This window comes from Sphingobium chlorophenolicum, assembly GCF_000722875.1.
Taxonomy (GTDB): Bacteria; Pseudomonadota; Alphaproteobacteria; order Sphingomonadales; family Sphingomonadaceae; genus Sphingobium; species Sphingobium chlorophenolicum.
In genome coordinates this window covers 1-57,671 of record NZ_JFHR01000006.1, presented here as the reverse complement: position 1 = coordinate 57,671, position 57,671 = coordinate 1, and the positions used below count along the sequence as shown (strand labels likewise).

At 64.2% G+C, this 57,671-nt stretch carries 47 protein-coding genes and 2 tRNA genes (1 of these 49 running past the window's edge); 16 read left to right on the top strand and 33 right to left on the bottom strand.

Features of this window, described 5'->3' with window-relative positions:
* The 4 genes from BV95_RS03830 to BV95_RS03815 form a co-directional block, all read right to left on the bottom strand.
* Window positions 1-864, bottom strand: the 5' portion of a protein-coding gene (locus BV95_RS03830; RefSeq protein WP_037447673.1) for an AAA family ATPase. Its footprint begins 99 nt before the window's first position; 864 of the gene's 963 nt are visible here — the first part of the coding sequence; its start codon is at window positions 862-864; its stop codon lies beyond the left edge, outside the window.
* Window positions 861-1,487 (bottom strand): dTMP kinase, encoded by a 627-nt coding sequence (gene tmk, locus BV95_RS03825; RefSeq protein WP_037447670.1) that lies wholly within the window; start codon window positions 1,485-1,487, stop codon window positions 861-863. Before tmk ends, BV95_RS03830 begins: the two co-directional genes overlap by 4 nt.
* Window positions 1,484-2,647, bottom strand: a complete 1,164-nt coding sequence (locus tag BV95_RS03820; RefSeq protein WP_037447668.1) for a D-alanyl-D-alanine carboxypeptidase family protein — start codon at window positions 2,645-2,647, stop codon at window positions 1,484-1,486. Before BV95_RS03820 ends, tmk begins: the two co-directional genes overlap by 4 nt.
* Before the next feature lie 80 nt (window positions 2,648-2,727).
* Window positions 2,728-3,765 (bottom strand): lytic murein transglycosylase, encoded by a 1,038-nt coding sequence (locus tag BV95_RS03815; protein ID WP_037447664.1) that lies wholly within the window; start codon window positions 3,763-3,765, stop codon window positions 2,728-2,730.
* Window positions 3,766-3,913: 148 nt separating this feature from the next.
* Here BV95_RS03815 and BV95_RS03810 point away from each other — a divergent pair.
* The 3 genes from BV95_RS03810 (at window position 3,914) to BV95_RS03800 (ending at window position 5,018) form a co-directional block, all read left to right on the top strand.
* A tRNA-Ser gene (locus BV95_RS03810) sits at window positions 3,914-4,003 on the top strand.
* A gap of 90 nt (window positions 4,004-4,093) precedes the next feature.
* The gene (locus BV95_RS03805) at window positions 4,094-4,294 is read left to right on the top strand and encodes a hypothetical protein (RefSeq protein WP_013846681.1); all 201 of its coding nucleotides are present in this window, start codon (window positions 4,094-4,096) and stop codon (window positions 4,292-4,294) included.
* 271 nt (window positions 4,295-4,565) lie between these two features.
* On the top strand, window positions 4,566-5,018 hold the full coding sequence (locus BV95_RS03800; RefSeq protein WP_081873274.1) for a DUF983 domain-containing protein: 453 nt from the start codon (window positions 4,566-4,568) through the stop codon (window positions 5,016-5,018).
* An 89-nt stretch (window positions 5,019-5,107) separates the two neighbouring features.
* On the opposite strand, the gene secA is transcribed toward BV95_RS03800, so the two are convergent.
* Window positions 5,108-7,840, bottom strand: coding sequence for a preprotein translocase subunit SecA (gene secA / locus BV95_RS03795; protein WP_037447656.1), 2,733 nt, complete (start codon window positions 7,838-7,840; stop codon window positions 5,108-5,110).
* Window positions 7,841-8,073: 233 nt separating this feature from the next.
* Here secA and argJ point away from each other — a divergent pair, with 233 nt between their 5' ends.
* Together argJ and BV95_RS03785 are read left to right on the top strand one after the other, a co-directional pair.
* The gene (gene argJ, locus BV95_RS03790; protein ID WP_037447653.1) at window positions 8,074-9,300 is read left to right on the top strand and encodes a bifunctional glutamate N-acetyltransferase/amino-acid acetyltransferase ArgJ; all 1,227 of its coding nucleotides are present in this window, start codon (window positions 8,074-8,076) and stop codon (window positions 9,298-9,300) included.
* A gap of 12 nt (window positions 9,301-9,312) precedes the next feature.
* Window positions 9,313-10,113 (top strand): inositol monophosphatase family protein, encoded by an 801-nt coding sequence (locus tag BV95_RS03785; RefSeq protein ID WP_037447651.1) that lies wholly within the window; start codon window positions 9,313-9,315, stop codon window positions 10,111-10,113.
* A 332-nt stretch (window positions 10,114-10,445) separates the two neighbouring features.
* Here the strand turns inward: BV95_RS03785 and trxA are convergent, their stop codons facing one another.
* The 10 genes from trxA to BV95_RS03735 all read right to left on the bottom strand — a co-directional run bounded on the left by trxA (window position 10,446) and on the right by BV95_RS03735 (window position 24,825).
* Window positions 10,446-10,766 (bottom strand): thioredoxin, encoded by a 321-nt coding sequence (gene trxA / locus BV95_RS03780; RefSeq protein ID WP_037447649.1) that lies wholly within the window; start codon window positions 10,764-10,766, stop codon window positions 10,446-10,448.
* Between the two features lie 28 nt (window positions 10,767-10,794).
* On the bottom strand, window positions 10,795-14,238 hold the full coding sequence (addA, locus tag BV95_RS03775; protein ID WP_037447647.1) for a double-strand break repair helicase AddA: 3,444 nt from the start codon (window positions 14,236-14,238) through the stop codon (window positions 10,795-10,797).
* Entirely contained in the window at window positions 14,219-17,194 is a 2,976-nt protein-coding gene (gene addB, locus BV95_RS03770) for a double-strand break repair protein AddB (protein WP_037447645.1), read from the bottom strand. The genes addA and addB overlap by 20 nt, the downstream gene beginning before the upstream one ends.
* On the bottom strand, window positions 17,187-17,897 hold the full coding sequence (locus BV95_RS03765; RefSeq protein ID WP_037447643.1) for a nucleotidyltransferase family protein: 711 nt from the start codon (window positions 17,895-17,897) through the stop codon (window positions 17,187-17,189). The genes addB and BV95_RS03765 overlap by 8 nt, the downstream gene beginning before the upstream one ends.
* Window positions 17,894-18,880 carry an aminoglycoside phosphotransferase family protein gene (locus tag BV95_RS03760; protein ID WP_037447639.1) on the bottom strand — a complete coding sequence of 329 codons (987 nt, stop codon included), beginning with the start codon at window positions 18,878-18,880 and terminating at the stop codon, window positions 17,894-17,896. Before BV95_RS03760 ends, BV95_RS03765 begins: the two co-directional genes overlap by 4 nt.
* On the bottom strand, window positions 18,877-19,335 hold the full coding sequence (tsaE, locus tag BV95_RS03755) for a tRNA (adenosine(37)-N6)-threonylcarbamoyltransferase complex ATPase subunit type 1 TsaE (RefSeq protein ID WP_037447636.1): 459 nt from the start codon (window positions 19,333-19,335) through the stop codon (window positions 18,877-18,879). Before tsaE ends, BV95_RS03760 begins: the two co-directional genes overlap by 4 nt.
* Window positions 19,328-21,673, bottom strand: coding sequence for a sensor histidine kinase (locus tag BV95_RS03750; protein ID WP_037447632.1), 2,346 nt, complete (start codon window positions 21,671-21,673; stop codon window positions 19,328-19,330). Before BV95_RS03750 ends, tsaE begins: the two co-directional genes overlap by 8 nt.
* Before the next feature lie 319 nt (window positions 21,674-21,992).
* A complete protein-coding gene (ahcY, locus tag BV95_RS03745) occupies window positions 21,993-23,402 on the bottom strand; it encodes an adenosylhomocysteinase (RefSeq protein ID WP_037447629.1) in 1,410 nt (469 codons plus the stop codon).
* Window positions 23,403-23,548: 146 nt separating this feature from the next.
* On the bottom strand, window positions 23,549-24,100 hold the full coding sequence (locus BV95_RS03740; protein WP_037447626.1) for a hypothetical protein: 552 nt from the start codon (window positions 24,098-24,100) through the stop codon (window positions 23,549-23,551).
* Window positions 24,101-24,264: 164 nt separating this feature from the next.
* Window positions 24,265-24,825, bottom strand: a complete 561-nt coding sequence (locus tag BV95_RS03735; protein WP_013846695.1) for a YqgE/AlgH family protein — start codon at window positions 24,823-24,825, stop codon at window positions 24,265-24,267.
* A gap of 146 nt (window positions 24,826-24,971) precedes the next feature.
* Here BV95_RS03735 and BV95_RS03730 point away from each other — a divergent pair, with 146 nt between their 5' ends.
* Together BV95_RS03730 and BV95_RS03725 are read left to right on the top strand one after the other, a co-directional pair.
* Entirely contained in the window at window positions 24,972-25,454 is a 483-nt protein-coding gene (locus tag BV95_RS03730; protein ID WP_037447623.1) for a peroxiredoxin, read from the top strand.
* Between the two features lie 72 nt (window positions 25,455-25,526).
* Window positions 25,527-26,981: an AMP nucleosidase gene (locus BV95_RS03725; RefSeq protein ID WP_037447620.1), complete on the top strand. Its 1,455-nt coding sequence runs from the start codon at window positions 25,527-25,529 to the stop codon at window positions 26,979-26,981.
* Window positions 26,982-27,109: 128 nt separating this feature from the next.
* Here the strand turns inward: BV95_RS03725 and BV95_RS03720 are convergent, their stop codons facing one another.
* The 5 genes from BV95_RS03720 to BV95_RS03700 form a co-directional block, all read right to left on the bottom strand.
* Window positions 27,110-27,871, bottom strand: a complete 762-nt coding sequence (locus tag BV95_RS03720; protein WP_037447617.1) for an alpha/beta fold hydrolase — start codon at window positions 27,869-27,871, stop codon at window positions 27,110-27,112.
* A 16-nt stretch (window positions 27,872-27,887) separates the two neighbouring features.
* Entirely contained in the window at window positions 27,888-28,559 is a 672-nt protein-coding gene (locus BV95_RS03715; RefSeq protein ID WP_037447611.1) for a DUF2238 domain-containing protein, read from the bottom strand.
* A 9-nt stretch (window positions 28,560-28,568) separates the two neighbouring features.
* The gene (locus tag BV95_RS03710) at window positions 28,569-29,594 is read right to left on the bottom strand and encodes an aspartate-semialdehyde dehydrogenase (RefSeq protein ID WP_013846700.1); all 1,026 of its coding nucleotides are present in this window, start codon (window positions 29,592-29,594) and stop codon (window positions 28,569-28,571) included.
* Window positions 29,595-29,729: 135 nt separating this feature from the next.
* A complete protein-coding gene (locus tag BV95_RS03705) occupies window positions 29,730-31,946 on the bottom strand; it encodes a S9 family peptidase (protein ID WP_037447920.1) in 2,217 nt (738 codons plus the stop codon).
* 307 nt (window positions 31,947-32,253) lie between these two features.
* Window positions 32,254-32,328 (bottom strand) — tRNA-Val (locus BV95_RS03700).
* Between the two features lie 134 nt (window positions 32,329-32,462).
* Here BV95_RS03700 and BV95_RS03695 point away from each other — a divergent pair.
* The gene (locus BV95_RS03695; RefSeq protein ID WP_013846709.1) at window positions 32,463-32,591 is read left to right on the top strand and encodes an entericidin A/B family lipoprotein; all 129 of its coding nucleotides are present in this window, start codon (window positions 32,463-32,465) and stop codon (window positions 32,589-32,591) included.
* Window positions 32,592-32,609: 18 nt separating this feature from the next.
* Here the strand turns inward: BV95_RS03695 and BV95_RS03690 are convergent, their stop codons facing one another.
* Window positions 32,610-32,798, bottom strand: coding sequence for a hypothetical protein (locus BV95_RS03690; protein WP_013846710.1), 189 nt, complete (start codon window positions 32,796-32,798; stop codon window positions 32,610-32,612).
* A gap of 195 nt (window positions 32,799-32,993) precedes the next feature.
* Here BV95_RS03690 and hslV point away from each other — a divergent pair, with 195 nt between their 5' ends.
* Window positions 32,994-33,536, top strand: a complete 543-nt coding sequence (gene hslV / locus BV95_RS03685; protein WP_174544422.1) for an ATP-dependent protease subunit HslV — start codon at window positions 32,994-32,996, stop codon at window positions 33,534-33,536.
* A 146-nt stretch (window positions 33,537-33,682) separates the two neighbouring features.
* The gene (hslU, locus tag BV95_RS03680) at window positions 33,683-34,984 is read left to right on the top strand and encodes an ATP-dependent protease ATPase subunit HslU (protein ID WP_037447917.1); all 1,302 of its coding nucleotides are present in this window, start codon (window positions 33,683-33,685) and stop codon (window positions 34,982-34,984) included.
* Window positions 34,985-35,087: 103 nt separating this feature from the next.
* On the opposite strand, the gene proS is transcribed toward hslU, so the two are convergent.
* Window positions 35,088-36,671 carry a proline--tRNA ligase gene (gene proS, locus BV95_RS03675; protein WP_234703090.1) on the bottom strand — a complete coding sequence of 528 codons (1,584 nt, stop codon included), beginning with the start codon at window positions 36,669-36,671 and terminating at the stop codon, window positions 35,088-35,090.
* A gap of 49 nt (window positions 36,672-36,720) precedes the next feature.
* Window positions 36,721-37,290 (bottom strand): polyhydroxyalkanoate synthesis repressor PhaR, encoded by a 570-nt coding sequence (gene phaR / locus BV95_RS03670; protein WP_037447602.1) that lies wholly within the window; start codon window positions 37,288-37,290, stop codon window positions 36,721-36,723.
* On the opposite strand from phaR, the gene BV95_RS03665 reads away from it, so the two are divergent.
* Window positions 37,289-38,377, top strand: a complete 1,089-nt coding sequence (locus BV95_RS03665; RefSeq protein ID WP_081873269.1) for an alpha/beta hydrolase — start codon at window positions 37,289-37,291, stop codon at window positions 38,375-38,377. The genes phaR and BV95_RS03665 overlap by 2 nt on opposite strands.
* Window positions 38,378-38,428: 51 nt before the next feature.
* A complete protein-coding gene (locus BV95_RS03660) occupies window positions 38,429-39,601 on the top strand; it encodes an acetyl-CoA C-acetyltransferase (protein ID WP_037447599.1) in 1,173 nt (390 codons plus the stop codon).
* Window positions 39,602-39,729: 128 nt separating this feature from the next.
* On the opposite strand, the gene alr is transcribed toward BV95_RS03660, so the two are convergent.
* From alr to BV95_RS03620, 8 genes are all read right to left on the bottom strand, one after another.
* Complete coding sequence (gene alr / locus BV95_RS03655; RefSeq protein ID WP_037447908.1) at window positions 39,730-40,776, bottom strand: alanine racemase; 1,047 nt, start codon at window positions 40,774-40,776, stop codon at window positions 39,730-39,732.
* Between the two features lie 28 nt (window positions 40,777-40,804).
* Entirely contained in the window at window positions 40,805-42,394 is a 1,590-nt protein-coding gene (locus BV95_RS03650) for an MFS transporter (RefSeq protein ID WP_037447596.1), read from the bottom strand.
* A gap of 277 nt (window positions 42,395-42,671) precedes the next feature.
* On the bottom strand, window positions 42,672-43,043 hold the full coding sequence (locus tag BV95_RS03645) for a tRNA-binding protein (RefSeq protein WP_037447593.1): 372 nt from the start codon (window positions 43,041-43,043) through the stop codon (window positions 42,672-42,674).
* Window positions 43,044-43,109: 66 nt separating this feature from the next.
* A complete protein-coding gene (locus BV95_RS03640) occupies window positions 43,110-45,095 on the bottom strand; it encodes an acetyl-CoA carboxylase biotin carboxylase subunit (RefSeq protein ID WP_037447591.1) in 1,986 nt (661 codons plus the stop codon).
* Between the two features lie 139 nt (window positions 45,096-45,234).
* The gene (gene bioB, locus BV95_RS03635; RefSeq protein ID WP_037447588.1) at window positions 45,235-46,242 is read right to left on the bottom strand and encodes a biotin synthase BioB; all 1,008 of its coding nucleotides are present in this window, start codon (window positions 46,240-46,242) and stop codon (window positions 45,235-45,237) included.
* Complete coding sequence (gene scpA, locus BV95_RS03630; RefSeq protein WP_013846722.1) at window positions 46,239-48,392, bottom strand: methylmalonyl-CoA mutase; 2,154 nt, start codon at window positions 48,390-48,392, stop codon at window positions 46,239-46,241. Before scpA ends, bioB begins: the two co-directional genes overlap by 4 nt.
* A 148-nt stretch (window positions 48,393-48,540) precedes the next feature.
* The gene (gene mce, locus BV95_RS03625; RefSeq protein ID WP_037447585.1) at window positions 48,541-48,978 is read right to left on the bottom strand and encodes a methylmalonyl-CoA epimerase; all 438 of its coding nucleotides are present in this window, start codon (window positions 48,976-48,978) and stop codon (window positions 48,541-48,543) included.
* Window positions 48,979-49,082: 104 nt separating this feature from the next.
* Complete coding sequence (locus tag BV95_RS03620; RefSeq protein WP_037447582.1) at window positions 49,083-50,615, bottom strand: acyl-CoA carboxylase subunit beta; 1,533 nt, start codon at window positions 50,613-50,615, stop codon at window positions 49,083-49,085.
* A 121-nt stretch (window positions 50,616-50,736) separates the two neighbouring features.
* Here BV95_RS03620 and BV95_RS03615 point away from each other — a divergent pair, with 121 nt between their 5' ends.
* Both BV95_RS03615 and BV95_RS03610 read left to right on the top strand, forming a co-directional pair.
* Complete coding sequence (locus BV95_RS03615; protein WP_037447579.1) at window positions 50,737-52,152, top strand: helix-turn-helix domain-containing protein; 1,416 nt, start codon at window positions 50,737-50,739, stop codon at window positions 52,150-52,152.
* 83 nt (window positions 52,153-52,235) lie between these two features.
* Window positions 52,236-52,946: a 2OG-Fe dioxygenase family protein gene (locus BV95_RS03610; RefSeq protein ID WP_037447576.1), complete on the top strand. Its 711-nt coding sequence runs from the start codon at window positions 52,236-52,238 to the stop codon at window positions 52,944-52,946.
* 6 nt (window positions 52,947-52,952) lie between these two features.
* Here the strand turns inward: BV95_RS03610 and gor are convergent, their stop codons facing one another.
* Both gor and pgi read right to left on the bottom strand, forming a co-directional pair.
* Window positions 52,953-54,299 carry a glutathione-disulfide reductase gene (gor, locus tag BV95_RS03605; RefSeq protein WP_037447905.1) on the bottom strand — a complete coding sequence of 449 codons (1,347 nt, stop codon included), beginning with the start codon at window positions 54,297-54,299 and terminating at the stop codon, window positions 52,953-52,955.
* 100 nt (window positions 54,300-54,399) lie between these two features.
* Window positions 54,400-55,905 (bottom strand): glucose-6-phosphate isomerase, encoded by a 1,506-nt coding sequence (gene pgi, locus BV95_RS03600; protein WP_037447573.1) that lies wholly within the window; start codon window positions 55,903-55,905, stop codon window positions 54,400-54,402.
* Between the two features lie 235 nt (window positions 55,906-56,140).
* Here pgi and lepB point away from each other — a divergent pair, with 235 nt between their 5' ends.
* Window positions 56,141-56,965, top strand: a complete 825-nt coding sequence (lepB, locus tag BV95_RS03595; protein WP_013846729.1) for a signal peptidase I — start codon at window positions 56,141-56,143, stop codon at window positions 56,963-56,965.
* A complete protein-coding gene (gene rnc / locus BV95_RS03590; RefSeq protein ID WP_037447570.1) occupies window positions 56,962-57,645 on the top strand; it encodes a ribonuclease III in 684 nt (227 codons plus the stop codon). Before lepB ends, rnc begins: the two co-directional genes overlap by 4 nt.
* Window positions 57,646-57,671 lie beyond the last annotated feature (26 nt).

Genomic DNA, 57,671 nt, shown 5'->3' with positions numbered 1-57,671 from the left:
CTCCCAATGGTCGAGCGCCCGGCCGAGATCATTTCCCTGCCGTTGGCGAGCGGCCTCCGCGATGAAGGCGGGCGCGCGCTCCAGAAAGGCTTCATAGCGGGGCCGCGCCGCCTTCGACGCCAGCGCCTTGGCGAGGATAAGGCGTTGACGGTTGCCGGGGTCCCCATCGGCGGCGATGGCGGCCAGCGCCTGTTCGATATCCGCGATGTTCAGCCCCGCATAGCGGAGCGCCTTGCCCGGCGACCCCTCCCCCGCATGGATCAGCGCCTCCAGTTCCTTTGCGGGCAGCGTTTCGTCCGCGGCGCGCAATATGGAGCGCATCGCGTCATCACTCAGCGCGTCGAAGCGCAGCGTGCGGCAACGGGAACGGATGGTGGGAAGCAGGCGGCCCGGCGCATGGCTGACCAGCAGGAACAGCATGTCGGCGGGCGGTTCTTCCAGATTCTTGAGCAGCGCGTTGGCGGCCCCCCGCTCCAGATCGTCGGCGCTGTCGATCACCACGACCCGACGTGACGACATGGACGGGGCCGACTGGATCAGCCGCTGCAGGCCCCGGATCTGATCGACCGTGATGTTGCGCGCCGTGCCGCTCTCCTTTTCCAGGCAATAGAGATCGGCATAGTCGGGATGCGCATCGGCTTCGAACAGACGGCGGATCGGGTGATCCGGCGGCACGTCCAGCCCTTCGCCCGTGACCGGCGGTCCTGCGGCTTCTGCCAGCAGGCGCAGAGCCATGGCGCGGGCGAAGCCGGCCTTGCCGATGCCGCGTGGCCCGGCCAATATCCAGCCATGGTGCAACCGCCCGCTCCGCGCCGCGCCCAGCAATGTGCGCGCCTGCGAGTCATGACCCAGAAGCGACGTCATGGCAGCAGGCCTTGCAGGGCAAGCAGCAGCCGTTCCGTCACGGCCGCGCTGTCGCCGGACGCATCGACCGACAGAAAACGCGCCGGTTCCTGTTCGGCAAAGCGCGTGAAGGCGCTGGCAACCGCCCGATGAAAGGCCGGGTCACGCCCACCGATCCGGTCGGAGGCGTCGCCGTCGCGGGACCGGGCGCGCGCCGTCGCTTCCGCTTCGGGCAGGGTGAGGAAGAGGGTGCGGTCGGGCAGAAATCCCCCGCTGCCGATCCGGTGGAGCGCCAATATGTCAGCGTCGGTCAGATCGCCCATGCCCTGATAGGCCCGGCTGCTGTCCAGAAAGCGATCCGACAACACCCAGGCACCGCGATCCAGCGCAGGCCGGATCGTCTTTTCGACATGATCGGCGCGGGCGGCGGCGAACAACAACGCTTCGGCACGCGGGCTCCAGCGGTCTGCGCCGCCGGTCAGCAACAGGGCGCGAATGGCCTCCGCCCCCTCGCTGCCGCCCGGTTCGCGGGTCTCGACGACCTCCAGCCCGCGCAGGCGCAAGGCCGCGGCAAGCGCCCTGATCTGGGTCGACTTGCCCGCGCCCTCCCCGCCTTCCAGAGAAATGAAGCGACCCTGCGTCACCCGAAGAAGGACTTCAGCCCGTTCCAAAGGCGACCGAATATGCCCGCTTCGGACACGTCCTCACCCGCGACCAGCGGCAGGATCTGCGGCGGGGTGTCGGGGGTCGACACGATAAGCTGGGCGATCTTCTGTCCCTTGGCGATGGGCGCCTTGATCGGGCCGGTATAGGCGACCTTGACCGAAATGCCGGACGATGCGGCGCGGGGCAGCGTCACCGCCATATCCTGCGGCGCGACCAGCGCGACCTTGGTGACGCTGCCAAGCTGAACCTCGGCGGTTTCGACGGTCTGCCCCTTCTTGAACAGCGGCTGCGCCTTCCATGCGCGGAATCCCCAGTCCATGAAGCGCACGGATTCGGCAATGCGCTGATTGGCGCTGGTCAGCCCGGCGACGACCATCACCAGTCGGCGGCCCTCCTGCTCGGCCGATCCGGTGAAGCCATAGCCCGCTTCCTCGGTATGGCCGGTCTTCAGCCCGTCGGCGCCCGCCACCTTGCCCAATATGGGATTGCGATTGCCCTGCTCGATATCCGCGCCGCCCATCGTCTTGCCCCAGGTGAAGGCGCGGGTGGCGTAGAATTTCTTGTAGAGGCTGGGCGTCTCCTCGATCGTCGCTTCGGCCAGGCTGGCCAGGTCGGCGGCGGTCACATAGGTCACGCCCTCATCCGGCCAGCCGTTGCTGGTGCCGAAATTGCTGTTTTTCAGGCCAAGCCGCTTCGCTTCCTGGTTCATCAGCGCGACGAAGGCCTGCTCGGTCCCGGCAATGCCCTCCGCCAGCACTACGCAGGCGTCGTTGCCGGAGAGGGTGACGATGCCGTGCAGCAGATTTTCCACCGACACCTGCTCGCCGGGGGACAGGAACATGGTCGAACCGGCTTGCGGGCCGTGCCATTGCTGCCAGGTTTCCGGGCGGACGGTGAATTTCTGGTCGAGTTTCAGGTCGCCCTTCTGGATCAGGCGGAAGGCGACGTGGACCGTCATCATCTTCGCCATGGAGGCAGGCGGCATCCGCGTCTCGCCCCCCTTGTCATAGAGGACGGCGCCCGACGACAGATCCTTGAGATAAGCGATCGGCGCTTCGCTGGTATAGGGCGGCGCGGCGGCGGTCAGCGGCTGGGACAGCAGCCCGACGAAAAGGAGGGCGGCGACGGACTTCTTCATGCGGGACTGCCTTCGGACTGGTGGATTCTTGGAGTGCCTGACGCTTTCATTAGCCATGACAGGGCCGATCTCAAAGCGCTCTATTGCTTCACCGCATCGGCCAGCAGGCCGACCGACAGGGCGTAAAAGTTGGAGCAGTTATAATCGAGGATCGCCCGGTAATTGCTGGTGAGCAGATAGGCCGTCTTGCCGGGGCCGTCGGGTTCCAGCAGCGTCGCCAGCACCCTGTCGGCGGGCCAGCCGCCGCCGGTCGGGACGATCCCCATGCGCCGCCATTCGGCCATGCTGAGCCAGCGGCTGTGCCGGTTGAACACGCGGTCGCACCGGGCGGGCCTGGTGCGCGCCGCGATACTTGCGCGGTCGAGACCGGCGGGCACCGATACGGCGACGCCCCAGGGCTGGCCCCGCCGCCAACCGGCATGGACGAAATAATTGGCGATGGAGGCCAGCGCGTCGGCTTCGCTGTTCCAGATGTCGACCCGGCCGTCCCCGTCGCCATCCTTGCCCAGCCGCAGATAGACGCTGGGCAGGAATTGCGGATATCCGGTAGCCCCCGCCCAACTGCCGACCAGACGGCTGCGCGGGACGCCATTGTCCAGCATCTTGAGCGTCGCCAGCAGTTCCGGCTCGAATAGGGCGCGACGGCGCCCTTCGTAGGAGAGTGTCGCCAGCGAACGGATCAGGTCGAAATCCCCGGTATAGGAGCCGTAATTGGTTTCATGGCCATAGATGGCGACCATGATCTCCTCCGGCACGCCGGTTTCCGCCTCGATCCGGGCGAGCCGGGCGCGGTTGGCGATATAAGCGGTGCGGCCACGGCCGATGCGCGCCGCGTCGACATGCTGGCGGCGATAGGGTTCGAAATTGGGGATGGGCGCATAGGCGCCGCCGCCGGGCTGATTCTGGTCGAGCTGGACGACGCGGGGATTGGGCGTGAGGCCGGGAAACACGCTGTCCAGGGTCGCATCCCGAATTCCCAGCGCCCGTGCCCTGGGGCGGAGCGATTCCAGATAGGCGCGGAAGGCGGGGTCTTCCTGCGCCATCACGCTGTCCGCCGTCAGGCCGGCCGCCATTATCGCGGCCAGGCCCAGCAACAGCGACAGGATCGAAGAACGCATTGAAGAATCTCCCTATCCCCTTTTGTTGCACAGGGATGGCGTGGCGTGAATCCCCTTATTGGCGCTTCGCGTCATTCCAGCGGCGAAAGCGGGTTGCCGCGATTTTGCGCTTGGCATGGCCGCCCGGTTCGCTAGGAAGCGTGGCGACGGACAGGTGGCCGAGTGGTTTAAGGCAGCGGTCTTGAAAACCGCCGTGGGTTTACGCTCACCGTGGGTTCGAATCCCACCCTGTCCGCCACCCCCTCCATGAAATCGGCAAAATTGATCCCGGTTAAAGCGGAACGATTTTCCCGTGCTACTATCGGATCGCTTATCATCGGAGGTGATGATGTCTGTCGATACCGACGCCCGTTATCTGTTCCGGCGCGCGAAAGAAGAGGCCGCGAAAGCCGAGGCCGCGGTCAAACGGAGCGCTTCGTCGCAGGAAGTTGCGGCTCATCGCGAACTTGCGCTGCGCTACAAGGTCAGGGCCTTGGCGATGTCCTGCCCGGATCAGGTTCTGCACGACGCGATGGAAAGAGAGTCCTGACCGACTGGCGGGAACAGCCTGGATAGCGAATTAAAAAAAAAGCGCTCCCGGGCAAGGGATAGCCGGGAGCGCGACTTGTTTGCTGTCGGGCATCCAAATCGGCCCCTCCATAATGGAGGGAAAGCGGTTTGGCAATCTATCCGATGGTAGATAGCCCTGCTTTCCGTAACGGAAAGCTTTTGGCTGACGACACGTGCCCCTGGGGCAAAAAGCCCAATTGAAAATCCGCCCGCAATAGCGACATTTACGCCGTTGGCAGGATGGCATGGCGATGGATGATAAAGACGGGATTTCAATCGGGATTACGGCGGCGGAAGATGGCGGGCCATGGGTCCGGCGGTCGCCCATGGAGACCGGCCCCTTCGGCCGATGCCCGCGTTGCGGCAAGGGACATATCTTCCGCGGATTCCTGACGGTGCGCGATCATTGCGAGATTTGCGGGCTGAATTACGACTTTGCCGATCCGGCTGACGGGCCTGCGGTGTTCGTGCAATTGTTCGCCTGCGTGCCGGGCGTGGTGTTCATCATCATGTTGGAGATACTGGCCAGGCCGGGATTATGGGTGCATCTGGCGGTCGGCGTTCCGGTGCTGATCCTGACGACGGTCCTGCCGTTGCGGCCGATCAAGGGATGGCTGATCGCAGCGCAATATGTGAACAAGGCGCAGGAGGCCGGAACCGCCCAATTATGGGCGAAGTTGCATGGCGACCGGCCCCGCGACTAGTTCCGCACTTGCCGACCGAAATGGTCGAGGCGGGTCATGTGCCTCGCTTCAACCATTTCGGCTCACCATCTTCTGAAGGTCGATGCGGCTTAGCTGAGCGCGCCGTGGCAATGCTTGTATTTCTGGCCTGAACCGCAGGGGCATGGCGCGTTGCGGCTGATGTCCAGATTGGCGAATTCCCCGGCCTGACCACCGCCCACGGGCGGACGCGGCAGCGTCGTGGTGATGCCGCCGATCTGCCCGCCGTCGATGTCCGCGCTATTATCCTCGCCCGAAAACGGGTCGATATGCGTGGTGATGAAATCGGGCAGCACCGGCAGGTTGAATTCGGGCAGCGGCTCTTCCATGCGGAACTGGACGCGGGCGATGGAGCCGGTCACATCCTCGCGGATATTGCCCAGCATGCGCTCGAACAAGGCGAAGGCTTCCTGCTTATATTCGTTGATCGGCGTCTTCTGCGCATAGGCGCGTAGGTGCACGACCTGGCGGAGCGCGTCCAGGGTCGACAGATGCTCCTTCCAATGATGGTCCAGGCTCTGGAGCAGGATCGACTTTTCGATCATGTGCCAGTTTTCGGGATCGAGTTCCTTGACCTTGTCCGCCACGGCCGCGTCGGCGAGCGCGGTCAGCCGCTCCTCGATCATTTCCGGGTCGACATGATCTTCCGCCAGCCAGGCGTCGAAATCGGGTTCCAGGTTCAGCACCTCGGCCGTGCGGGCCTTCAGCCGATCCATGTCCCACTGTTCGGGATAGGTGCCCGGCGGGCAGGACGCGCCGACCAGATCGTTGACCGTCTCATGCCGCATGTCGGTGACGACATCGTCCACCGTCTCCGCATCCATGATGTCGCTGCGCTGTTCGTAGATGACCTTGCGCTGGTCGTTCATCACGTCGTCATATTCGACGACCTGCTTGCGGATGTCGTAGTTGCGCGCCTCGACCTTCTTCTGCGCGGTCTCGATGGCCTTGCTGAGCCACTTCGAAGGCGGCAGCGCCTCCCCATCCTCCAGGTTGGAGCGGATCATCTTGGCGAACATGGTGTCCGGCCCGAAGATGCGCATCAGATCGTCATCGAGGCTGAGGTAGAAGCGCGACAGGCCGGGATCGCCCTGACGGCCCGAACGGCCGCGTAGCTGGTTGTCGATGCGGCGGCTTTCATGCCGTTCGGTAGCCAGCACGAACAAACCACCGGCGGCGAGCACCTCGGCCTTTTCCGCCTCGATCTCCGCGTCGATGCGAGCGATGGCCGCTTCGCGCTCCGGCCCCTCCGGCACGTCGCGCAATTCGTCCTCGACACGCATCTCCAGGTTGCCGCCCAGCTTGATGTCGGTGCCGCGACCCGCCATGTTGGTGGCGATGGTGACGGCGCCCTTGCGGCCCGCCTGAGCGACGATATGCGCTTCGCTCTCATGGAAGCGGGCGTTCAGGACGGCGTGCTTGACGCCCTCCTGATTGAGGAATTCGGACAGCATTTCCGACTTTTCAATCGACACCGTGCCGACGAGGACCGGCTGGCCCTTTTCCTGATGCTCGCGAATGGTGCGGGCGATGCCGCGGAACTTGTCTTCCAGATTCTTGTAGAAGCTATCTTCCTCATCGACACGCTGCACCGGCCGGTTGGTCGGGATGGTGACAACGTTCATCTTGTAGATTTCGAAGAATTCGGTCGCTTCGGTAGCCGCCGTGCCGGTCATGCCGCCCAGCTTGGGATACATGCGGAAATAATTCTGGAAGGTGATGGAGGCCAGAGTCTGGTTCTCCGGCTCGATATTCACGCCTTCCTTGGCTTCCACCGCCTGGTGCAGGCCGTCCGACCAGCGGCGGCCGTCCATCATGCGGCCGGTGAACTCGTCGATGATGATGACCTTGCCGTCCTTGACGATATAATCGATGTCGCGGCGGAACATGGCGTTCGCGCGCAGCGCCTGATTGACGTGGTGGACGACGGCGGTGTTCTCGAAATCATAGAGGTTGGCGCCTTGCAGCAGCCCCGCCTCCTCCAGCATGCGCTCGATCTTCTCGGTCCCGTCCTCGGTCAAGGTGACGGTGCGCTGCTTCTCGTCCTTCTCATAATCGGCCTCGTCCAGCCGCTTCACGATGGCGTCGACGGCGACATACAGCTCCGACTTGTCGTCGGTCGGCCCCGAAATGATCAGCGGCGTGCGCGCTTCGTCGATCAGGATCGAGTCCACCTCGTCGACGATGGCGAAGTTGAAGGGCCGCTGCACCATCGATGCGCGGTCATACTTCATATTGTCGCGCAGATAATCGAAGCCAAGCTCGTTGTTCGTCGCATAGGTGATGTCGGCGTTATAAGCCTCGCGCCGCTGATCCTCCGACAGGTTCGGCACGATCACGCCGGTCGTCAGGCCCAGGAAACGATAGACCTGCCCCATCCACTCGCAGTCGCGGCTGGCCAGATAGTCGTTCACGGTGACGACGTGAACGCCCTTCCCCTCCAGCGCGTTGAGGTAGGTAGCTAGCGTCGCAACCAGCGTCTTACCCTCGCCCGTGCGCATTTCCGCGATTTCGCCGCGATGAAGCACGATGCCGCCGACCATCTGCACATCATAATGGCGCTGCCCCAAAGTCCGCTTCGCCGCCTCGCGCACGGTGGCGAAGGCTTCGGGCAACAGGTCGTCCAGCGTCTCGCCCTGCGCCAGCCGCTCGCGGAATCGCACGGTCTGCGCCACCAGTTCCTCGTCGGTCATGGCGGAGATGGTGGGTTCGAAAGACGCGATTTGTTCGACGGTCTTGCCCAGCGACTTCACATAGCGGTCGTTGGAGGAGCCGAAAATAGACTTGGCGAGTGCGCCGAACATGCAAGTTCCTGACAAAATGGGACGCATGCACCTTCAAGAAGACGCACACAGACATGCGCGGCGATTTAGGGGGCGGACAGGCGTTAGTCAATCAGAGCAGGCATGTCGGCAAGGCGCAAACAGGCGGATGACGGCCCCCAACAGCGGAAAGTCGCGTAGCGCGACTTTTCCTCCTACCCCCGCCGCTTGCCCTTCGCCGTTGACGGGCGGGCATATTGCGCTAAGCGACGGGCATGACCGAACGTTCGCCCCTTGCCCCCGCCGCTTTCCCCGACCTTCCGCCCATCGCGGGCGTCACGGCGCGCGTGGCGCGGGCGCGCTACAAGAATTGGGACAGGTGCGACCTCACCTATGTCGAACTGAGCGAAGGCACGGCGGTCGCCGGCGTCACGACGCAGAGCAAATGCCCCTCCCCCGAAGTCGAATGGTGCCGGGACGCGATTCCACTGGGATCGGCGCGCGCGCTGGTGGTGAATGCAGGCAACGCCAACGCCTTCACCGGCCATCGGGGCCGCGCCGCCGTGGAGGCCATCGCCGCCAAGGTCGCCAATCACCTCGACTGCCAGCCTTCGGATATCTTCATCTCCTCGACCGGCGTGATTGGCGTCCCACTGCCGGTGGACAAGGCCGAAGCCGGACTGGAAGCCGCCTTCACCGCCACCCCCTGCGGCTGGGAGGATGCGGCGACCACCATCGGCACGACCGACACCTATGCCAAGGGCGCCCATGCCGCCGCCATGATCGGCGGAACGCGGGTCGAACTGGTCGGCATCATCAAGGGCTCCGGCATGATCGCGCCGGATATGGCGACGATGCTGGGCTATATCTTCACCGACGCAGCCATCGATCCCAAGCTGTTGCAGCAGATGCTGTCCACCGCCAACAAGCGGACCTTCTCCTGCATCACGGTCGACAGCGACACGTCGACCAGCGATACGGTGCTGGCCTTCGCGACGGGCAAGGCGGGCAATGCGCCGCTGACCTCCATGGAGGATGCCGGGGCGGACGCCTTTGCGGCGGCCTTGGGCGATCTCTGCCGCCAGCTTGCGCATCTGGTGGTGCGCGACGGCGAGGGCGCGACCAAATTCGTGGAGATCACTGTCGAGGGCGCGGAAAGCGACGCCAGCGCGCATCGCATCGCCCTCTCCATCGCCAATTCGCCGCTGGTGAAGACGGCCATAGCGGGCGAGGACGCCAATTGGGGCCGCGTGGTCGCCGCCATCGGCAAGGCGGGCGAGCCCGCCGACCGGGACCGGCTCTCCATCCGCTTCGGCGCGACTCAGGTCGCTTCCGGCGGCCTGGCGGTCGAGGGCTATGACGAAGCACCAGTGGCCGCCCATCTGAAAGGGCAGGACATATTGATCGGCGTCGATCTGGGGCTGGGCGAAGGCAGGGCCACGGTTTGGACATGCGACCTGACCCACGGCTATATCTCGATCAACGCGGATTATCGTAGCTAAAGGTCTGGGCCTATGCCGACGGAATTGCACGAGCCTGTCGTCGCGCTGATGCGCGACGTGGCGCGGGACATCGTGATGCCGCGCTACCGGAATCTCGCCAGCCATGAGGTGAGCGAGAAGGCCGCCGACGATTTCGTCACCATCGCCGACAAGGAAAGCGAAATCCGGCTGGCCGAAGGGCTGTCCGCCATCCTGCCCGAAGCGGGCGTCATCGGGGAAGAGGCCTGCGCCGCCGATCCCGCCATATTGGACCGGGCAGGCGAAGGGCTGAACTGGATCGTCGATCCCATCGACGGCACCGGCAATTTCGCGGCGGGAAAGCCGCCCTTCGGCATCATCGTCGCGCTGGCCGATGCCGGGACGATTTTGGCCGGATGGATATTGGACCCGCTGACGGGCCGCCTGTGCCACGCGATTCTGGGCGCAGGCAGTCATATCGACGGGCAGCAGGTCCATGCGCGGGAAAGCGGCGAGGCGCTCCCCATAGCCGCGCTGGCCGTCTATTACATGACGGAGGAAGAGCGCGCCCACATCCAGCGCCAGTCGAAGGATCATTTCCGACTGGTCGACATCCCCCGCTGCGCCGCCGAACAATATCCGCGCTTGGTGCTGGGACAGAATGACGTTTCGGTCTTTTCGCGCACCCTGCCCTGGGACCATGCGGCGGGGACGCTGTTCCTGAATGAAGCGGGCGGACGATGCCAGCGGCTGGACGGATCGCCCTATGTCGTGGGCGATACGCGGCGCGGGTTGCTGGGGGCTTCATCCCCGCGCCTTTGGGATCTGGCGGCGGACCGGCTGCTACGCGGCTGATCCCGTCGACCCTAGGCAGCGTGGACAAATTCAAAACCCGCTGGACTGAGTGATGTGAGTGGGAAGCCGTCATCCCCCCTCCCGCAAGCGGGAGGGGGTTAGGGGGTGGGCTAGCGCGACATTCGTGTTGTTTTGCAACGGCTAAGTCAGAAGCTCGCTACGCTCGCGCCCACCCCTAGCCCCTCCCGCCTGCGGGAGGGGAATGTCTTGGGATGGCCATTTTCCGGCAATCCCGTGCTCACATACTTTTCATACGCCGCGTTGAAGCGAGGCACGTGACTCGCTTCAAGGGTCACGAGGGGAAGGGCCATTCAAACCCTTCCCACCGCCCATCAAAGAACGCTTTCGATCCAGCCCTTGAGCGCGCTCTTGGGCGCAGCGCCAACCTTCGTCGCGGCGGCCTCACCATTCTTGAACAAAATCATCGTCGGAATGCCGCGCACGCCATAACGGCCGGGCGCATCGGGATTCTCGTCGATATTGATCTTCGCGATGACGACCTTGTCAGCCAATTCTTCCGAAATCTCTTCCAGAGCCGGGCCGATCATCTTGCACGGACCGCACCATTCCGCCCAGAAATCGACCAGAACGGGCTTGTCCGCATCGATGACGTCTTGCTTGAAGCTCAGGTCGGTGACTGCCTTGGTAGCCATTTGGGTATCTCCTTAAGTTGGCAGCTATTTAGGATGGTGACGCATCCGTCTCAACAGGCGAAAGCGGCAAATTCTCCTGCGCGGACAAAAAGCCCGGCTTGTGCCGCGCCAGCAGGTCCAGCGGCAGGGTGATCAACCGGGGCGCGGCGGTGTAGAGCAATCCCGCCTCGATCCGGCGGCCGGGGAAGATCACCTGCAAGGCGGCGGCATAGGCGGCCATCTGCCGGATATGGGCCAGCGGCACCTCCTCCACGGCGAGCGGCGATATGCGGCCGGTCTTGAAATCGATCAGTTGCACCAGATCGTCCTCTATGCGCAGCCGGTCGACGGTTCCCGCGATCACCGCCTCCCCGACCACGGCGGCGATGGGCGCTTCGGCCAACGCATCCGGCCCGAACAGCGCGGCATATTGCGGGTCTTCGATCACGCGCAGCGCCTGTTCGATGACGTCATGCCGCCGCGCCGCATCGCCCAGCCCCTGCTGCGCCAGCCATTTGTCAGCGCGGGCGCGGCGGTCGTCGGGCGGCACATCGGCCAGCCGCTCGAACAACCGGTGCAGCCAGCGCCCTCGCTCCGCCGCATCCCGCATCGCCGGGGTAGGCGGCGGATAGGGCACATCATCCTCCACGGTCGCCGAAGGAGCGAGCGGGCGCGGCGGCCGGGCCTCCACAGGCGCAGGCTGGCGAAGCCATACAGGCTCGCCATGAACCGCGCCGTTCTCGGCAATATCCGGATCGGCCGCCTTGGGGGGCAATATCTCATGCCCCCGCCACCTGCGACGCGCGCCCCAAAGCGGATCGGCCTCCCACTCCGCATCAAGCGAGATCAGCGCCCCCTCGACGGCGGCATACCAGCTTTCCGGCTTGACCTCTCCCTTGGCGCGGGGGCCGAGCGATCCGGTCACGACCAGCCTCTCCTCCGCCCGCGTCAGCGCGACATAGAGCAGCCGCCAATGTTCGGCCCGTTCGACGGCGCTCGCCTCCTCGGCCACCTGCCCTATCGCGCCCTGCCGCTCCGCCTTGCGCGGCGCGATGATGGGCAGGCCGTTCCATTCCAGCGAATCGGCGCGATTTCCGGCGTCAGGGTCAAGACAGGCATCGGCCAGGATGACGATAGGGGCCTGCAACCCCTTAGCGCCATGCACCGTCAGCAGGCGGAGCATATCCCCTTGCGCGGCGGCATCGCGCACAATCTCCACCTCCCCCCGATCGAACCAGTCGATGAAGCGCTGGAGCGAGGGATAATCGTCATTCTCGAAGGCGAGAGCGGCGTTCAGCAATTCCTCGATCGGGTCGGCCGCCTCTGCGCCAAGCCGCTCGATCAGGCGGCGGCGGCCATCCATCGGGCCGGACAATATGGCTTCCAGATAGCGATAGGGCGTGGTGAAATCCGCCTGCCCCAACAAACCCCGCAAAGGCTCCAGCAGCGCGGCGTCCAGCGTCTGCGTCAGATGCTGCCACAATCCGGTGCGACGACCGATCAGGCGATCCATCAGCTCATCCTGCGTCCACCCGATCAGCGGCGACACCAGCAAAGCGGCCAAATTCAGATCATCTTCCGGCTGCACCGCGAAACGCAGCGCCGCCAGCAGGTCGCGCACCGCCAGCGGCGCGTTCAGGCGCAGCCGGTCGATGCCCGCCACCGCCACCTTCTCCTCATAAAGCCGCGCCACGATCAGCCGCGCCAGTTCGCTGCGGCGGCGGACCAGGATCATGATGTCGCCCGCCGTCACCGGGCGGCCCCGGCTCTCCAGCATCAGCCCCTCATCGATCCACTGCCCGATCTGGCGCGCGATGGTCTGCGCCAGCACCCGCTCCTGATCGGCGGCCCAATCCTCCTCCCCCTCCGCCTCGTCGGACAGGCCCGCGATCACCGGCTTCCACAGCAGAACTTCGCCGGGAAAGCGGTTCGCGCTGACATGCCGGACTTCGCCCGCCTCCAACCCGAAACGCTCGGCGCTCAGCGTCGCGATGGTGCGGTCGACCACATCCAGCACGGCGGGCGTGGACCGGAAGCTGCGTTCCAGCGATAGATCGTGGAAGAGATGCCCGGCCTGCCGCGCATCCCGTTCGAACAGGAATTGCGCCGCCGCAAAATTCTGGGGGCTGGTCCCCTGGAAGCCGAAGATAGCCTGCTTGAAATCGCCGACGGTGAAGATGGTGCGGACCTTCTGCCCCGGCTCCCACTCGCTGGTGAAAAATTCCTCAGCGATGCTCCTGACGATCCGCCATTGATCGGCATTGGTGTCCTGCGCCTCGTCCACCAGAATATGGTCGATCCGCTGATCCAGCTTGTAGCGTATCCAGTCGGCAATGCCCGGCTGGGACAGCAATTGTGCGGTATTGGCGATCAAGTCATTGAAATCGACCGCCCCCGCCAACTGCTTCGCCTCCGCATAGGACCGGGCATAGACGCGCCCTGCATGCAACCCCTTCGCCAATAGGATTGCATAGGCAGCCCGAACCCGAATCCCCAGCAATTCACCACATCGTTCATGCATTCGCGCAATGGCATCGCCATAGCCGTCCACCTGCGGCGCCCATCCCTTCGCGGTGGAGATGAGTTCGCCATCAACCTTCGCCCAAACGCCATGAAGATCGGTCAGCGCAGCCGCCCGCTCCGCCGGACCAAGATTCCGCCAGCGCGCTATCCGATCGCAACGCTCCAGCGCCCTGCCCGTGCCCCAATCCGCATTAGTCTGCGCGATCCACGATAGCGTGCGCATATCAAACAGCTCGTCCGCACACTGTTCCGTAATATGCGCGTCGATATCGCCTTCCGGCAGGCCCAGTTCCCGCAGCAGCCAGGGCGCGATATCTTCCGGCAAAGCCTCCAGCGCATCCAGCCGTGCCGCGCAGCGCAGCAGGAAATTCTCCGCCCCGCTCTCGCCCATCCGCAGGCTCAGCACCTGCAAAGCCTCGATCAGCGCCTCATCATCCCGCTGCTGCGCGACCACCGCCATGTCGGCCAATGTCTCGCGCGCCAGCCCCGCCTGCTCCCGCTGGTCGAGCGGCCGGAAACCGGGCGGCAGGTCGGCCTCCAGTGGGAAAGCCGTCAGCAATTGCTGGCAAAACCCATGGATCGTCTGGATACGCAGGCCTCCGCCGGTCGACTCCAGCACTTCGGCGAAGAGGCGGCGGGCGACATCCTGCATTTCCTGCCCATGATCCTCCCCCAGCGCCATCAGATCGGCGGCAAGGGCGGGGCCGCTCATCTGCACCCATGCGGCCAGCCGGTCATGGACGCGATCCGCCATTTCCGCCGCACCCGCCTTGGTGAAGGTGAGGCAGAGGATATTTTCCGGCCGTACCCCTTGCAACAGCAAGCGGAACACGCGGGCCGTCAGCACATGGGTCTTGCCCGTGCCCGCCGACGCCGACAGCCACACATGAGCGTCGGGCGCCGCCGCCTGCGCCTGAGCGCCCGCCAGCGGTTGCAGGGCCTTTGCCTTATTAGCCATCGTCGCGGCCATACCATTCCTCCAGCCGCATGAGCTGGTCATAATCGCCATAATTGGCGACTTCCGGGTTCACCTGCGCGTCGAAGGGCGCCGATCCGGTGAGCCAGGCGGCGACCATATCCTCGAACTGTGAATAGACCTGCGATGTGAAGTCGGCAGTGATGATCTTGTCCCGCTTGCCCAGCGGGTCGACCGGGCTTTCGCGATAGCCGAAGGCGTCGCCCTTCTTGGCGAGCGACCAATATTCGAAGCCGCCTGCGACCGGGGCCGCATGGGTGCCGGGAAAGCCGTCATGCTCCGCAATCAGTCCCAGCAGCCCGAGTTGCAGCGCATAGCCCGCCTTGACCTGCCGCGCGCTGGGCGGCTTGCCGGTCTTGTAATCGACGATGCCCAGCTTTCCGTCCGGCAACAGGTCGATGCGGTCGGCCTTGCCGGTCAGCGTCACCCCGGCGATCTCGGCCTGGCCTTCGATTTCAACCGAAAGGATTTTGCGCCCCGCCGCCAGATCGCTCGCCACCTCGGCGGCGATCCAGCGGATGGCTTCGATCAGGCGCGGCTGCCAAAGCGCCTTCAGCAACGGATGCACATCGGGCCGGTCGAACATCGCCCGCGCCCGCGCCTCCAGATCGGCAAGGTCGCTGCTGCCCGCCTCCGCCCATTGTTGCAGGATTTCATGCACTGCCGTGCCGCGCCACGCCGGTCCCGCATCAGCGTCCACCGGGTCGAACCGCGCCAGACGCAGGATGCGCTTGGCATAGAAGGCGTAGGGATCGGCCTTCAACCGGTCGACATCGGTGACGGGAATGACCTTCGGCCGCACCGATAGCGGCGGCACCGGCGCGGGGCGGCTGGCGGGCTTGTGCTCCGCCGCATGGTCGATAGACTGCGCCAGCGCGGCATAGCGGTCGGCGCTTTTCCATTGCGGCCCTGCCATAGCCTTCAACCGCAGCCAGAAGCGGGAGGCGACAGCCGGACCGCCCGATCCTCGCCGGGCGCGGGTGATCAGCACTTGCGGCGCGCCCAACGCGCTGGCGAAATCATGGGCGGCAAGGCCGATGCGGCTTTCCAGCCCCGGCAGGCCGATCTCCCGCCGGATGCGTGGGGCCAGCCAGGGGTCGGGCGCGGGCAGGCCCGGCCATGTCCCCTCATTAAGCCCACCCAGGATCATGAGGTCCGTCTGCACCAGCCGCGCTTCGATCAGGCCCAATATGGCGATGCGCGGATGCCCACCCTGCGGCGGGCGGACGGACACGCCGCCCAGAAGATGGTCGAACAGGGCAGGCAGGGCACGAATGTCTGCCTGACGCGGCCCTTCGCTGGCGGCATCCTCCATCTCGGCGAAGAGATCGGCGGCGGCATGGCCCTGATGCCCGGCCCAGACCGCATCATGCGACAGGCGACCGGCATGTTCGCGAATGGCCGCTAACTGCCCGGCAAAGTCGGGCGCGGCCAGAAAAGCCTGCTCCAACGGTTCCAGCAGGGCGCGAGCCTCCGCCCACCAGAGCCGCGTGCGGGTGCGCAGAACGCGCTGCCGGTCTTCGCCTTCCCGCTCCGCCAGCAACAGGTCGAGGCCGACGATACCCGCTTGCGGCCGTGGCCCGCGCAGCAGCAGGTCGAGCCCGCGCACCCCCTCCAGCCAGCCGAGCCGCTCCTCCCCCCGCATGACGAGCGGATGCTTGAGCAGGGTCAGCAGCGCGACCGGCGCGAACCGCTCCGCCAAAGCCTCCGCCATGGCGATCAGCAGGGTTCCGGGCGGCAGGCGGGACAGCGGTTGTCCTGCGGAATCGTCGGCCTCTATGCCCCAACGCCGCAGATGCGCCGACACGCGGGTCGCCAATTGCCGGTCCGGCGTCACCAGCGCGGCGGTGCGGCCCGGCGTCTCTACCGCTTCGCGCAGGGCGATGGCGATGGCCTGCGCTTCCTCTCCGGGCGTCGCGACTTCCAGCGCCTCCACCCCGGCTAGCGAACGGTCTGCGGTCTTCAAGTCGCGCCAGCGGCTAGTCAGGCGCGGCGGCAGCATGGCGTTGGAGATGTTGCGCCCCCTGACGGCGCGGGCGTCATGCTCGCTGCCCCAGCGCCAGAGCGCCACATCGTCGCGGGTCGCGCTCATGCGGTCGAGCAGCCGTTTCAGGGCATATTGCGGATGGGTTTCATGCCCCGCAGGCGCCCGGCCAGTCAGCGGATCGGCGTCAAAGGGACCGATGGCGTCCCACGCATCCCCATCCATCTCCTGATCCAGACCGGCAAAGACGACGGCCCCCTTGGGCAGCAGCGCGATCCGGCGCAACAGCCCGGCAATTGCCGGAGCCGTTGCCGACATGCCCGCGGCAATCACAAAACCTTCGGGAGGCGCCTTAGCCCAGCGCGCCGCGACCCGATCCAGCAGCCGGTTGCGCCGGTCCCCCAGATCGATGCAGCCAAGCCGCGCCAATTCCTGCGGCCATTGCGCCAGCAATATCCCGAACAGCCTGAGCGACGTCTGCCAATGCTGCGACAATTCGTCCGACAAAGTGAGGTCGGCCAGCACGGTGACGGACAGCCGCTCGACCTGAATCTGGTCCAGCACCGCGCCAAGCGCCTGGGCGAGCTTCAGCGCCTGCCCCGCGTCTATCGGATGCGCGGACGCCTGCTGCACCATGCGCGCCAGGATCATCTGGCGGCGCATCGGCGCTATGGCGGGGGGGACCGCCTCATCCTCCCCCAAGGGATCGAGCGCGCCGCCCACCTGTTCGCCCAGATCGGGATCGCCCAAGGCGACAAGGCGCGGCAGCAGCAGCCCGCCCCCCGATTTCCGCACGAAAGCGTCGCTGACCGAACGAATGGCGCGATTATTGGGCAGCAGGATCATGCCCTGCGCCAGCCTTATCGGATCGTCGCCATGCTGGGCGAGGACGCCCGCCACCAGCGCATCGGAAAAGGCGCGATGCGCGGGGATGTTGAACAGCGCCGGGCGGGTGCGATCACCCATAGGCCAGCATCGTCTCCACCACTGGAATGGCCTGCGGCGTGCCGACGTCGAACCACAGCCCCTGATGCGAAACGCCGTATAGCCGCCCCGCCTCTATCGCCCGGTTCCAGAAGATATTGGTGGAAAACACCTCCGACGGCGGATCGACCAGCAGGCTGGGCGACATGATCTGGACGCCGGTGAAGACGAAGGGCGCGACATGCGCGGTCTTGCGCCGCGTCAGGCGGCCGTCCGCATCCATGTGGAAATCGCCCGGTCCGCTGTGGCAATTGGCGCGGGCGAGCGGCACCAGCAGCAATAGCGCGTCCATCCGATCCGGGTCCCAGATCTTCCGCATCATGCCCAGCGTTTCCTGCGGCCCGTCGATCCACAGATTGTCGCTGTTCGCGCAGAAGAAGGGCGCGTCGCCCAACTGCTCCCTGGCGTGGATCAGCCCGCCGCCCGTTTCCAGCAACTTCTTCCGCTCATCGGAAATGGCGACAGTCATGCCGTTGCAGTGGGCCTGAAGATGCGCCTCGACCGTATCGGCCAGATAATGGACATTGACCACCACCTTGCGGATACCGCCCGCCGTCAGCCGGTCCAGCGCATGGTCCATCAGCGGCTTGCCCGCCACCTTGACCAGCGGCTTGGGGCGGGTCGCGGTCAGCGGGCGCATCCGCTTGCCCAGTCCGGCGGCCATCAGCATCGCGGTGTCGATCATGCGGGGGCGAATTCCTCTAACGCGTGATGGCGCTTGTCGGCGGGGATATTGGCCGCGAACCACGTCGCCACGGGCGCCAGCGCCGGATGGGCAAGGTCGCGCTCCAGCAAATCCCACATACGCGGCAGGAAGCTCAGGTAACGCGGCTTGCCGTCGCGTTTCCACAGGCGCGTGAAGATGCCGATGATCTTCGCATTCCTCTGCGCGCCCAACACGGCATAGGCGGCGTCGAAATCGGCGGGCGGGTTGGCGACGGCGCGATAATGGGCGAGCATCGCCGCCTCCAGCGCGGGCGACACGTCGCGCCGGGCATCCTGCAACAGCGAGACGAGATCATAGGCCGGATGTCCAGCCAGCGCGTCCTGAAAGTCGAGCAGACCCAGCCCGTGCGATTCCGCCCGGTCGATCAGCATGATATTTTCCGCATGATAATCGCGCAGCACCGTGACGACCGGGCTGGCCGATTGCTCCACGACCGGCAAGACCGCGTCCCATGCCGCGACATAGCCCGCCTCATCCACCGGCAGGCCAATGGCGGGGCAATACCATTCGGTCAGCAGGCCCGCTTCCCGCTGATAAACTTCACGGTCATAGGGCGGCACGTCGGCGGCAGGCAGGCGATGCAGGGCGGCGAGCAGGTCGACGGCGCGGCCATATACGTCGCGTTCCGCATCCGGCGCATCCTCGACATGTTCCTTGACGCGAAGGTCGCCGAAATCCTCGATCAGGACCAGCCCTTCGTCCAGATCCTGCGCCAATATCCGGGGCGCGGCAAAGCCCTTCTCCGTCAGATGCCGGGCAATGGCGATGAAGGGGCGCGGGTCTTCATGCGGCGGCGGGGCATCCATCAACACCGCCCTGCGCGCGCCGTCGATCACCCGGAAATAGCGGCGGAAGGACGCATCCCCGGCCAGCGGCACGATGGCGGCATGTTCCCACCCCGCCTGCGCGAGAAAGGCGGGAGCGGCGGCGGGCGGGATCATATCTGTGACCATCGCTCCGTCCAAGCGCCCGGCACGTCCGCTGTCAAGCGCCGAGCGCCGTCGGGTTCCATGCGGATGTGGAAGCGCAACGCATCGGGCCATGCACCTTCGCCCAGCCGGTCGGGCCATTCCACGATCAGCAGGCTGTCCATCAGATACTCATCCAGCGCCAGTTCCTCGGCTTCCTCCGGCCCGTCGAGCCGATAGAGGTCGACATGAGCAACCGGCAGGCGGACTTCCGGAATGTCATAGGGCTGGACGATGGCGAAGCTGGGGCTGGGCGCTTCCTCCTCCAATCCCAATCCTTCCAACAGGCCCCGCGCAAGCGTCGTCTTGCCCGCACCAAGCCCGCCTTCCAGCGCGATCACGTCGCCGATGCGGACGAGAGCGGCCAGCCGACGCCCGAACGCCAGCATCTCTCCCTCTCCGGAGAGGACGATCTCGCTCTCAGCCACGGGGCAGCTCGATCACGACCATGGTGCCCTGCCCCGGTTCCGACACCAGTTGCAGCGTCCCGCCATGCGCCTGCGCCAACTGCCGGGCCAGCGGCAGGCCGATCCCCGCCTTGCCGCCATTGCGCGCCTGCTCCGTCCGGGATGACGCGTCGAAGATCGTCGCCTGCCGCTTGGCGTCGATGCCCGGCCCATTGTCCGACACGACGAGACGCGCATTATCCACCGTCCCGTCGCCATGCAGCAGCACCCGGCCGCCCCGGCTGCAATATCGCACCGCATTTTCCAGCAGATGGTCCAGCGCCTGCCCGATCCGCCGCTTGTCGCCCTGTATCGTGCCCAGGCTGGTCTGGAGCGAGAGGGCCAGGTCTATCCCCTTGGCAGTGGCGTCGCCCTTAATCCGCGCCACGGCGTCGCGAGCCTCCGCCGCCAGGTCCACCGGCGCTTTCTCCACCGGCAGCATCCCCGCCTCGCCCTGGGTCAGGTCCAGCACATTGTCGATCAGCATCGAAAGCCGGTTGGTGCTCTGCAATATGCCGTCGACATATTCCTTGGCCGACGTGCTGAGTTCCCCCGCATAGCCCGCGCTCATCATCTCGGCGAAACCGGCGATGGTGGTCAGGGGCGTGCGCAGTTCGTAGCTCATATTGGTGACGAAGGCGGTCTTCACCTTGTCCGCCTGCTCCAGCGCGTCGTTGCGGTCGCGCAGCACCTGCTCCACGCGGCGACTATCGGTCACGTCCAGCATGGTGAACAGCGCATTGCCGTCCGGCAGCGGAATGGCGGCGAATTCGAATATGCGCCCGTCCGCGAAGCCGACATGGCCGACGCGCTGCTTGCGCTCCACCGTGGCGGCGCGCACCAGTTCGCGGACGAGGTTGCCCTGCTGCGGCTTAGCCAGCCGGGACTGGACCGTCCGCATCAGTTCGTCGATGCGCGGATGCTGGGCCAACAAATCCTCCGAAACATCCCAGATCGTCCGGAAACGACTGTTCCACAGGTGCAGACGGCCGTCGGAGGAAAAGACGCCGATGGATTCGAACAGATTGTCGAACGTCGCCGTGCGGACGCGGAGCAGCGTGTCGCGGGCGCTCGACAATTGAACCTGCTCGGTCCGATCCTCGAAGATCAGCAGCAGGCCGCCGTCGGGCAACGGCTGCGCATAGACGCGCAAATGGGTACCGTCCGCCAGCAGCCAATTTTCCTCGCGCGGATCGGGCGAGAGGAACCAGTCGCGCCGCTCCGCCCGCCATGCCGGGAAATCCCGGTTTTCGGGCAGACGCCGCGCCTCGCGCATTTGGTCCAGCACCCGTTCGAACGGCGGATTGTCGGACAGCCTTTCCTGGTCCAGCCCGAACAGGCTCATGAAGGGCTGGTTCCAGAAGCGCAGCGCCCGGTCGGACCCGAAGCGCGCCACGCCAGCGGACAGGCGATCCAGCAGGTCGCGCTGCGCCGCCTCCAGCCGCCGATGTTCGACGCGGGCCTGCTCCAGTTCATTCTGGTCCATGGCGAAACCGGCCACGCCCGCCGCGCCCAGCGGAACGTCGACCACGCGGATAGTCCGTCTTTCGCCGTCGATGGTCGCGGGAACCATGCGCTCGACAGGCGCGCCGTCGGTGAGGGTCTGAGCGGCGGCGGCCTGCGGCGTGAGGCCACCGACCGTCTCGACCAGTTCGGTGCCGTGGGCGATGACCTCGCGGGCGCTTTCGCCGTCCACGGCGCGGACATAGGCGGTGTTGACGAGGCTGAGCCGCATGTCCGCCGTGCGGTGCCACATCGGGAATGGCGCGGCCTCGACCAGCCCCGCCATCGCCTCCAGCGCCTCGCGCAATTGTTCGACCTTGCCCTTCAGCGACTGGATTTCCGACTGGCTGTCAGTCGCGTCGAATATCCAGAGCACGACGCCACCGCTTTCGGCCAGCACCGGCCCGGCGGGCGCGCCCCGCACCAGCAACAGTCGCGACGAATCGACGCCCCGCACCGCCAGGGCGAAGCTGCGCCCGGCGCGCTGGGCGGCGGCGATCTCCTGCGCCAGCGCAGCGGCGTCATCGGCTTCCAATCCTCCGTCGGGCGCGGTCAGTTCGGACAGGAAGGTCGGCCCGCGATCCTTGCCAAGCCATTTGGCGAGGCGGTCGGCGGCCTCCAGCCTGCCGTCGGGATGGACGACGATGGGCGCTGCGGGCGCGGATGCGAGCAGGACCGAGAGGCGGTCGAGCTTTCCCTGCGCCTGCATGCCCTCCCGCCGCCGCCGCTGGCCGCTCGACAGCGCCCAGACCGCCGCGCCCAGCCATGCAGCCAGCACGACGCCGAAGATCACGGCGGCAAGTGGGGTCAACGTCATTACGCCCTACTTCACCTTCATCGCGAAATATCTGCCCCCGTCCATGGTCTTGAGGGGACTAACCCAAGTCCGGCGCAGCGTGAAGCGCCGAGATGGAAGAATTATGCGTGGGGCTATGAAGCGACCCGTCCAAATCCTCCCCATCGGGAGATGGGGAGGGGGACCGCCGCTGAAAGCGGTGGTGGAGGGGAAGATACGCAGGTCGCGCCATTTCCCCTCCACCAGCCTTCGGCCGGTCCCCCTCCCCACGCTGCGCGTGGGGAGAAATTGATGTCCCACAAAAAAAGGGGAGGCAATCGCCTCCCCCTTCCCGTCCGCATCAGTAGCGGTAATGATCCGGCTTGAACGGCCCTTCCGCCGACACGCCGATATAGGCGGCCTGCTTCGGGGTCAGCTTCGACAGCTTCACGCCCAGCTTCTCCAGGTGGAGCGCGGCGACCTTCTCGTCCAGATGCTTGGGCAGGACATAGACTTCGTTCTGATAGGTGTCCGACTTGGTCCACAGTTCGATCTGCGCCAGCACCTGATTGGTGAAGGACGACGACATCACGAAGCTGGGATGGCCAGTAGCGCAGCCCAGGTTCACCAGACGGCCCTTGGCAAGAACGATGATCTTCTTGCCGTCAGGGAACTGAACTTCGTCCACCTGCGGCTTGATCTCGGTCCACTGCATGTTGTTGAGGCCGGCAATCTCGATCTCGCTGTCGAAATGGCCGATGTTGCAGACGATGGCCATATTCTTCATGGCGCGCATGTGATCGACGGTGATGACAGCTTCGTTGCCGGTCGCGGTGACGAAGATGTCGGCGCGGGTCGCCGCTTCCTCCATCGTCACGACTTCATAGCCCTCCATCGCCGCCTGCAGCGCGCAGATCGGATCGACTTCGGTGACCAGCACGCGAGCGCCTCCGTTGCGCAGCGAAGCAGCCGAACCCTTGCCAACGTCGCCGAAGCCCGCAACGCAGGCGACCTTACCGGCCAGCATGACGTCGGTGGCGCGACGGATGGCGTCCACCAGCGATTCCTTGCAGCCGTAGAGATTGTCGAATTTCGACTTGGTGACGCTGTCGTTGACGTTGATCGCCGGGAAAGGCAGCTTGCCCTTCTTCGCGAGTTCATACAGGCGATGGACGCCGGTGGTGGTCTCTTCCGACACACCCTTGATGGCGGCGACCGTCTTGGTCAGATAGCCAGGACGTTCGGCCAGGAAGCGCTTCAGCGTGGCGACGAAGATTTCCTCTTCCTCATTGCCCGGCGTGAACAATTCCTCCCCGGCCTCGACGCGCGCGCCCCACAGCGCGAACATGGTGGCGTCGCCGCCATCGTCCAGGATCATGTTGCAGACGGTGTCGCCCCAGTCGAAGATGCGGATGACATAGTCCCAATATTCTTCCAACGTCTCGCCCTTCACGGCGAAGACGGGAATGCCGCGCTGCGCGATGGCGGCGGCGGCATGGTCCTGGGTGGAGAAGATGTTGCACGATGCCCAGCGGATTTCCGCGCCCAGTTCGGCCAGCGTCTCGATCAGCACGGCGGTCTGGATCGTCATATGCAGCGAACCGGTTATACGCGCGCCCTTCAGCGGCTTGGCGGCGCCGAATTCGGCGCGCAGGGCCATCAGGCCCGGCATTTCGGTTTCGGCGATTTCGATTTCCTTGCGGCCGAAAGCGGCAAGGCTGATGTCGCGGATCACATAATCCTGCGCCTGGGTGGCGGGTGCGGTGGCCACGAGCGTGTCTCCATTGGTTAAGATGAGGCGACCGCTCGAACGAACGAACGAACGGCGGCGATGGGCTGCGCTTTACCAATCGCCGCCGTTCAAGGCAACTCAATATAAAGTTTTCTTTATGTCTTATTCCGCAAGCCCCCAATATCCTAATCCGCAGGGCCCCGCGATGCGACCTTCATCGGCTCATTATCGGCAATATCGTCGGATTTCTGGGTCTTTCCAGCCACGGCCACCACCACATCGCAGCGCGCGCCCGACAAATGCGGGCTGATCCCCGCGGCGTCGGCCAGTTCCAGCAGCGCCGATCGCGTCGGCGGCAAGGCGTTGGCCGCATCGGTGATCGACTGGAGGTCGCGGCAGGCAAGCCCCTCCGCTCCCGCGCCGTAGACGTTGGCCAGGCTGGTGACATAATTATCATAAGCGCCCAGCGCCCCCAACGGCCCGGCGGCGGAGCGGAAATGCTCGCGCAATTCGTCATTCACCTGCGTCAGCGCGTCGCGCTTTTCCCGGATGAGCCGGTTATAGCTGGCCAGGAAATTATTTCCCGTCGCCCGGCACCGCAGCGCCGACACCATCAGCATCATTTCGAAATCGCGGATTTGCGCTGCTTCCACGGCGGTCTGCTTCCAACAGGTCGCGGCTGTCGCCGGCGCAAGCGGCATCGTCGCGGCAAGCGCCGCTGCAATCAATTTCCTCATGGTTTGAACCCCCGTCCAATTGCCCGTGGATCAGGGTGCGCCCGTTCGGTTGCCGGAATCCCAATGGAAATCCTTAGCCGAATTTTACCGCAAATGGTTCAGTTACGCTGGGGAAACAAGCCGCCTCGATGGCCATGCCTTACGAAAGCGTATCGAAGCCCAGGTCAGGCCGACCCCGCGCCGCTGACCAGATGGGCGGCATCGACTCCGGCGGCGGCATAGGCGGCCGACCATTTCCGGTGGGTAGGCGTGTCGAACAGAAGGGCGGCGGTGCATTCGGTGGGAAACCAGCTTTCCCCGCTCATTTCCTCGTCAAGCTGTCCCGCGCCCCACCCGGCATAGCCCAGCGCCACCAGATAGCGACTCGGCCCCGTGCCCTCCGCGATGGCCTTCAATATTTCGAGCGAGCCCGACAGGCCCCAGCCGTCGCCCACCACGACCATGTCATGCCCCGTCCAGTCGAGCGAATGCAGCACGAAGCCGCGTCGGGGTTCAACCGGCCCGCCGCTCAGCACCGGCATGTCCGGCACGTCGCCCGGCTCGATATCGAAGCTTTCCAGCAGATCGTGCAGGGTGACGCCGTCAATCTCGTCGCTGACGGATATCCCCAGCGCGCCATTTTCATCATGCACGCACATGGCGATGACGCTATGGTCGAACCGCGCATCCTCCATGCCCGGCAGGGCAAGGAGAAACTGGCCGGCATAGGAGCGCGCTGTGGTCATGGGGCGACTATACGCCGCTCACCGCCTTTGCCAATGGCGAGCCGTCGCTTGGACGGGTCGGCGCGGCACATTCCTCCGCCGCCCCCTTGACAGAAGAGCGCGCTGCCCCAACCTGCGCCGCGTTCAAAAAGGCCAGGAGACAGGCAATGACCATTTCGAAGGGCGACCGCATCCCCAGCACCACTTTCGTCAAGATGACCGAGAACGGCCCCGAAAAGGTCGCTTCGGACGATTATTTCGCGGGCCGCACGGTCGCGCTCTTCTCCGTGCCGGGGGCGTTCACGCCGACCTGCTCGGCGCGCCACCTGCCGGGCTTTGTCGACAAGGCGGAGGATATCAAGGGCAAGGGCGTGGACGAAATCGCCTGCACCGCCGTCAACGACGCCTTCGTCATGGGCGCGTGGGGCAAGTCCGCCAATGCCGAAGGCAAGGTGACGATGCTGGCCGACGGCAATGCCGATTTCGCCAAGGCGGTGGGCCTCACCATGGACGGCAGCGGCTTTGGCATGGGCACGCGCGGCCAGCGTTTCTCGATGATCGTCAAGGACGGCGTCGTGAGCGAACTGAACGTCGAAGCGCCGGGCGACTTCAAGGTTTCGTCGGCGGAATATCTGCTCGACCAGATCTGATTTCCGGAGATGCGCGCCCGCTATTTGGGCGCGCATCTTTCTTCGGTCATATAAGTGCGTTACCAAGAGTCGATGACAAGAAGCATCGGCAGTGCGATCGTCGCTGAACTCGACGAAATTTATCGGAAATCCATCGAAAATCTCCGCGAGGCCATGCGCGCCTACGCCCGCGACGGCAGCGTGCCGCCGCCCGAAGCCGCGAGCGACCGCCGATTCTGCTATCCGGAACTGCGGATCACCCATCATGCGGAAACCGATGCGCCGCCGCCGGGCCGGTCCTTCGCCCGCCTGTCGAAGCCGGGGCAATATGTGACCACCGTGACCCGGCCCGCGATGTTCGGGGAATATCTGGCCGAACAGATCGACCTGCTGGTCCGCGATTATGGGGTGGAGGTCGAAACCGCGATCAGCGATCAGCAAATCCCCTTCCCCTATGTGCTGGACGGGCTGGACATCAGTGCCCTCGACGGCACGCCGCCGACCGAACTGGCGCGGCATTTTCCGGCGACCGAACTGGCGGAAATCGGCGACGAGATAGCGGACGGCCTGTTCACGCCGGATGCGGAGGGCGAAAGGCCGCTCGCCCTGTTCGACGGGCTGCGCACGGACTTCTCGCTTGCGCGCCTCAAACATTATACCGGCACGCCCGCCGAGCATGTGCAGCGCTATATATTGTTCACCAACTATCACCGCTATGTCGATGAATTCGTGGCCTGGGCCTGCGCCGAATTGCAGAGGGATGGGACGCGTTACACGGCGCTTTCGGGGGCGGGCGGCGTCTATGTGACGCCCGAAACGGCCGACCCTGCGCAGATGATCGCGGACAGCGCTTGGCGCAGGCATCAGATGCCAGCCTATCACCTGATCGCTCCGGACCGCAGCGGTATCACTTTGGTCAATATCGGTGTCGGCCCGTCCAACGCCAAGACGATCTGCGACCATCTGGCCGTGGTGCGGCCGGAGGCCTGGCTGATGATCGGCCATTGCGGCGGCCTGCGCCCCAGCCAGCGGATTGGCGATTATGTGCTGGCCCATGCCTATCTGCGCGACGACCATGTGCTGGACGAGATGCTGCCGCCGGAAATCCCGGTGCCCGCGATCGCAGAGGTGCAGGTCGCGCTCGCCAGGGCGGCGGAGGAAGTGCTGGGCGGCGGCGATAGGGAGGATTTCAAGCGCCGGCTGCGCACCGGTACGGTCGTCACCACGGACGACCGTAATTGGGAACTGCGCTATTCCAGTTCCGCCTTGCGCTTCAGCCTGTCCCGCGCCGTCGGCATCGATATGGAATCGGCGACCATCGCGGCGCAGGGCTACCGTTTCCGCGTGCCTTATGGAACGCTGCTGTGCGTGTCGGACAAGCCGATCCATGGGGAATTGAAGCTGCCCGGACAGGCCAACCGATTTTATGAAGAGGCGATTGCGGGCCATTTGCGCGTGGGCCTGATGACCTGCGAACTGCTGCGGCAGGAAGGGCCGAAACTGCATAGTCGCAAGCTGCGGGCCTTCAACGAACCCCCATTTCGTTAAGGAAGGCCCTGTCCTAAAAACTCTTCCCCTCCTCCGTTCGGGCTGAGCCTGTCGAAGCCTCTTTCTTTTCAAGAAGTAAGGCCCTTCGACAAGCTCAGGGCGAACGGAGAAGAGTGAATGCCGGACAGTCAGGCCGTCAGAAAATCCACCATCGCCTGACCCAATTCCTTCCGGGTGACGGCGTTCATATGGTTCCCCGGAATTTCGACATAGCGCCCGTTGGGCAACAGATCGGCCAATTCCTGCGCCACGCCATTGTCCCGGTCGTCAGCGCCGCAGATCACCTCCGTCGGCTGCTGGAATCCGGCGATCACCTCCCTTGGCGTATCGACGAAAGTGTTGAGGATATTCAGCATCGCCACCGGATCTCCCTTGGTGGTCTTGAGGAAGGCCTCTGTCATCCACTCCGAAGTGCCGCGCTCGAACGTGCCGAGATTGGTCAGCACCTTGCGATAATAGCCCCCATTGTCCAGCGTCTGCACAAGCCCCCGCAGCCCCATGCCCGCCAATATGACCCTGCGCGGCGTTGCGCCCCGCGCCAGCATCCGCACGGTCGTCCGCGCGCCCAGCGAATAACCGCCCAGGTCATAGTCGGTCAGCCCAAGCTGCTCGACCAGCGCCAGCCCATCCTCCGTCAGCGCGTCGGGCGGATAGGCGGCGGCGTCATGCGGCTTGCCGCTCTCCCCATGGCCGCGCAGGTCAGGCAGGATCAGCCGAAACCCCGCCTCCACCAGCTTCGCGGCATGGCCATAGCGTATCCAGTTGGTCCAGGCGTTGGAGAAATAGCCATGGATCAGCACCAGGTCGCGCCCTTCGCCCACGACATGCACCGCAATCGGCAACCCGCCCAGACCTTCAATCTCCAGCTTTTCGATGGGAAGGTCGGACATGGGCGATACTCCTTGGCTAATCCGCGTCCGCCGATATGGCTTCCGCATGCCCTTGTCGAGTGGCGCGGAGCCAGATCAGCGCGGCCAGACTGCCGATCTGCGCCGCCGCCATATCCTTCTGCGGATCCCACATATCGCCCTGCTGGCCGTTATACCAGTCGGCCGTCTGCCCCGCCGCGACCACGCTCAACAGCCATTCGAAAATCTCGTAGATCGCGCCCACGAACCCCACTGCAACAAAGGCGAACGCCATGCTCCACCCCATGCGCATGACGCCATAGCGCCGCGCCGCCTCGGCAAAGGGCGCCGTCAGCAAGGCCCCGAAGGCGAAATGCACCAGCCGGTCGTAACCGTTGCGGGCAATGCCGAATGTGCCGGAAATATCATGCCCGCTGACCGCCCGCGCCCATGCATCATAAGGCACATAGGAATAAATATAGCGCCCGCCCAGCGTATGCAGCAGCAGGAAGAGAAGCATGCATCCCACCGACCCGTTCGACAAAGGCCAGCGGCGCAGCAACCATGGCGCGGCAAGGACGAGCAGGACCGTCGGCCCATGCTGGAGCGGTGCGAGTTCAGGATAGGGCTGATCGATATTGGCGGCGATGATGGCCGCGACCAGCAGAATGATCATCCGGCGCTGCGCGACTGGAAGGGCTTTCCAGACTGCCGCAGCGCCGGGGATCATGAAAAGGCCTCAGCCCTTCTTCAGGTGACGGCGGCCCAGCAGTTCCGCGATCTGCACGGCATTGAGCGCCGCGCCCTTGCGCAGATTGTCGCTGACGCACCACAGGTTCAGGCCATTGTCGATGGTCGAATCCTCGCGCACGCGGCTGATGAAGGTCGCATAGTCGCCCACGCACTCGACCGGGGTGACGTAACCGCCATCCTCGCGCTTGTCGACCAGCATCACGCCCGGCGCCTCGCGCAGGATATCCTGCGCTTCCTTGGCCGAAATTTCCTTCTCGAACTCAAGGTTGATCGCTTCGGAATGGCCGACGAACACCGGCACACGCACGCAAGTCGCCGTGACCTTCACCTTGGGATCGAGGATCTTCTTCGTTTCCGCGACCATCTTCCATTCTTCCTTGGTCGAACCGTCGTCCAGGAAAACGTCGATATGCGGGATCACGTTGAAGGCGATCTGCTTGGTGAACTTCTTGGGTTCCGCCGGATCGCCGACGAAGATGTTGCGCGACTGTTCGAACAGCTCGTCCATGCCCGCCTTGCCCGCGCCGGAAACCGATTGGTAGGTGGCGACGACGACACGCTTGATCGTCGCGGCGTCATGCAGCGGCTTCAGCGCCACGACCATCTGCGCGGTCGAGCAGTTCGGATTCGCGATGATGTTCTTCTTCTTATAGCCGTCGATGGCGTCCGGATTCACTTCGGGCACGATCAAAGGCACGTCCGGGTCCATGCGGTAGAGCGAGCTATTGTCGATCACCACGCAACCGGCCGCGGCCGCCTTGGGCGCATATTCCGCCGTCGGGCCGGAACCCGCGGCGAACAGGGCGATGTCCCAGCCGGTGAAGTCGAAATGCTCGATATTCTTGCATTTGAGCGTCTTGCCGGTGTCGCCGAAATCGATTTCGGTGCCCTGCGACCGGGGCGATGCGACCGCCGCGATCTCGTCAATAGGGAACTCGCGCTCGGCGAGAATGGTCAGCATCTCGCGGCCCACATTACCGGTGGCACCAACGACGACGACCTTGTAGCCCATGACTTAACACTCCACTCCATGCACAAATGCGGAGTGCGCGCCATAGCGGCATATCGCCGTTTGTCCAGCGGCAAGGGGTTTATTGCGCCAAAGCGGGGCTTCTTATCTCCGTTCTGCCGCTCCGAACATGGAAGCTTATTTTTCCGGCCCCGTCCCCTCCCGCGCCAGGAAATCCTCGATGGTCCGCCACAGATGCACGCTGACCCCTGGCCCGCCGACGCGATGGGTCTGGCCCGGATAGACCATCATCTCGAACGGCACGGCCGCCCCCTGCATCTTCGCAACCAGCGCGGTGGAGTTGTCGAACACCACATTGTCGTCCGACATGCCGTGGATCAGCAGCAGCGGGTCTTTGATCTTCACCGCCTCATCCACCGCGCCGGAAGCGGGATAGGCGCTCGGCCTGTCCTGCGGCCGTCCCAGATAGCGCTCGGTATAATGGGTGTCGTACAATTCCCACTTCGTCACCGGCGCGCCCGCCACCGCTGCCGAGAAAACCCCCGGCGCCTTCTCCAGCAGCTTCAGCGACATATAGCCCCCATAGGACCAGCCATAAGTCGCGATCCGACCGGCATCGACATAGGGCTGCGCTTTCAGCCACTCGACGCCCTTCAACTGATCGTCCACCTCGACCGTGCCCATGGCGCGGTAGATCTGGTCCTCGAACGCCTTGCCGCGATCCGGCGTGCCGCGATTGTCGACGGCAAAGACGATCCAACCCCGATCCACCAGATATTGGTAGATGGGCGAACCCCAGGAGTTCGTGACCTGCCGCCCCGCGCCCGGCCCCCCATAATGCAGCATGAAGACCGGATAGCGCTTCCCGGCCTCCAGCGGCGGCATCATGATGCGCGTATAAAGGATGGACCCGTCGGCTGCCTTGATCGTGCCGAACTTCGTCTTCGCATGGCTGGCGAGATAAGGCGCATAGGGATGATCGCCCCGGATCGCATTTTCCGACAGCCAGTTCAGTTGCTTCCCCGCGCTGTCGGCCAGATAGACCTGCCTGGGCTGATCCGCATTGCTGCGCGCGACGACGATGCGGCTCGCCGCTCCATCCATCACCGCGTCATTCCACCAGCCGGTCGCCGTCAATAGCCTCAGCGGTCCCGCCTTGGCGAGCGGCGCGGCATAAAGCTGCTGCTCCAACGGCGTTTCCCGGTTGCCGGTGAAATAGACGAGGCCCCTCCCCTCATCCACGCCCACCACGTCGCGCACTTCCCAATCGCCGCTGGTAAGCGCCGTCCACTTGCCGCCCCGCACATGGTATAGATGCCCATGGCCGGTCCTTTCCGACCACCATAGGAAACTGCCGTCCTTGAGCGGCGTGAAATTGTTGCTGAGGTTGATCCAGCTTTTCGCCTTCTCGGTCAGGATCACCCTGCTCCGGCCTGTCGCGGGATCGACCGCCAGCAGGTCCAGTATCTTCTGATCCCGGCTCTCGCGCTGGACATAGAATGTCCTGCCGTCCTTCGACCAGTCGACGCGGGCGAGGTAGATATCCCTTTCCGTTCCCAGATCGACCTTCACAGGCGCTCCGCCCTCCGGCTTCATCACATAAAGGTCGACCAGCGCATTGGGCGTCCCCGCCGCAGGATAGCGCTGCGCATAGACCTTTGTCCCCTCCCCGCCGATGGCGGTGCGGGTGACGGTGCCGACCGGACCTTCATCAACGCGCGCGACCGCGATCAGCCTGTCGTCCGGCGACCACCAATAGCCGGTCCGCCGGTCCATTTCCTCCTGCGCCACGAATTCGGCGACGCCCCAACTCACCGTATCGCTGGAACCCTGCGTCAACTGCTTGGCCGTCCCGCCCATCGGCTGGACGAAGAAATCGCCGCCCCGCACGAAGGACACGAAGCCGCCTTTGGGGCTGACCACGCCGTTCAGTTCGCCATCGGGCGTATCGGTGAGCCGCGTCACCTTCCCGTCCAGCGCCGCCAGATACAGGTCGCCATCGACCGGCACTAAGATGGATTTCCCGTCCGGCGCCCAGTCATAGCTGACGATGCCGCTATTGCCCGCCACGCTGCGGTCGCGTTCCCGCTGCATCTTCTCCGCCTCGGAAAGTTCCGCGCCGCTGCCGGTCTTCTTCGAATCGACCAGCATCCGCTCCGCGCCGGTCGACGTGTCCACCGCCCACAGGTCCAGCCGCTCCTTCTCATCGGCACGGGGTTTGAGCAGCGTCACCAGCTTGCCGTCGGGCGACAGCTTCAACGCTCTTGGCTGCGATCCCGACAGGTCAGGACTGGCGAACACCCGCTCCAGCGTCAGCTTTTCCTGCGCGTGAGCGGAAATGACGGAAAGCAACAGCGCGCCGACAGCCGCGCCGCTTTTCAGATATGGCGACATCTTCATCCCTTGCTTGGGCCACGGCAGAGCCACGGCACATGCCCGCGAAATTAGCGCGAGGTGGATGAAAAGATCAATGTTGGGAAATAATATTTCTCACCGTGGCCGCCCGGATTGTGGCGCGCAACAAGAATGAACCTGTAACTCCAGTCAGATTCGCGGAAAGCGCGCGATCAGCATTATGGCTGTACGGGTTTTGTACGAATAGCTGCCGGAAACAGACGTAAATTCCTGTTTCATTCTGCATTTTAGATTTTGCCTATTTGAGGCATCCGACCATTAAACCCCTTGGAAACAAGGAGAAAAATGGTGGGCGCGGCAGGGATTGAACCTGCGACCCCACCCGTGTGAAGGGTGTGCTCTACCGCTGAGCTACGCGCCCCCTGTAAGGAGGAAGCGGCCATTGGCATCCGGCGCGCCACCTGTCAAGCATGGCTCCAACCATTTTTCCGGAAATGGACTTATTCGCTCCAAAGGCGTTATAATCGAGCCGTTATCAAAAGGAGTGCATATCCCATGCGTCAAACCGTCGCCCTCGTCATCGCGGGGCTGCTTCTTTCCTCGCTGGCCGCCTGCAACACCGTGAAGGGTGCGGGCCGGGACATCGAATCCGTCGGCCGCGCCGGGGAAAAGGCCATCAACTGACCCGGCCGGATCGCCAGATCATTGGAGGATGCGGCCCGCGGCGGCCGCATCCTTTTCCAGTCGCACGCCGTCGCAGTCGGCCTCCCCGCAATCGCAAGCCGCGATGGTATAGCGGACCCCGCACATCACCAGCACGTCATGGTCGAAGGAATAGTTGGATATTCCCGCTCGCTCGACCTTTTCCCGCGCTCTCGCCTTGAGGGTCATATTCCGCCTCTCTGCAACATGCGTGAATGATTGTTATTGCGCTGCACAATGTCAATCGATGCAGATTGGTTCCTGAACGAATTGAAATAAATCCGTCCAGAAAACGGCACGATCCGGCGCTGATGCAGGGGATGCTTGCGCGTTGTCATTATCGCTCCCATATGCCGGACCATGAACGACCAACACTCTAGTTCCATGCCGGTCTGGCATGGCACCACCATCATGTCGGTACGCAAGAACGGGAAGGTGATCGTCGCCGGCGACGGCCAGGTCTCCATGGGCCAGACAGTGATGAAACCCAATGCCCGCAAGGTCCGCCGCCTCCACGACGGATCGGTCATCGGCGGTTTCGCGGGCGCGACGGCGGACGCCTTTACTCTGTTCGAACGGCTGGAAGCGAAGCTGGAGCGCCATAACGGCCAGTTGATGCGCGCCGCCGTGGAACTGGCCAAGGACTGGCGGACGGACAAATATCTGCGCAACCTGGAAGCGATGATGATCGTCGCGGACAAGGAAGTGACGCTGATCCTGACCGGCAACGGCGACGTGCTGGAGCCGATCGGCGGGGTTGCAGCCATCGGTTCCGGAGGCAATTTCGCCCTCGCCGCCGCTCGCGCGCTGGTGGAATATGAGGAAGATGCCGAAACCCTCGCCCGCAAGGCGATGGCGGTGGCGGCGGACATCTGCGTCTACACCAACGACCAGCTTGTGGTCGAAGAGCTGGAAAGCGCGACATAATAAAGCCCCTCCCGCAAGCGGGAGGGTTGGGGGTGGGCCGCGAGCAAAGCGAGCTTCCAACCTATCCCGAAGCGTTGCAGGCGATTGCTGGCGCAATCGCATCCACCCCCTGCCCCTCCCTTGAAAGGGAGGGGAGCGAGATGAAGATGAACGACAATCTGACCCCCAAAGCCATAGTTGCCGCCCTGGACGCCCATATCATCGGCCAGGCCGACGCCAAGCGCGCCGTCGCGGTCGCCCTGCGCAACCGCTGGCGCAGACAGCGCCTGTCCGCCGACCTGCGGGACGAGGTGACGCCGAAGAACATCCTGATGATCGGCCCCACCGGCTGCGGCAAGACGGAGATCAGCCGCCGCCTCGCCAAGCTGGCCGACGCGCCCTTCGTCAAGGTCGAAGCCACGAAATTCACCGAAGTCGGCTATGTCGGCCGCGATGTGGAGCAGATCGTCCGCGACCTGGTGGAAGAAGCGGTGCGCCTGGAAAAGGATCGCCGCCGCGAAGCCGTGCGCGAAGCGGCATCCGAAGCCGCCATGGCCCGCCTGCTCGACGCGCTCACCGGCAAGGAAGCGAGTGAGGCGACCCGCCTCTCCTTCCGCCAGCGGATCGAGAACAACCAGATGAACGATGTCGAGGTCGAGGTGGAAGTCGCCGACAGCCCCTCCATGCCGATGGAAATCCCCGGCATGGGCGGCCAGATCGGTATGATCAACCTGTCCGACATGATGTCCAAGGCCTTCGGCCAGCAACAGAAGAAGCGCCGCAAGCTGCGCGTCGCCGAAGCCTGGGACAAGCTGGTCGAGGAAGAGCAGGACAAGCGCCTGGACCAGGACGATGTCGCCCGCGTCGCCATTTCCAACGCGGAGCAGAACGGCATCGTCTTCATCGACGAGATCGACAAAATCGCCGTCAGCGACGTGCGCGGCGGCTCCGTCAGCCGCGAGGGGGTGCAGCGCGACCTGCTGCCGCTGATCGAGGGCACGACAGTCTCGACCAAATATGGCCCGCTCAAGACCGACCATATCCTCTTCATCGCCAGCGGGGCTTTTCATGTGGCCAAGCCCAGCGACCTGCTGCCGGAATTGCAGGGCCGTCTGCCGATCCGCGTCGAATTGAAGGCGCTGACGGAGGATGATTTCGTGTCGATCCTCTCCGACACGAAGGCCAGCCTTGTTGCGCAATATCGCGCGTTGCTGGCGACCGAGGGCGTGACCATCGACCTGACGCCCGACGGCATCCGCGCCGTGGCGAAAATCGCGGCCGAGGTGAACAGCGAGGTCGAGAATATCGGCGCCCGCCGTCTCCAGACGGTGATGGAAAAGCTGCTGGAGGATGTCAGCTTCGACGCGGAGGATCGCCAGGGCGAAACGCTGGTGGTGGACGCCGCCTATGTGGAGAAGCAGCTCGCCGTGGTGGCCCGCAACACCGACCTCAGCAAATATGTCCTGTAATCTCTAAGGTCAGTTCTCAAGCTGACCTCCGTTCACTTCGAGCGAAGTCGAGAAGCGGTTGCGCAACCGTATCTCGACTTTGCTCGATACGAACGGATGTGTGTCAGTAGGAACGCCCCACCAACACCCGCTCCACCGCCTTCTCGCCGGTGAACACGCACAGCCCGTCCGCCACTTCCGCATCCGAAGGCACGTTGCGCAGCGTCAGCTTCTCGCCCTTCAGCCACTCGACCACCTTATCGAGCGCCGCGCCGGTCGGCTTGGACCACTGCACCAGCGCCCAGCCCGGCTTCTTGGCTGAACCGAAATAGGCCTTCAGCCCATCCAGCGAAGTCACCGACCTGTCGATATTCCCCAGCAATCGGGCCTGTGCATCCGCGAACAGCGCCTGCTGTATCTCTTCCAGCATCCCCGTCGCCGCGCCAAGGAAGTCCGCCTTGGCCACGACCTGGCTGTCCAGCTTCCCATCCTCCCGATAGAGCCGGTCGCGGCGGATGACGGACACGTTGCCGCCTGCCACGTCGCGCCCGCCGACCTCGATCACGACCGGCGCACCCTTCTTGACCCAGCCCCAGCGCTTGTTCGCCGCCTTAGCGGGCCTGCGGTCCAGCAAGGCGCGAACCGGCTCGCGGAACACGTCCTGCCGGTTCAGTTCGGCCACCAATGCGCCGCAATAATCCAGCACCGCAGCATCCTCATCCGTATCGCGCAGCATCGGCACAACCACGATCTGATAGGGCGCTACCCGCGGCGGCACGCGCAGCCCGTCATCGTCGCCATGCACCATGATCAGCCCGCCGATCATCCGGGTCGACACGCCCCAACTGGTGGTCTGCGCCAGTTCCTGCTGCCCTTCGGCATTCTGGAACTTGATATTCTGCGCCTGCGAGAAAGTGGTGCCCAGGAAATGCGAAGTCCCCGCCTGCAAGGCCTTCCCATCCTGCATCATCGCTTCGATGGAATAGGTCGCCACCGCACCCGGAAACCGTTCATTCTCCGGCTTCTCGCCCGCGATCACCGGCAGCGCCACGCATTCCTCGGCAAAGCTGCGATAGACTTCCAGCATCTTGAGCGTCTCTTCCATCGCCTCTTCGACGCTGGCGTGGGCGGTATGCCCCTCCTGCCACAGGAACTCCGCCGTGCGCAGGAACATGCGCGTACGCATTTCCCAGCGGACGACGTTCGCCCACTGGTTGATCAGCACCGGCAGGTCGCGCCAGCTCTGCACCCAGCGGGAAAAGGCCGCGCCGATCACCGTCTCCGAAGTCGGACGAACCACCAGCGGCTCTTCCAGCTTCGCATCGGGATCGGGCACCAGCCTGCCGTCCTTCTGGATCAGCCGGTGATGGGTGACGACCGCCATTTCCTTTGCGAAGCCGTCGACATGCTCCGCTTCCTTCTCGAAATAGGAAAGCGGGATGAACAGCGGGAAATAGCAATTTTCATGGCCGGTCGCCTTGATCCGGTCGTCCAGCAGCTTCTGCATCCGTTCCCAGATGCCGTAGCCCCAGGGCCGGATGACCATGCAACCGCGCACGCCGCTTTCCTCGGCCATGTCGGCTTCGGAGATGACGGCCTGATACCAGGCGGAAAAATCCTGTTCGCGGGTAACGGAAAGGGCGTGCTTCACGGGATCGACCTTAAAATTCGAGTGGATGGCGCGCCATAGGACAAGCGCGCCGTCCATGTCGACTCCCAACGGTCGCGATCCGGGGCAAACGCCCGGCTGACGAAAATCAGCTCAGCTTGTCGATCTTCGCGTTGAGCGCGGCAAGCTGCGCCTTGAGTTCCGCGATCTCGTCATCCTTCGCCTCGTCGGAGGCGGGCGCGGAAGCGGGTGTCGGCATCCCCGGCATTCCCGTGCCGAAGGCGCTGGCTGCCGCCTCGAACATCTGCATGTTGCGCTTGGCGATCTCCGCCAGCGGACCGCCGCCGAACGCGCCCTTCATCGCTTCCTGGAACTGCTGCTGGTTCTTGCGGAATGCGTCCATCGACGCCTCCAGATATTGCGGCACCATGGACTGCATGGAATCGCCGTACATGGCGATCAACTGACGCAGGAAGTTGACGGGCAGCATATTCTTGCCCCGCTGCTCCTCCTCCATGATGATTTGCGTGAGGACATTATGCGTGATGTCCTCTCCGGTCTTCGCATCGACGACGACGAACTCGCGCCCCTCGCGAGTCATCTGCGACAAAAGATCCAGCGTGATGTAGCTCGACGTTTCTGTGTTATAGAGCCGCCTGTTAGCGTACTTCTTGATAACGACCGGTTCGGATTCGTTCGCGGTCTTAGATTTGGCCATGGATACCTCTCCCACACCTGCATTTTCCGCATTAGCACAAGGCAATGCCGCGCCGCAACATGGCCCGCGGCCATTACCCCTTTTTCTCGACATGCTATGGTGGGAGACGCAGGACGATCCCGACCTGCGGAAGCGCGCCTTTCAGGGTTTGCGCAAATATCAGGAGGCTGACCGCCCCGACCCGCCCCCCGCGGTTCCCGTCGCCGCATCCGCGGGCAGCGCCCGTCTGCTCCGCCATGGGACGGAAAATGGCCGCCATCCGGTCGTTTTCATCCCATCCCTAATCAATCCGCCGCAGGTGCTCGACCTGTCGGCCAGCCGTTCCATGCTGCGCCACATGGGTGCAGCAGGACATGACGCCTATCTGGTCGACTGGGGCGCTCCGGCGGCGGATGATGGCGCGCTGGGCCTGGACCGGCATGTGACGGAACGGCTGCTGCCGATGCTGGGCACCTTGCCCCGGCCGCCGATATTGGTGGGATATTGCCTGGGCGGAAATCTGGCTATCGGCGCTGCGACGCTGCAACCGGCCAGGGCGCTGGCGACCATCGCCGCGCCTTGGGATTTCGACGGCTTCTCTCCCGCCGACCGGGAAGAGATCGGCGCGCTGTGGCGCAGTTCCAAACCCATGTGCCAGCGCTTGGGCTATGTGCCGATGGAGGTGCTGCAATCCGGCTTCTGGGCCATGGACCCCGCCCGGACCATCCGCAAATATGCCGCCTTCGCGGAGATGACGCCCGGCTCCGACGAGGAGCATGGCTTTCTGGCGGTGGAGGATTGGGCCAATGCCGGACCGCCGCTCAGCTATGCGGCGGGGCGCGATCTGTTCGAACTATTCTATGCCGCAAATGCGAGCGGACGGGGAAAATGGCAGGTAAGCGGGCAGCCCGTCGATCCCCGCCGACTGACTTGTCCCACGCTTTCAATCCGTTCCGCCGCCGACCGCATCGTTCCTGCCGCCGCAGCGCCGGAAATGCAGGAGAATAGCACGCTGCGCCTGGGCCATGTCGGCATGATCGTTGGCGGCCGGGCGCGCGCTTCATTATGGGAGCCGCTGTCCCAATGGCTTTCCAGCCATGGCGGATGATGATATGTGCAACCGCGAAATCACCATCCACGATATTTGAGGATCAGGGCTTTGTCAGACATCGTCATCACCGCCGCCAAGCGGACCGCCGTCGGCGGCTTCATGGGCGCCTTCGGATCGATTCCCGCGCATGAGCTGGGCCGCACCGCCATCGCCGCCGCCCTCGCCCAGGCCGGAGTCGCGCCGGAGGAAGTGGACGAGGTCATATTGGGCCAGGTGCTGACCGCTGGACAGGGCCAGAACCCCGCCCGTCAGGCCGCCGTCAATGCGGGCATCCCGGTCGAGCGCACCGCTATCGGCATCAACCAGCTTTGCGGTTCGGGCCTTCGCGCCGTCGCTCTGGCCGCGCAGGCGATCCGCGCCGGGGACGCCCGCATCATGGTCGCTGGCGGCCAAGAAAGCATGTCGCTCGCCCCGCACGCCCAATATCTGCGCGGCGGCGCGAAGATGGGTCCGATCTCCTTCGTCGACACGATGACGCATGACGGCCTGACCGATGCCTTCAACCATTATCACATGGGCATCACGGCGGAAAATCTGGCCGAGAAATATCAGATCAGCCGCGAAGCGCAGGACGCCTTCTCCGTCGGCAGCCAGAACAAGGCCGAAGCCGCCCGCGCATCGGGCCGTTTCAAGGATGAGATCGCACCCGTGACCGTCAAAGGCCGCAAGGGCGACACCATCGTCGACACGGACGAATATATCCGCGCGGGCGCCACGCTGGAGGCGATGCAGGGCCTGCGCCCCGCCTTCAAGAAGGACGGCACCGTCACCGCCGCCAACGCCAGCGGCATCAACGACGGCGCCGCCGCGCTGGTGCTGATGAACGCGGAGGAAGCGGCGAAGCGCGACGCGCCCGTGCTGGCCCGCATCGCCGGTTTTGCGACCGTCGGCGTCGATCCCTCCATCATGGGCATCGCGCCTGTCCACGCCAGCCGCCAGGCGCTGGCCAAGGCGGGCTGGTCGCTGGCCGATCTGGACCTGATAGAGGCCAATGAAGCCTTCGCAGCGCAGGCGCTGGCAGTCGGCCAGGAACTGGGCTGGGATGCTGAAAAGGTCAATGTGAACGGCGGCGCCATCGCCATCGGCCATCCCATCGGCGCTTCGGGCGCGCGCGTCCTCACCACCCTGATCTACGAGATGCAGAAGCGCGATGTCAGCAAGGGCCTGGCCACGCTCTGCATCGGCGGCGGCATGGGCGTCGCCATGTGCATCGAACGCTGAGCCTGCGGTAAAATGAAAGGGCCGCCGGTCTCATTGCAGATCGGCGGCCCTTTTCATGTCAGCCAAAAAGGCAAGATTGAAGCACGACATGTTCCTGCGAAGGCAGGAACCCAGTTCAACATCTGAACTCAGCGCCAAACCCGGTCGAAGCGCCCCCCCAGCCCCGTCAGCAATTCATATTGCGACAGGCCCGAAACCGCCGCCGCGTCGACCAGCTTGTAATCGACCTCCAGCCAGTCCCCTTCCGAAATATCGGGCAGGCCGCCCACATCGACAGCCGTCAAATCCATCGATATCCGCCCCACCACCGGCAGATGCCTGCCCCCGGCGCTCATGGAACCGCGCCCGGAAAATCCGCGCAGATAACCGTCGGCATAGCCCAGGTTCAGGACCGCGATTTCCATGTCCTTAGCCGCGCGATAGGTAGCATTATAGCCGATCGTGTCGCCCGCCCGGACCCGGCGGCGTTGCAGCACCTGCGTTTCAGGGAACACCACCTGCCGGATATTTCCGGCGGCTTCCTGACGCGGCACCCCGCCATAAAGCGCGATTCCCGGCCGGGTCATGTCGAAGGCATAGTCGGAACCCATGCAGATGCCCGCGCTGTTCGCCAGGCTGTAGCGGGCCGCCCTCACCTGCCCCTGCAAGGCCGAAAACCGCTCCAATTGCATGGGGGTAAGCGGCCCGTCCTCATCGGCGGAGGCCAGATGGCTGAGCAGGGTCGCCACTTCCAGCCCCGCCACCCGCGCCGAAACATCGCCGCGCCAATCCAGCCCCAACCGGTTCATGCCCGTGTCGACCATGACATCGCAACGCCCGCCGCCCGCCTGCTTCCAACGCGCAATCTGCCATTCGGTGCACAGCACGGGTCGTGCGCGGGACGCCAGCGCCACGGCCATATCCTCCTCCCGCACGCCATGCAGCACGGAAAGCGACACCCCCTCCGTCACGAACGACTCCAGAACCGCCGCCTCGGCCCAGTTGGACACGAAGAAATCCCGACAACCCGCATCCAGCAGGCGGCGCATCACCTCCGTCGCGCCCAGGCCATAGCCATCGGCCTTGATTGCCGCGCCGCAAGCCGCGCCGGCGCCCTGCCGCTTCAACCAACGCCAGTTGGAAAGCAGCGTCCCTTCATCCATACGCAAGCGCAACGGCGCGGAAAATTCAGTCATGACCGCCCGGATAGCGTCCGTCGAGGCATCAGTCAATCTTCGCCCCGCGCGTTTCCGGCAAGGCGATGATGCAGGTCAGCAGGGCGACGGCGACCACGGCGATGGTGTACCAAAGGCCCGCATAGGGATCGCCCGTCCGCGCCACGATATATTGGCTGACCAGCGGCAGGAACCCGCCGAAATAGCCGGTCCCGATATGATAGGGGATGGACAGCGAACTATAGCGTATCCGCGCCGGAAAATATTCCGACAGCAGCGCCGCCACCGGCCCATAGGTCGCCCCCGACAAGGTCCAGAGCAGCAACAGCGCCAGAAACAGCAGCGAGGCACGGGGCCAATCGGGCGTCACCGCCGCCGAATCATATCCCCCCGCATGCAAGGCCGCATCCAGCCCTTCGGGACTGAGGTCCGCGACGGTCACGGAACCGATGCTGACCGAAGGCGCCGCCGCCTGCCGCTTTTCATAAGCGATGCCCCGCTTGGAAAAATGGTCGAGCAGCTTGCCGCAAGCGGTCGGCTGAACCTTGGCGAATGGATCGAAGCTGCAATCGGGTCCGCTGACGACCACAGGCGCACGCTGCGCCGCCTGATAGAGAGCCGGGTTCCCCACACTCCCCATGAACTGGTAAAGCGGCAACAGCAGCACCAGCAGCAGCGCATAGCCGATGACGATCGGTTTCTTGCGCCCCACCCGGTCCGACAGCCAGCCGAAGAAGATGAAGGAGCCGACGCCCGCAAAGGCGCTGCCCCCCACCAGCAATTGCGCCACCCCCGGCGATACATGCAGGCCGTTTTGCAGAAAATACAGCGCCTGGAACATCGCGGTATAGGCGATGACGGTGAAGCCCGCCGCGATGCCGATCATCGCCACCAGCATCCGCCGCTTGTTGCCGGGATAGGTGAACGCCTCCTTCAACGGATTGCGCGATTGTTCGCCCGCCGCCTTCATTGCCGCGAAGATGGGGCTTTCGCGCAGCATCAGCCGCATCCAGAGCGATATCCCAAGCAAAGCCAGCGAAAATATGAAGGGCAGCCGCCAGCCCCAATCGTCCCACACTGCCTTGCCGACAATCCATTGCGTGCCGACCACGACGATCAGCGACAGGATAAAGCCGCCAATTACCCCCGCCTGAATGAAGCTGGTGAAAAAACCCCGCTTGCCCGGCGGCGCATGTTCCGCGACATAAATCGCCGCCCCGCCATATTCCCCACCCAGCGCCAGCCCCTGCGCGATCCGCAGCAGGATCAGGATGATGGGCGCGGCGACCCCGATGCTCGCGGCTGACGGCGTCAGTCCTACGCCCGCAGTCGCCGCGCCCATCAGCACGATGGTGGCCAGGAAAGTATATTTGCGCCCCAGCCTGTCGCCCAGATAGCCGAACAGCGCCGCGCCCAACGGCCGGAACCCGAATCCGATGGCAAAACCGGCGAGGGAATAGAGCAGTTCGACGGTGGGATTGTCGGTCGGAAAAAATGTCCGCCCGATGATCGGCGCCAGCACGCCGTAAATGTAGAAATCATACCATTCGAACAATGTACCGAGCGCGGACGCGGTGATGACCAGCCGATCCCGCTTCGCATCCATCACATAGCCGGTGCCGACGCCTTCCCCGCTCATTCCACCCCCTGCTCGTCCGATCCGTTCGGTGACGTTCTAATGAAGCGCCGAATTCCGGCAAGCGGGAGAAGGACTATCGTCGATATGGGTGCAGAGCGCACCCATCCTGTTCCTCCCCATCGGCAGATGGGGAGGGGGACCGCTCGCGAAGCGAGTGGTGGAGGGGAAATACACAGGTCGTGCCCCATTCCCCTCCACCACGCTTCGCGCGGTCCCCCTCCCCACGCTTCGCGCAGGGAGGAATTGATGACCACTCACAGCCCAAATCCGCAACCATTCAAAACAACCGAGACCCATCCGGCACAGCCCGATCCGGCGCGAACAGCACCACCGCTCCGGCCTCATCCGCAAACCCCAGCGTCAACACTTCGGACAGGAATTTCCCGATCTGCCGCGGCGGAAAATTGACGACCGCCGCCACCTGCCGCCCCGGCAAATCCTCCAGCGCATAATTTACGGTGATCTGCGCGCTCGATTTCTTTCGCCCGATCACCGGCCCGAAATCGATCAGCAGCTTATAGGCGGGTTTCCGCGCCTCAGGATAAGGCTCCGCCGACAGGATCGTGCCGACGCGAATATCGACCTTCAGAAAATCATCGAAGCTGATGGCTTCGCCCGCAGGCGAAGCGGGGTCATGATCGAGATGCATGCCCCATCACAGCATGTCCGCCGCGCAGGGGAAAGGCCTTTCCCTGCGCGGCGGACATGGGTTCGCTTATTCCAGTTCCAGGATGATCGCGTCGACCGGCAAGCTTTCGCCCTGAGCGGCGGACACGCTCTTCACCACGCCCGCCTTCTGGGCGCGCAGGATATTCTCCATCTTCATCGCCTCGATCACGGCGAGCGGCTGGCCGATCTCGACCTTGTCGCCTTCCTTGACGTTCAGCGCGACCAGCAGGCCCGGCATTGGACAGATCAGGAAGCGCGACAGATCCGGCGGAATCTTCTCGATCATATGCTTGGCATGCACCGCCGCATGAGCGGGCAGAATGCGCAGCTTGTGGCTGGCGCCATGCGCCGTCAGCACGAAGCCCGAACGCACCGGCGCGATCTTCACCGCCAGTTGCTCCTCGCCGAACTCCGCCTCGATCAGCCGGTCGCCCGGCGTATATTCCAGCGCCAGTTCGATCGCCTCGCCGTCCACCGTGACGTCGTCGCCGTTGATCACGACGTCATGGATCGCGTCCCCGATCTTAACCTGCCAGCCGGTGGGCGGAGCGAGCCGCTTGCCCAACTGCCCCTCGATCCGGCGAGCCCGATCCGCCTGCGCCATGGCGGCGAAGGCGCCGATGGCCGACAGTCGCTTCAGCAGCGTTTCGGATGCCGGAGCGCCGACGAACCCCTCCGGATATTCCTCCGCGATGAAGCCGGTGGTGATGTTGCCCGAACGGAAGCGCTCATGCTGCATCAGCGCCGAGACGAAATCGATATTATGCCCCGGCCCCTCGATCTCGAACTGGTCGAGCGCCGCGATCTGCTTGTCGATGGCCTCCAGACGGGTCGGCGCCCAGGTGATCAGCTTGGCGATCATCGGGTCGTAGAACATCGATACCTCGCCGCCCTCGACCACGCCGTCGTCGACGCGCACGCCGTCCACGGCCTCAGGCGGATTGTAGCGGATCAGACGCCCCGTCGAGGGCAGGAAGCCCCGATAGGGGTCTTCGGCATAGACGCGGTTCTCGATGGACCAGCCATTGATCTTCACATCCTCCTGACAGAAGGAGAGTTCCTCGCCATTGGCGACGCGGATCATCTGCTCCACCAGATCGAGGCCGGTGATCTCTTCGGTGACCGGATGCTCCACCTGGAGTCGGGTGTTCATTTCCAGGAAGTAGAAGCCGTCGCCCGTCTTGTCCGCGCCCGACACGATCAGTTCGACCGTGCCCGCGCTGAAATAACCCACGGCCCGCGCCAGGGCGACGCACTGCTCGCCCATCTTCTTGCGCATTTCCGGTGACACGAAGGGCGAAGGCGCTTCCTCGACCACCTTCTGGTGACGGCGCTGGATCGAGCATTCGCGCTCGTTCAGGTAAAGGATATTGCCGTGCTGATCGCCCAATATCTGGATTTCGATATGGCGCGGGCTTTCGATGAACTTCTCGATGAACACGCGGTCGTCGCCGAAGCTGTTGAGCCCCTCGCGCTTGGTCGCCTCGAAGCCTTCGCGCACGTCCTGCTCGCTATAGGCAAGGCGCATGCCCTTGCCTCCGCCGCCGGCCGACGCCTTCATCATCACCGGATAGCCGATCTCGTTGGAGATGCGGACGGCATGCTCCGTATCCTCGATCACGCCGACAAAGCCGGGAACGACATTGACGCCCGCAGCTTTCGCGAGCTTCTTGGACTCGATCTTGTCGCCCATGGCGGCAATGGCGTTGGCGGGCGGGCCTACGAAGATGATGCCCTCGGCATCCAGCGCCTTGCGGAAGCTCTCGCGCTCCGACAGGAAGCCATAGCCCGGATGCACGGCATCGGCGCCAGTATCCTTGCACGCCTGGATGATCTTTTCGGCAATCAGATAGGATTGGGCAGCGGGCGACGGGCCGATATGGACAGCCTCGTCAGCCATCAGCACATGCGGCGCGCGAGCATCGGCGTCCGAATAGACCGCCACGGTCTTGATACCCATCTTCCGCGCCGTGCGGATGACGCGGCACGCGATTTCGCCACGGTTCGCGATCAGGATCTTGGTGATTGCCATCTTTATCCTTGCCCCAGTCCTTAAAGCTGCCGTTCGCCCTGAGTAGGGGCTGAGCGAAGTCGAAGACCCGTATCGAAGGGTCCTTCGATACGCCACTTCGACAAGCTCAGTGGCTACTCAGAATGAACGGCTATGTTTTCTATTCCGCTGCCACGGCCTCCAGATGCCCGTGCGGCTGCGCCATCATCGGGGCCAGCCCAAGCTTGGAAAGCAGCGCGCTATCCTTGTCGTCCCCGGCATTAGCCGCGGTCAGCAGCTTGTCGCCGGTGAAGATGCTGTTCGCACCCGCCATGAAGCAGAGCGCCTGACAGGCCTCGCTCATGCTCTCGCGCCCGGCGGAAAGCCGCACCATCGACTGCGGCATGACGATCCGCGCCACCGCGACGGTCCGCACGAACTCCACCTCGTCGATCTTGGCGAGCGGCGTGTCCTTCAACATGTCGCCCAGCACGGTCCCGGCCACGGGCACCAGCGCGTTGATCGGCACGCTCTCAGGATGCGGCATGGTAGCCAGCGCATGGAGGAAACCGATCCGGTCGGACCGCGTCTCGCCCATGCCGACAATCCCGCCGCAGCACACGTTGATGCCCGCCGAACGCACATTCTCCAGCGTCTCGATCCGATCCTCGAAGGTCCGGGTGGTGATGACGTTGGCGTAATTCTCAGGCGATGTGTCGATATTGTGGTTGTAATAATCCAGCCCCGCATCCGCGAGCTGCTTCGCCTGACCGGCCGACAGCATCCCCAGCGTCATGCAGGTTTCCATGCCCATCTGGCGGACTCCCTGCACCATCTCGATGAGCTTGGGCATGTCCCGTTCCTTGGGATTGCGCCACGCCGCGCCCATGCAGAAACGGCCGGAGCCATGGTCCTTCGCCTGCGCCGCCGCCTGGAGCACCGCCTGCACGTCCATCAGCTTGGTGGCTTTCAGGCCGCTTTCCGCCTCGGTCGACTGGCTGCAATAGCCGCAATCCTCCGGACAGCCGCCGGTCTTGATCGACAGCAGGGTCGACAACTGCACTTCATTGCGCGGGAAATTCGCACGATGGATCGACTGCGCTTCGAACATCAGGTCGTTGAAGGGCAGGTCGAACAGCGCGGCGATCTCGTCGCGCGTCCAGTCGGTGCGGGCGGTAGTCTGGGTCAAGCGGCTTCCTCCAGCCCCGCAGGGGGCATGTTGTGGCCGAGCAGGCGCAGCACATCGGCGGCGCACTCCACGACGTTGGAACCCGGTCCATAAATGCCCTGAACGCCCGCGTCACGGAGATAGTCGTAATCCTGCGGCGGAATGACCCCGCCCGCGATCACCTTGATGTCGTTGCGACCCTGTTCCCGAAGCTGCCGGATGAGTTCGGGGATCAGCGTCTTGTGCCCCGCCGCCAGCGACGAAGCGCCGACCACGTCGACCCCGCTGTCGAGCGCCAGCACCACCGTTTCCTCCGGCGTCTGGAACAGCGGCCCCGACACGATGTCGAACCCCATGTCCCCGAAAGCGGACGCGATCACGTTGGCGCCCCGGTCATGGCCGTCCTGCCCCATCTTGGCGATGAGGATCTTCGGCTTGCGACCGAGGCGCCGCTCGACGGCCTGCACCCCGTCAAGAACCTGTTTCCAACGGCTGTCCTGCGCATAGGGCTTGGAATAGACGCCCTTCACCGGCGTCGGCACCGTGCCGTAACGGTTGAAGCTGTCCTCCATGGCGGAGGAGATTTCGCCCAGCGTGGCGCGGGCGCGCGCCGCCTCCACCGCATGGGCGAGCAGATTGTTCTCAATCGACTGCGGCCCCGCAGCCGCCTGGCGCAGCGCCTCCAGCGCGGCCTGGCAGGCGGCCTCGTCACGCTCGGCCTTCACCCGGTTGATACGGGCGATCTGCGCCTCGCGAACCTTGGTGTTGTCGACCTCCAGCGTCTCCAGCAGGTCTTCGTTCGCCAGGCGATATTTGTTGACGCCGACGATGACATCCTCGCCCCGGTCGACCCGCGCCTGACGGGCAGCGGCGGCGGTTTCGATCATCGCCTTGGGCCAGCCAGCGGCCACGGCCTTCGCCATGCCGCCCTCCGCCTCCACGCGGTCGATGATCTCCTGCGCGGCGTCCACCAGTTGCTGGGTCAGCGCCTCGATATAATAGCTGCCGCCCAGCGGATCGACGACATTGCACATGCCGGTCTCTTCCTGGATGACGATCTGCGTGTTGCGCGCAATGCGAGCCGAAAAGTCGGTCGGCAGCGCAATCGCCTCGTCCAGCGCGTTGGTGTGCAGCGACTGCGTGCCGCCCAGCATCGCCGCCATCGCTTCGATGGTGGTGCGCATGACGTTGTTATAGGGGTCTTGCTCCGTCAGCGACACGCCCGACGTCTGGCAATGGGTGCGCAGCATCTTGGACCGCTCGTCCTGCGCGCCCAGCTTCGTCATGACGCGATGCCACAGCACGCGGGCGGCGCGCAGCTTCGCGATCTCCATGAAGAAGTTCATGCCGATGGCGAAGAAGAAGCTCAGCCGCCCCGCGAACTTGTCGATATCCAGGCCGCTCGCCACGCCATAGCGCACATATTCCGCGCCGTCCGCGATGGTGAAGGCCAGTTCCTGCACCTGCGTCGCCCCCGCCTCCTGCATATGATAGCCGGAGATGGAGATGCTGTTGAACTTCGGCATCTCCCGGCTGGTATAGCCGAAAATGTCGGAGATGATCCTCATGCTGGGTTCGGGCGGGTAGATATAGGTGTTGCGGACCATGAACTCCTTCAGAATGTCGTTCTGAATGGTCCCGTCCAGCAGCTTGCGCTCAACCCCCTGCTCCTCGCCCGCGACGATGAAGAAGGCCAGGATCGGGATCACCGCGCCGTTCATGGTCATGGAAACGGACATCTTGTCGAGCGGAATGCCGTCGAACAGGATCTTCATGTCTTCGATCGTGTCGATGGCGACCCCCGCCTTGCCGACGTCGCCGACGACGCGGGGATGGTCGCTGTCATAGCCGCGATGGGTGGCCAGATCGAAGGCAACCGAAAGCCCCTTCTGCCCCGCCGCCAGATTGCGGCGATAGAAGGCGTTGGATTCCTCGGCGGTCGAAAAGCCCGCATATTGCCGGATGGTCCATGGCCGCCCCGCATACATGGATGCGCGCACGCCCCGCGTGAACGGCGCGAAGCCGGGTAGGCCCGGATCGACCGTCACATCCTCGGCAGTGTAGAGCGGCTTGACGGTGATCCCTTCCGGGGTCGCCCAGTTCAAATCCTTGCCCTTCACCTCCTTGGCGGCGGCGGTGGCCCACTGATCCAGCGTCGGCTTCTCGGTCATCGTTTCTAACCTACCCTCAAACCCAAATCCGTTCGCCCTGAGTAGAGGCTGAGCTTGTCGAAGCCTCATATCGAAGGGCCTTGCTTAACCCGTCCTGCGATATGCCGCTTCGACAAGCTCAGCGGCTACTCAGGACGAACGGCCGTATTCAATGCGCCTCCTTGGGCGTCTCCATGATCTCCGTCAGCACCCCGTTCATATCCTTGGGGTGGACGAAGAAGATCAAAGTCCCGTGCGCCCCGATGCGCGGTTCGCCGAGCACCTTCTTGCCCAGCCCCTCGAACCAGGCCTTGGCCTCATGAATGTCGGGCACTTCATAGCACATATGATGCTGCCCACCGGCCGGGTTCTTGGCGATGAAGCCGTGGATCGGGCTGTTCTCGCCCAGCGGCTCGATCAGTTCGATCTGCGTGCCCTCGGTACCATTCTCACCCGGCGTATCCACGAAGCAAACCTTCACCCCCTGCGCGGGCAGGTCGAACGGCTCATGCGTGATCGTCGCGCCCATAACGTCGCGATAATAAGCGATGCTGGCTTCCAGCGAGGGCGTCGCGACGCCGATATGGTTCAAGCGACCGAGTTTCATATCACTTCACCTACTTCGTCACCCCAGCGAAGGCTGAGGTCTCGTGCCTTTACGTTCCACATAGCCGCCTGAGATTCCCGCCTTCGCGGGGATGACGGGCGTAATCAAAGCGGAATATTGTCGTGCTTCTTCCAGGGGTTCTCCAACGCCTTGTTGCGCAGCTTGCGCAGACCCAGGGCGATCCGCTTGCGCGTCGAATGCGGCTGGATCACCTCGTCGATGAAGCCCTTGCTCGCCGCAACGAAGGGGTTGGCGAAGCGGTCCTCATATTCCTTGGTCTTCTGCGCGATCTCTTCGGGCGTCTTCCCGCGGAAGATGATCTCCACCGCGCCCTTCGCGCCCATCACCGCAATTTCCGCAGTCGGCCAGGCATAGTTCAGGTCGCCGCGCAGATGCTTGGACGCCATAACGTCATAGGCGCCGCCATAGGCCTTGCGCGTGATGACGGTGATCTTCGGCACGGTCGCCTCGGCATAGGCGAACAGCAGCTTCGCGCCATGCTTGATGATGCCCGAATGCTCCTGCGCCGTTCCCGGCAGGAAGCCCGGCACGTCGACGAAGGTGACGATGGGAATTTCGAAAGCGTCGCAGAAACGCACGAACCGCCCGGCCTTCTTGGAGGAGTTGATGTCCAGCACGCCCGCCAGCACCATCGGCTGGTTGGCGATGATACCGACGGTCTTGCCCTCGACCCGCCCGAAACCGCAGAGGATATTGCCCGCATGGGCAGGCTGCACCTCGAAGAAATCACCCTCATCCACCACCTTGCGGATCAGTTCGTGCATATCATAGGGCTGGTTCGCGTTGGCCGGGATCAGCGTGTCCAGGCTTTCCTCCAGACGATCCCACGGATCGGCGCTCGGCCGCTCCGGCACCGGCTCCTTGTTGGAGGCAGGCAGGAAGTCCACGAAATCGCGCACCGCCAGCAACGCCTCGATATCATTGTCGAACGCCACGTCGGCCACGCCGGACTTAGTGGTGTGCGTCACCGCGCCGCCCAGTTCCTCCTGGGTCACGACCTCGTTGGTAACGGTCTTCACCACGTCCGGCCCGGTCACGAACATGAAGCTGCTATCCTTCACCATGAAGATGAAGTCGGTCATGGCGGGCGAGTAAACCGCGCCGCCCGCGCAGGGTCCCATGATCACGCTGATCTGCGGCACCACGCCCGAAGCCAGCACGTTGCGCTGGAAAATCTCCGCATAGCCGCCCAGCGACGCCACGCCTTCCTGAATGCGCGCGCCGCCTGAGTCATTGAGGCCGATCACCGGCGCGCCGACCTTCATGGCGATGTCCATGATCTTGCAGATCTTCATCGCGTGCCGTTCCGACACTGCGCCGCCATAGACGGTGAAGTCCTGCGAAAACACATAGACCAGCCGCCCGTTGATCGTGCCCGATCCGGTGACGACGCCGTCGCCGGGGATATGCTGCTCGTCCATGCCGAAGTCGATGCAATTATGCTCGACATACATGTCCAGCTCTTCGAAACTGTCCTCGTCCAGCAGCACTTCCAACCGCTCGCGGGCGGTCAGCTTGCCCTTGGCATGCTGGGCGTCGATGCGGCGCTGGCCACCGCCCAGGCGCGCGGCGTCGCGCTTGGCTTCCAACTGTTCGATGATGGCTAGCTTCGACATATCAGGCTTTTCTCCGGCTTGTCGCGGACATGTTTGCCCGCCCTTTCCCAATCTTTCCGCATTTTCGCAAATGCGATTTTGCCAATTTGCAAATCGCGATTTCGCAAATTATGGACGAACCATGGCTCGTGGCAACAGAATCTTCGCAGGCCCCCGCCTGCGCCAACTCCGGCTGGACCACCGCATGGACCAGGCGACGATGGCGCAGGCACTCGGCATATCGGTTTCCTATCTCAGCCAGATGGAGAATGACGACCGCCCCCTCACCGCCAAGGTGAAGGCCGCGCTCGCCAGCGCCTTTCCCACCGACTGGGCCAGCTTCGACAGCCGGGAGGATGAGCAGCTTCTGGGCGCCTTCACCTATGCGCTGGCCCATCCCGAACTGCCCGGACCAGCGCTGGAACCGGAACGGATCGAGAAACTGCACCTGCAATTCCCCGAATTTGCGGCGCGCTATGTCGATCTCTATAATGCCCATATGCGCGCCAATGAACGCATCAACATGATCGAAGAAGCGATCGCCAACGACCACGCCGTACAGGCCCGCCTCCCTTGGGAAGCCGCCCGCGACTGGTTCCATGAGGCGGGCAATTACGTCCATGCGCTCGACTGCCTGGCGGAGGATATGGCCGCCAGCTTCACCGCCGGCCAGACGCTGGACGAGGGCATGCTGGTGGAGGCGCTGGCCCGCCGCCACGGCATCGAAACGCTGATCGCGGAGACGCCGGACTCTGCGCTCCGCTCCTACACCAGCAGCGAACGCCGCCTGTTCGTCAACGCCGCCCTGCCCACGGAAAGCCGCAAGTTCATGCTCGCCCACCAACTCATGATGCTGGAGGGGCAGGCGGTCATCGCCGACGTGGTGAACAAGGCGGGCCTGCCCGTCATGGGCGCGGATCGCCTGCTGGCCATTGGCCTCGGCAATTATGCGGCTGGCGCGCTCCTCATGCCCTACGCTCCTTTCCGCGAAGCCGCCCGCGAAGTCCGCCACGACATAGACCGCCTCGCCCGCCGCTTCGGCGTCAGCTTCGAACAGGCCTGCCATCGCCTGTCCACGCTCCAGCGGCCGGGCTTGCGTGGCATCCCCTTCTTCTTCTGCCGCGTCGACATGGCGGGCAACATCACCAAGCGCCACAGCGCCACCCGCCTGCAATTCGCCCGCTTCGGTGGCGCCTGCCCCCTCTGGAACGTCCATGAAGCAGTCGCCGTCCCCGACCGGATCAACATCCAGCTTGGCGAGACGCCCGACGGCGTGCGCTATGTCTCCATGGCGAAGGGGCTGGTGAAGCCGTCCGGCAGCTACAGCCGCACCCCGCGCCGCTTCGCCGTGGTGCTGGGCTGCGAGACAGCCCATGCGGCGAATTTCGTCTACGCCGACGGCCTGCAACTGGAGGTGGAGGGGGCGGCGACCCCCATCGGCATCACCTGCCGCCTCTGCCCCCGTCAAAGCTGCGACCAGCGCGCCTTCCCGCCCGCCGACCGCCCCATCCGCGTCGATCCCGACAACCGGCAGATCGTGCCCTACTGGATCGGCTGAGCAGCAAAACCGGCTTTTCCGGCAATCCTGCTTGCGGGAACTGGCCCTGTCGCTCGTCCGCCCTTCCGGATAAGGAATGATGGATGAGCGACGCGGATATTCTGACGAACATATCCCTCCGGCACGAACTGGAGGATTACGGCTATGCCCGCCTGTCCGGTTCCGACCTGTTCGACAGGCTGGCCATCCGGGCCGCCGATTGGGCCGCGCTCGCCCAAAGCTGGGACGATCTCGGCCCCGACCTCTACATGGCCGACGGGGGCCGCTACCGCCGCCGCCGCCACGCGACCTTCGCCTGCGACCATGGCAGGTTCACACCCAAGCCCCATCAACCCCATTTCCAGAGCCGCGACTACAACCCCCTGAACGGCGATGTGCAGCGCTGGTTCGACCCGGTGGAGCAGGCGACCATCGACAATACGGCGATGCAGTCCATCTTCGCCTTTTGCGCCCACAGCTTTCCGCTGAAGGGGCCGCAGCATGTCGAACTCCATCAGTTCCGCATCGAAGCGCGCAGCGGTGAACTGGGCCGCCCCACGCCCGAAGGGATGCACCGCGATGGAGTAGACTGGGTTTTCGTCATGCTGGTCGAACGGCGCAACGTCCGCGAAGGCGTCACCCGCATCGGCGCGCCGGGGGGCCGGGAACTGGGCGAATTCACCCTCGCCCGTCCCGGCGATGCCGTGTTGATCGATGACCACCGCATCATGCATGGCGTCACCGAAATCCATGCGCTGGACCCCGCGCAACCCGCCTGGCGCGACGCACTGGTCCTGACCTTCGCGGCCGAATAGCCGGAGCTATTTAAGCAGCACCAGTTCCTCGGCCATGCTGGGGTGCAGGGCCACCGTGTCGTCAAAGGCCTGCTTGGTAAGGCCCGCCTTCACCGCAATGGCCGCCGCCTGCAATATCTCCGGCGCGTCCGGGCCGATCATATGCAGCCCCACCACCCGGTCGGTCGTGGCGTCCACCACCATCTTGTAGAGCGCACGCTCGTCCCGCCCGGCCAGCACATTCTTCATCGGCCGGAAATCGGAGGTATAGATCTTCACCGTGCCCAGCGTGTTCCTCGCCTCCGCCTCGGTCATCCCGACCCCGGCAAGCGGCGGTTGGCTGAACACGGCAGAGGGCACGCAGGCGTAATCGACAGTACGCGGATTATCCCCGAACACCGTATCCGCAAAGGCATGCCCTTCACGGATCGCCACCGGCGTCAACTGCATTCGGTCGGTGACGTCGCCCACCGCATAGATGCTCTGGCAACTGGTGCGGCTATACTCATCGACCTTGATCGCGCCCTTGTCGCTCAGTTCGACCCCGGCATTTTCCAGCCCCAGCCCGTCGACATGCGGCTTGCGCCCGGTAGCGAACAGCAGCAGATCGCAGTCTATCGGATCGCCGTTCCTGAATCGGACGGACAGCGTGCCGTCCTCCTTCTTCTCGATCCTCTCCATCTCGGCATTGAAGCGGAAATTGATGCCTTTCATCATGGAAATCTGGAGCAGCCGGTCGCGTATCTGCTCGTCATACCCGCGCAGCAGCGTGCCCGAACGGTTCACAATGGTCACATGGCTGCCGAACTCGTGGAAAATCCCGGCAAATTCATTGGCGATATAGCCGCCGCCCACGATCACGATCCGCTTGGGGCACTCCTCCAGATGGAAGACCTCATTGGATGTGACGCCATGCTCCGCGCCCTCGATGTCCGGAATGATGGGCCAGGCTCCGGTCGAAACCAGGATATATTTCGCGCTGACCTCCCGCCCGCTCGCCAGCTTCACGCTATGCGGCCCGGTGATCGTGGCCCGCTCCTGGATCAGTTCGACCTCATGGCTATTCAGCGTGTTCCTGTAGAGGCCCTCCAGCCGGTCCACATCGGCCAGCACATTGTCGCGCAACGTCGTCCATTCGAAATCGCAATCCGGCACTTTCCAGCCGAAACGCCGCGCATCCCTCAAATCCTCGGCGAAATGCGCGCCGTAGATGAGCAGCTTCTTGGGCACGCAGCCGCGAATGACGCAGGTGCCGCCGACGCGATATTCCTCCGCCACCGCCACCTTCGCGCCATGAGCCGCCGCCACGCGCGAAGCCCGCACGCCGCCCGATCCCGCGCCGATGACGAAAAGGTCGAAGTCGTAATCGCTCATATATGCCTCCGCTGCATCGCGCCGCATATGGAGCGTGCATGGCGGAGTTACAAACCAGAATCTGACTATGCCCATCCCGCAAGCAGGATGAGCTCGTCCGTCAAATCCCGCCCAGCGCCAGATCGATCAAAGCCATGGTCGACGGATCGAAGCCCTTCGGCCCCTCCGCCTCGATGGATTTGGCGATTTCCTTGCCCAGTTCGACGCCGAACTGATCGAACGGATTGATCCCCATCAGCACCGCATTGGCAAAGGTCCGGTGCTCGTAAAAGGCGATCAGCGCCCCCAGAGCCTCCGGCGTCACATCGTCCAGCAGGATGGTGGTCGAGGGCCGGTTCCCCGGATAGGCCCGCGCCGGATCGGCCGCATTCTCCTTCCCCCGCATCAACGCCGCCCCCTGCGCGAAGCAGTTGACCAGCAACGCCCGATGATGCGCCGGGTCGAGCGCATGGCCCGGCTCGATGGATGCGATGAATTCCACCGGCGTCAGGATCGTCCCCTGATGCAGCAACTGGAACACCGCATGCTGCGCGTCCGTGCCGACGCCGCCCCAGGTGATCGCCGCCGTCGGCCCGTCGACCGGCGCGCCGTCCCGCGTCACGCTCTTGCCGTTGCTCTCCATCTCCAGTTGCTGGAGATAGGATGGCAGCAGCCGCAGTCGCTCGTCATAGGCGAACAAGGCCCGCGTCTGGCACCCCAATATCCGCGCATAATATTGATCGACGAATGCCGCGATCAGCGGCGCATTCTGCCTGGGATCGCTCAGCCGGAAATGCCGGTCCATCGCCGCCGCGCCTTCCAGCAGGCTCTCGAACGCGTCCCACCCCAACGCCAGCGCCGCCGGAAAACCGATGGACGACCAGAGCGAATAACGCCCGCCTACAGACTCCGCGAAGGGCAGCACCCGCGTCTCGTCCACGCCCCATTCGATGGCCCTGTCCGGCGAAGCGGTCAGCGCGATCACCCGACCATAGGGATCGTCCACCCCCGCCTCGACCATCCAGTTGATCGCGCTCGCCGCGTTCAGCATGGTTTCGGTCGTGGTGAAGGTCTTGGAAGCGACCGCAATCAATGTCGCTTCCGGATCGAACCGGGAAATCGCCCGCTCCAGCGCCGTGCCGTCCACATTGGACACGATGGCGACGTCATAACGCGCCCCATCGCCGCCCAGCGCGTCGATGATCAGGTCCGGCCCCAGCGCCGACCCGCCGATGCCGATATGCAATATATGCCGGATCGGCCCCAGCGCCTCCCCCTCGATCGCGTCGATCAGCGCCCGCATCCGGGCATGCAGCATCTTCGCATAGGCCACGCTGTCGGCATTGCCCTCGCCCCGCTCAGCCGGATGTTCGGCGGCGCGGCCTTCGGTGTTGTTAACAGCCTCGCCCGCGAACAGGGCGTCCCGCTGCGCTGCAAACCCCTTTTCCTCCGCCAGCTTCAGAAAGCCAGCGAACAGATCATCGGTCAGATGCGTTTTCGACCAGTCGAAACGGATCGGTCCCTGCGTCAGCGTGAACTTGCTCAGCCGGTCGGGATCGACGGTGAAGATGGACTTCAGATCGGCCTGGGGAAGATCTGCGAGCGCTGCCAGTGCAGGGCTGGACATTGGGAAATATCCTCTTGTTTTGCCGTTGATCGATGCCGACACTGCACCTGTCGATTCTTTCCCATCCTAGCCAAGTCGTTCCGCTATTGCACCGTTCGGGCAGAAAATTCGGGTTGCAGGGCAGCATAGGGTGAATATCGCTTGGTCTCTAGCGCGCTTGACGGCAGCTTTACGAACCCGCAAAAGCCGCGACGGCCTGTTTTCAAGGCGGATTGAAGGAAAAGACGACCAAAGCATGAGCGCAAAATCCGAAACGCGGGATTTCCTCTGGTTTCTCGCAAAGCTGGCGGTGTTCGTCTTCGTCCTGCGCAGCTTCATCGTGTCGCCCTTCAACATCCCTTCTGAATCCATGCAGCCGCGCCTGCTGATCGGCGATTATCTGCTGGTTGCGAAATGGCCCTATGGCTATTCACGCTATTCTCTGCCCTTCGGCATTCCGCTGATCCCCGGCCGCATCCTCGCCTCCACGCCCCAGCGCGGCGACGTGGTGGTGTTCAAGGCGCCGCCGAACCAGAAGAACGACTATATCAAGCGCGTCATCGGCCTGCCCGGCGACATGATCTCCGTGCGCGGCGGCACGGTTTACCTGAACGGCCAAGCTGTGCCGAAGCAGAAGGTGGCCGACCTCGTCATCCCCGTGACCCCCAACATGGAGGATGCGGCGGCCAGGGAAGGCAGCCCCTCCCCCTGCTATCGCCCGAAGTTCGAGGAACCGCTTGCCGGCGGCGGCCGCCAATGCCGCTACCCGCAGTTCCGCGAAACCCTGCCCGGCGGCAAGAGCTACAATGTCCTCGACCTGGTGCCGGACGGCGCGGCGGACGACCGCGACACGGTGGTGGTGCCCGAAGGCCATCTCTTCATGATGGGCGACAATCGCGACCGCAGCGCCGACAGCCGCTTCCCGGCGGTCGACGGCGGCGGCATCGGTCTGGTCCCGGAGGAAAATCTGGTCGGCAAGGCAATGATCTCGGTCTTTTCGACCGACGGCAGCGCCAACTGGCTGCTCCCCTGGACCTGGTTCACCGCAGCGCGCTGGAGCCGCATCGGGGAAGGCTTTTGAAATCGACCGCGCATGGGCCGGACACCGAAGGCTGGTTGACGGCGCTGATCGGCCGCAAGCCGAAGGATCCGGCCGCCTTCACCCAGGCGCTGACCCATGGCAGCGCCAATGCCGTGAATTATGAACGGCTGGAGTTTCTGGGCGACCGCATCCTTGGTCTGCTGATCGCCGAATGGGTCTATGACCGCTTTTCGACCGAACCGGAAGGCAAGCTGTCCCGCCGCTTCAACGCGCTGGTGTCGGGCGAAACCTGCGCCGAAGTGGCCCGCAGCGCCGGGGTTCCGACCCACCTCATCCTTGGCAAGCAAGCCCGCGACGATGGCGCGGCCGACAGCGACAATGTGCTGGGCGACGTGATGGAGGCGCTGATCGGCGCGCTCTATCTGGAGGGGGGGCTGAAGGAAGCCCGCACCCTCGTCCGCCGCCTCTGGGCCGACCGCGTCGACACGCAGGCGAGCGCGCCCAAACATCCCAAGTCCGCCCTCCAGGAATGGGCCGCCGCCAACAAGCGCAAACCCCCGGAATATGCGATGACCGACCGCTCCGGTCCGCACCACGCGCTGAAATTCACGGTCACGGTCAGCATCAGGGGCGCGGGCGAAGCAAGCGCCACCGGCGGCTCAAAGCAGGAAGCGGAAACGGCAGCGGCAAAGGTCTTACTGGACAAGCTCACCACCTAAACCCCACCCCCGCAACTGGCACACCC

What these genes read in the sequence shown, in the direction of transcription:
- trxA (WP_037447649.1), bottom strand. Translation starts at nt 10,766, where the DNA reads ATGGCTACCAAGGCAGTCACCGACCTGAGCTTCAAGCAAGACGTCATC.
- proS (WP_234703090.1), bottom strand. Translation starts at nt 36,671, where the DNA reads ATGGACGGCGCGCTTGTCCTATGGCGCGCCATCCACTCGAATTTTAAG.
- BV95_RS03740 (WP_037447626.1), bottom strand. Translation starts at nt 24,100, where the DNA reads ATGAGGAAATTGATTGCAGCGGCGCTTGCCGCGACGATGCCGCTTGCG.
- lepB (WP_013846729.1), top strand. Translation starts at nt 56,141, where the DNA reads ATGAGCGCAAAATCCGAAACGCGGGATTTCCTCTGGTTTCTCGCAAAG.
- BV95_RS03645 (WP_037447593.1), bottom strand. Translation starts at nt 43,043, where the DNA reads ATGCATCTCGATCATGACCCCGCTTCGCCTGCGGGCGAAGCCATCAGC.
- BV95_RS03640 (WP_037447591.1), bottom strand. Translation starts at nt 45,095, where the DNA reads ATGGCAATCACCAAGATCCTGATCGCGAACCGTGGCGAAATCGCGTGC.
- BV95_RS03765 (WP_037447643.1), bottom strand. Translation starts at nt 17,897, where the DNA reads ATGATCGACACCGCGATGCTGATGGCCGCCGGACTGGGCAAGCGGATG.
- hslU (WP_037447917.1), top strand. Translation starts at nt 33,683, where the DNA reads ATGAACGACAATCTGACCCCCAAAGCCATAGTTGCCGCCCTGGACGCC.
- BV95_RS03725 (WP_037447620.1), top strand. Translation starts at nt 25,527, where the DNA reads ATGACAAGAAGCATCGGCAGTGCGATCGTCGCTGAACTCGACGAAATT.
- BV95_RS03695 (WP_013846709.1), top strand. Translation starts at nt 32,463, where the DNA reads ATGCGTCAAACCGTCGCCCTCGTCATCGCGGGGCTGCTTCTTTCCTCG.
- BV95_RS03720 (WP_037447617.1), bottom strand. Translation starts at nt 27,871, where the DNA reads ATGTCCGACCTTCCCATCGAAAAGCTGGAGATTGAAGGTCTGGGCGGG.
- addB (WP_037447645.1), bottom strand. Translation starts at nt 17,194, where the DNA reads ATGGGTGATCGCACCCGCCCGGCGCTGTTCAACATCCCCGCGCATCGC.
- hslV (WP_174544422.1), top strand. Translation starts at nt 32,994, where the DNA reads ATGCCGGTCTGGCATGGCACCACCATCATGTCGGTACGCAAGAACGGG.
- BV95_RS03820 (WP_037447668.1), bottom strand. Translation starts at nt 2,647, where the DNA reads ATGAAGAAGTCCGTCGCCGCCCTCCTTTTCGTCGGGCTGCTGTCCCAG.
- scpA (WP_013846722.1), bottom strand. Translation starts at nt 48,392, where the DNA reads ATGACCGAGAAGCCGACGCTGGATCAGTGGGCCACCGCCGCCGCCAAG.
- BV95_RS03715 (WP_037447611.1), bottom strand. Translation starts at nt 28,559, where the DNA reads ATGATCCCCGGCGCTGCGGCAGTCTGGAAAGCCCTTCCAGTCGCGCAG.
- BV95_RS03735 (WP_013846695.1), bottom strand. Translation starts at nt 24,825, where the DNA reads ATGACCACAGCGCGCTCCTATGCCGGCCAGTTTCTCCTTGCCCTGCCG.
- BV95_RS03705 (WP_037447920.1), bottom strand. Translation starts at nt 31,946, where the DNA reads ATGTCGCCATATCTGAAAAGCGGCGCGGCTGTCGGCGCGCTGTTGCTT.
- BV95_RS03610 (WP_037447576.1), top strand. Translation starts at nt 52,236, where the DNA reads ATGAGCGACGCGGATATTCTGACGAACATATCCCTCCGGCACGAACTG.
- BV95_RS03750 (WP_037447632.1), bottom strand. Translation starts at nt 21,673, where the DNA reads ATGACGTTGACCCCACTTGCCGCCGTGATCTTCGGCGTCGTGCTGGCT.
- gor (WP_037447905.1), bottom strand. Translation starts at nt 54,299, where the DNA reads ATGAGCGATTACGACTTCGACCTTTTCGTCATCGGCGCGGGATCGGGC.
- mce (WP_037447585.1), bottom strand. Translation starts at nt 48,978, where the DNA reads ATGAAACTCGGTCGCTTGAACCATATCGGCGTCGCGACGCCCTCGCTG.
- BV95_RS03800 (WP_081873274.1), top strand. Translation starts at nt 4,566, where the DNA reads ATGGATGATAAAGACGGGATTTCAATCGGGATTACGGCGGCGGAAGAT.
- BV95_RS03690 (WP_013846710.1), bottom strand. Translation starts at nt 32,798, where the DNA reads ATGACCCTCAAGGCGAGAGCGCGGGAAAAGGTCGAGCGAGCGGGAATA.
- BV95_RS03620 (WP_037447582.1), bottom strand. Translation starts at nt 50,615, where the DNA reads ATGTCGAAGCTAGCCATCATCGAACAGTTGGAAGCCAAGCGCGACGCC.
- phaR (WP_037447602.1), bottom strand. Translation starts at nt 37,290, where the DNA reads ATGGCCAAATCTAAGACCGCGAACGAATCCGAACCGGTCGTTATCAAG.
- secA (WP_037447656.1), bottom strand. Translation starts at nt 7,840, where the DNA reads ATGTTCGGCGCACTCGCCAAGTCTATTTTCGGCTCCTCCAACGACCGC.
- argJ (WP_037447653.1), top strand. Translation starts at nt 8,074, where the DNA reads ATGACCGAACGTTCGCCCCTTGCCCCCGCCGCTTTCCCCGACCTTCCG.
- BV95_RS03615 (WP_037447579.1), top strand. Translation starts at nt 50,737, where the DNA reads ATGGCTCGTGGCAACAGAATCTTCGCAGGCCCCCGCCTGCGCCAACTC.
- BV95_RS03730 (WP_037447623.1), top strand. Translation starts at nt 24,972, where the DNA reads ATGACCATTTCGAAGGGCGACCGCATCCCCAGCACCACTTTCGTCAAG.
- BV95_RS03710 (WP_013846700.1), bottom strand. Translation starts at nt 29,594, where the DNA reads ATGGGCTACAAGGTCGTCGTCGTTGGTGCCACCGGTAATGTGGGCCGC.
- BV95_RS03650 (WP_037447596.1), bottom strand. Translation starts at nt 42,394, where the DNA reads ATGAGCGGGGAAGGCGTCGGCACCGGCTATGTGATGGATGCGAAGCGG.
- alr (WP_037447908.1), bottom strand. Translation starts at nt 40,776, where the DNA reads ATGACTGAATTTTCCGCGCCGTTGCGCTTGCGTATGGATGAAGGGACG.
- addA (WP_037447647.1), bottom strand. Translation starts at nt 14,238, where the DNA reads ATGGCCGCGACGATGGCTAATAAGGCAAAGGCCCTGCAACCGCTGGCG.
- BV95_RS03665 (WP_081873269.1), top strand. Translation starts at nt 37,289, where the DNA reads ATGGATACCTCTCCCACACCTGCATTTTCCGCATTAGCACAAGGCAAT.
- BV95_RS03805 (WP_013846681.1), top strand. Translation starts at nt 4,094, where the DNA reads ATGTCTGTCGATACCGACGCCCGTTATCTGTTCCGGCGCGCGAAAGAA.
- BV95_RS03785 (WP_037447651.1), top strand. Translation starts at nt 9,313, where the DNA reads ATGCCGACGGAATTGCACGAGCCTGTCGTCGCGCTGATGCGCGACGTG.
- BV95_RS03815 (WP_037447664.1), bottom strand. Translation starts at nt 3,765, where the DNA reads ATGCGTTCTTCGATCCTGTCGCTGTTGCTGGGCCTGGCCGCGATAATG.
- pgi (WP_037447573.1), bottom strand. Translation starts at nt 55,905, where the DNA reads ATGTCCAGCCCTGCACTGGCAGCGCTCGCAGATCTTCCCCAGGCCGAT.
- BV95_RS03760 (WP_037447639.1), bottom strand. Translation starts at nt 18,880, where the DNA reads ATGATCCCGCCCGCCGCCGCTCCCGCCTTTCTCGCGCAGGCGGGGTGG.